Annotated in this window: 56 protein-coding genes (1 of these 56 running past the window's edge); 21 read left to right on the forward strand and 35 right to left on the reverse strand. The window is 54.5% G+C overall.

What is annotated here, in order from left to right:
• Positions 1–27: 27 nt before the first annotated feature.
• Genes FHW17_RS03060 through FHW17_RS03080 form a run of 5 tightly spaced genes read left to right on the forward strand, consistent with a single transcriptional unit; the run spans position 28 to position 5,127 of the window.
• Positions 28–687: a phosphoribosylanthranilate isomerase gene (locus FHW17_RS03060; RefSeq protein ID WP_182509185.1), complete on the forward strand. Its 660-nt coding sequence runs from the start codon at positions 28–30 to the stop codon at positions 685–687.
• 17 nt (positions 688–704) lie between these two features.
• Positions 705–1,955, forward strand: coding sequence for a tryptophan synthase subunit beta (gene trpB / locus FHW17_RS03065; protein ID WP_112523094.1), 1,251 nt, complete (start codon positions 705–707; stop codon positions 1,953–1,955).
• 2 nt (positions 1,956–1,957) lie between these two features.
• Complete coding sequence (gene trpA / locus FHW17_RS03070) at positions 1,958–2,797, forward strand: tryptophan synthase subunit alpha (RefSeq protein ID WP_112522743.1); 840 nt, start codon at positions 1,958–1,960, stop codon at positions 2,795–2,797.
• Positions 2,798–2,838: 41 nt separating this feature from the next.
• A complete protein-coding gene (accD, locus tag FHW17_RS03075) occupies positions 2,839–3,756 on the forward strand; it encodes an acetyl-CoA carboxylase, carboxyltransferase subunit beta (protein WP_112522744.1) in 918 nt (305 codons plus the stop codon).
• 42 nt (positions 3,757–3,798) lie between these two features.
• Positions 3,799–5,127: a folylpolyglutamate synthase/dihydrofolate synthase family protein gene (locus FHW17_RS03080; protein ID WP_182509186.1), complete on the forward strand. Its 1,329-nt coding sequence runs from the start codon at positions 3,799–3,801 to the stop codon at positions 5,125–5,127.
• A gap of 50 nt (positions 5,128–5,177) precedes the next feature.
• Here FHW17_RS03080 and trxA read toward each other — a convergent pair whose 3' ends face one another.
• The 18 genes from trxA to FHW17_RS03170 form a co-directional block, all read right to left on the reverse strand.
• Positions 5,178–5,501 (reverse strand): thioredoxin, encoded by a 324-nt coding sequence (gene trxA, locus FHW17_RS03085; RefSeq protein ID WP_091879310.1) that lies wholly within the window; start codon positions 5,499–5,501, stop codon positions 5,178–5,180.
• Between the two features lie 76 nt (positions 5,502–5,577).
• Positions 5,578–9,081, reverse strand: a complete 3,504-nt coding sequence (addA, locus tag FHW17_RS03090) for a double-strand break repair helicase AddA (protein ID WP_182509187.1) — start codon at positions 9,079–9,081, stop codon at positions 5,578–5,580.
• Complete coding sequence (gene addB, locus FHW17_RS03095; RefSeq protein WP_182509188.1) at positions 9,078–12,221, reverse strand: double-strand break repair protein AddB; 3,144 nt, start codon at positions 12,219–12,221, stop codon at positions 9,078–9,080. Before addB ends, addA begins: the two co-directional genes overlap by 4 nt.
• The gene (locus tag FHW17_RS03100) at positions 12,214–12,945 is read right to left on the reverse strand and encodes a nucleotidyltransferase family protein (protein ID WP_182509189.1); all 732 of its coding nucleotides are present in this window, start codon (positions 12,943–12,945) and stop codon (positions 12,214–12,216) included. The genes addB and FHW17_RS03100 overlap by 8 nt, the downstream gene beginning before the upstream one ends.
• Positions 12,946–14,457, reverse strand: coding sequence for a tRNA (adenosine(37)-N6)-threonylcarbamoyltransferase complex ATPase subunit type 1 TsaE (gene tsaE, locus FHW17_RS03105; protein ID WP_182509190.1), 1,512 nt, complete (start codon positions 14,455–14,457; stop codon positions 12,946–12,948).
• Positions 14,458–14,464: 7 nt separating this feature from the next.
• Entirely contained in the window at positions 14,465–16,996 is a 2,532-nt protein-coding gene (locus tag FHW17_RS03110) for a PAS domain-containing sensor histidine kinase (protein WP_112522749.1), read from the reverse strand.
• Between the two features lie 207 nt (positions 16,997–17,203).
• Positions 17,204–18,604 (reverse strand): adenosylhomocysteinase, encoded by a 1,401-nt coding sequence (gene ahcY, locus FHW17_RS03115; RefSeq protein WP_091879317.1) that lies wholly within the window; start codon positions 18,602–18,604, stop codon positions 17,204–17,206.
• Between the two features lie 142 nt (positions 18,605–18,746).
• Positions 18,747–19,544 (reverse strand): aspartate/glutamate racemase family protein, encoded by a 798-nt coding sequence (locus FHW17_RS03120; protein ID WP_182509191.1) that lies wholly within the window; start codon positions 19,542–19,544, stop codon positions 18,747–18,749.
• Between the two features lies 1 nt (position 19,545).
• Positions 19,546–19,860, reverse strand: a complete 315-nt coding sequence (locus tag FHW17_RS03125) for an HPr family phosphocarrier protein (RefSeq protein ID WP_182509192.1) — start codon at positions 19,858–19,860, stop codon at positions 19,546–19,548.
• 13 nt (positions 19,861–19,873) lie between these two features.
• Positions 19,874–20,275 (reverse strand): PTS sugar transporter subunit IIA, encoded by a 402-nt coding sequence (locus tag FHW17_RS03130; RefSeq protein WP_091879322.1) that lies wholly within the window; start codon positions 20,273–20,275, stop codon positions 19,874–19,876.
• 184 nt (positions 20,276–20,459) lie between these two features.
• Positions 20,460–20,918 (reverse strand): HPr kinase/phosphorylase, encoded by a 459-nt coding sequence (locus tag FHW17_RS03135; protein WP_182509193.1) that lies wholly within the window; start codon positions 20,916–20,918, stop codon positions 20,460–20,462.
• The gene (locus FHW17_RS03140; protein ID WP_112522752.1) at positions 20,918–22,705 is read right to left on the reverse strand and encodes a sensor histidine kinase; all 1,788 of its coding nucleotides are present in this window, start codon (positions 22,703–22,705) and stop codon (positions 20,918–20,920) included. Before FHW17_RS03140 ends, FHW17_RS03135 begins: the two co-directional genes overlap by 1 nt.
• Positions 22,706–22,851: 146 nt before the next feature.
• A complete protein-coding gene (locus FHW17_RS03145) occupies positions 22,852–23,571 on the reverse strand; it encodes a response regulator transcription factor (RefSeq protein WP_162700334.1) in 720 nt (239 codons plus the stop codon).
• 179 nt (positions 23,572–23,750) lie between these two features.
• Positions 23,751–24,476, reverse strand: a complete 726-nt coding sequence (locus FHW17_RS03150) for a ribonuclease activity regulator RraA (protein WP_113095328.1) — start codon at positions 24,474–24,476, stop codon at positions 23,751–23,753.
• A gap of 16 nt (positions 24,477–24,492) precedes the next feature.
• Positions 24,493–26,229: an L-arabinonate dehydratase gene (gene araD / locus FHW17_RS03155; protein ID WP_182509194.1), complete on the reverse strand. Its 1,737-nt coding sequence runs from the start codon at positions 26,227–26,229 to the stop codon at positions 24,493–24,495.
• 46 nt (positions 26,230–26,275) lie between these two features.
• Complete coding sequence (locus FHW17_RS03160) at positions 26,276–27,145, reverse strand: ABC transporter permease (RefSeq protein ID WP_112522755.1); 870 nt, start codon at positions 27,143–27,145, stop codon at positions 26,276–26,278.
• A 4-nt stretch (positions 27,146–27,149) separates the two neighbouring features.
• Positions 27,150–27,962 carry an ABC transporter ATP-binding protein gene (locus FHW17_RS03165; RefSeq protein ID WP_113095331.1) on the reverse strand — a complete coding sequence of 271 codons (813 nt, stop codon included), beginning with the start codon at positions 27,960–27,962 and terminating at the stop codon, positions 27,150–27,152.
• A 90-nt stretch (positions 27,963–28,052) separates the two neighbouring features.
• A complete protein-coding gene (locus tag FHW17_RS03170; protein ID WP_112522757.1) occupies positions 28,053–29,054 on the reverse strand; it encodes an ABC transporter substrate-binding protein in 1,002 nt (333 codons plus the stop codon).
• A gap of 140 nt (positions 29,055–29,194) precedes the next feature.
• On the opposite strand from FHW17_RS03170, the gene FHW17_RS03175 reads away from it, so the two are divergent.
• From FHW17_RS03175 to FHW17_RS03195, 5 genes are all read left to right on the forward strand, one after another.
• Positions 29,195–29,887, forward strand: coding sequence for a GntR family transcriptional regulator (locus tag FHW17_RS03175; protein WP_112522758.1), 693 nt, complete (start codon positions 29,195–29,197; stop codon positions 29,885–29,887).
• Positions 29,888–30,086: 199 nt separating this feature from the next.
• On the forward strand, positions 30,087–31,700 hold the full coding sequence (locus FHW17_RS03180) for a phosphoenolpyruvate carboxykinase (protein ID WP_112522759.1): 1,614 nt from the start codon (positions 30,087–30,089) through the stop codon (positions 31,698–31,700).
• A 111-nt stretch (positions 31,701–31,811) separates the two neighbouring features.
• Complete coding sequence (gene arfB / locus FHW17_RS03185; RefSeq protein ID WP_091879337.1) at positions 31,812–32,249, forward strand: alternative ribosome rescue aminoacyl-tRNA hydrolase ArfB; 438 nt, start codon at positions 31,812–31,814, stop codon at positions 32,247–32,249.
• Between the two features lie 109 nt (positions 32,250–32,358).
• On the forward strand, positions 32,359–32,817 hold the full coding sequence (gene lysM, locus FHW17_RS03190; protein WP_091879338.1) for a peptidoglycan-binding protein LysM: 459 nt from the start codon (positions 32,359–32,361) through the stop codon (positions 32,815–32,817).
• 74 nt (positions 32,818–32,891) lie between these two features.
• Positions 32,892–33,506: an alpha-ketoglutarate-dependent dioxygenase AlkB gene (locus tag FHW17_RS03195; protein ID WP_112522760.1), complete on the forward strand. Its 615-nt coding sequence runs from the start codon at positions 32,892–32,894 to the stop codon at positions 33,504–33,506.
• Here the strand turns inward: FHW17_RS03195 and coaA are convergent.
• The 7 genes from coaA to hisB are packed head-to-tail and all read right to left on the reverse strand — an operon-like array spanning position 33,493 to position 38,138.
• Positions 33,493–34,449 carry a type I pantothenate kinase gene (gene coaA / locus FHW17_RS03200; RefSeq protein ID WP_091879341.1) on the reverse strand — a complete coding sequence of 319 codons (957 nt, stop codon included), beginning with the start codon at positions 34,447–34,449 and terminating at the stop codon, positions 33,493–33,495. The genes FHW17_RS03195 and coaA overlap by 14 nt on opposite strands.
• A gap of 53 nt (positions 34,450–34,502) precedes the next feature.
• On the reverse strand, positions 34,503–34,826 hold the full coding sequence (locus FHW17_RS03205) for a phosphoribosyl-ATP diphosphatase (RefSeq protein ID WP_112522761.1): 324 nt from the start codon (positions 34,824–34,826) through the stop codon (positions 34,503–34,505).
• Positions 34,823–35,629, reverse strand: a complete 807-nt coding sequence (gene hisF, locus FHW17_RS03210) for an imidazole glycerol phosphate synthase subunit HisF (protein WP_112522762.1) — start codon at positions 35,627–35,629, stop codon at positions 34,823–34,825. The genes FHW17_RS03205 and hisF overlap by 4 nt, the downstream gene beginning before the upstream one ends.
• Positions 35,626–36,369 carry a 1-(5-phosphoribosyl)-5-[(5-phosphoribosylamino)methylideneamino]imidazole-4-carboxamide isomerase gene (gene hisA / locus FHW17_RS03215; RefSeq protein WP_112522763.1) on the reverse strand — a complete coding sequence of 248 codons (744 nt, stop codon included), beginning with the start codon at positions 36,367–36,369 and terminating at the stop codon, positions 35,626–35,628. The genes hisF and hisA overlap by 4 nt, the downstream gene beginning before the upstream one ends.
• Positions 36,366–37,016, reverse strand: a complete 651-nt coding sequence (gene hisH / locus FHW17_RS03220) for an imidazole glycerol phosphate synthase subunit HisH (RefSeq protein WP_112522764.1) — start codon at positions 37,014–37,016, stop codon at positions 36,366–36,368. Before hisH ends, hisA begins: the two co-directional genes overlap by 4 nt.
• A gap of 2 nt (positions 37,017–37,018) precedes the next feature.
• On the reverse strand, positions 37,019–37,513 hold the full coding sequence (locus FHW17_RS03225; RefSeq protein WP_182509195.1) for a DUF2628 domain-containing protein: 495 nt from the start codon (positions 37,511–37,513) through the stop codon (positions 37,019–37,021).
• Between the two features lie 16 nt (positions 37,514–37,529).
• Positions 37,530–38,138, reverse strand: a complete 609-nt coding sequence (hisB, locus tag FHW17_RS03230; protein ID WP_182509196.1) for an imidazoleglycerol-phosphate dehydratase HisB — start codon at positions 38,136–38,138, stop codon at positions 37,530–37,532.
• Positions 38,139–38,341: 203 nt separating this feature from the next.
• On the opposite strand from hisB, the gene hslV reads away from it, so the two are divergent.
• From hslV to FHW17_RS03250, 4 genes are all read left to right on the forward strand, one after another.
• Positions 38,342–38,896: an ATP-dependent protease subunit HslV gene (gene hslV, locus FHW17_RS03235; protein WP_182509197.1), complete on the forward strand. Its 555-nt coding sequence runs from the start codon at positions 38,342–38,344 to the stop codon at positions 38,894–38,896.
• Positions 38,886–39,407 (forward strand): GNAT family N-acetyltransferase, encoded by a 522-nt coding sequence (locus tag FHW17_RS03240; RefSeq protein WP_182509198.1) that lies wholly within the window; start codon positions 38,886–38,888, stop codon positions 39,405–39,407. The genes hslV and FHW17_RS03240 overlap by 11 nt, the downstream gene beginning before the upstream one ends.
• Positions 39,407–40,714: an ATP-dependent protease ATPase subunit HslU gene (gene hslU, locus FHW17_RS03245; RefSeq protein WP_112523096.1), complete on the forward strand. Its 1,308-nt coding sequence runs from the start codon at positions 39,407–39,409 to the stop codon at positions 40,712–40,714. Before FHW17_RS03240 ends, hslU begins: the two co-directional genes overlap by 1 nt.
• A gap of 175 nt (positions 40,715–40,889) precedes the next feature.
• Complete coding sequence (locus tag FHW17_RS03250) at positions 40,890–41,858, forward strand: DUF1402 family protein (protein WP_182509199.1); 969 nt, start codon at positions 40,890–40,892, stop codon at positions 41,856–41,858.
• A gap of 22 nt (positions 41,859–41,880) precedes the next feature.
• Here the strand turns inward: FHW17_RS03250 and FHW17_RS03255 are convergent, their stop codons facing one another.
• From FHW17_RS03255 to FHW17_RS03270, 4 genes are read right to left on the reverse strand one after another with little or no spacing between them, the layout of a single operon-like run.
• Positions 41,881–42,252, reverse strand: coding sequence for a helix-turn-helix transcriptional regulator (locus FHW17_RS03255; RefSeq protein ID WP_182509200.1), 372 nt, complete (start codon positions 42,250–42,252; stop codon positions 41,881–41,883).
• Positions 42,249–42,806, reverse strand: coding sequence for a Smr/MutS family protein (locus FHW17_RS03260; protein ID WP_182509201.1), 558 nt, complete (start codon positions 42,804–42,806; stop codon positions 42,249–42,251). The genes FHW17_RS03255 and FHW17_RS03260 overlap by 4 nt, the downstream gene beginning before the upstream one ends.
• The gene (locus FHW17_RS03265) at positions 42,803–43,903 is read right to left on the reverse strand and encodes a murein transglycosylase A (protein WP_182509202.1); all 1,101 of its coding nucleotides are present in this window, start codon (positions 43,901–43,903) and stop codon (positions 42,803–42,805) included. Before FHW17_RS03265 ends, FHW17_RS03260 begins: the two co-directional genes overlap by 4 nt.
• A gap of 24 nt (positions 43,904–43,927) precedes the next feature.
• Entirely contained in the window at positions 43,928–44,629 is a 702-nt protein-coding gene (locus FHW17_RS03270; protein ID WP_182509409.1) for a Tim44/TimA family putative adaptor protein, read from the reverse strand.
• Positions 44,630–44,820: 191 nt separating this feature from the next.
• Here FHW17_RS03270 and FHW17_RS03275 point away from each other — a divergent pair, with 191 nt between their 5' ends.
• Entirely contained in the window at positions 44,821–45,306 is a 486-nt protein-coding gene (locus FHW17_RS03275) for an FxsA family protein (protein ID WP_112522773.1), read from the forward strand.
• 116 nt (positions 45,307–45,422) lie between these two features.
• Complete coding sequence (gene secB / locus FHW17_RS03280; protein ID WP_091879362.1) at positions 45,423–45,929, forward strand: protein-export chaperone SecB; 507 nt, start codon at positions 45,423–45,425, stop codon at positions 45,927–45,929.
• 63 nt (positions 45,930–45,992) lie between these two features.
• On the opposite strand, the gene dnaQ is transcribed toward secB, so the two are convergent.
• The 5 genes from dnaQ to FHW17_RS03305 form a co-directional block, all read right to left on the reverse strand.
• Positions 45,993–46,700, reverse strand: coding sequence for a DNA polymerase III subunit epsilon (gene dnaQ, locus FHW17_RS03285; RefSeq protein WP_112523098.1), 708 nt, complete (start codon positions 46,698–46,700; stop codon positions 45,993–45,995).
• Between the two features lie 80 nt (positions 46,701–46,780).
• Complete coding sequence (gene coaE, locus FHW17_RS03290; protein WP_182509203.1) at positions 46,781–47,365, reverse strand: dephospho-CoA kinase; 585 nt, start codon at positions 47,363–47,365, stop codon at positions 46,781–46,783.
• Positions 47,362–48,213: a shikimate dehydrogenase gene (locus FHW17_RS03295; protein ID WP_182509204.1), complete on the reverse strand. Its 852-nt coding sequence runs from the start codon at positions 48,211–48,213 to the stop codon at positions 47,362–47,364. The genes coaE and FHW17_RS03295 overlap by 4 nt, the downstream gene beginning before the upstream one ends.
• Positions 48,206–48,799 carry a Maf-like protein gene (locus FHW17_RS03300; protein WP_182509205.1) on the reverse strand — a complete coding sequence of 198 codons (594 nt, stop codon included), beginning with the start codon at positions 48,797–48,799 and terminating at the stop codon, positions 48,206–48,208. Before FHW17_RS03300 ends, FHW17_RS03295 begins: the two co-directional genes overlap by 8 nt.
• Before the next feature lie 29 nt (positions 48,800–48,828).
• Entirely contained in the window at positions 48,829–49,650 is an 822-nt protein-coding gene (locus FHW17_RS03305) for a pyruvate, water dikinase regulatory protein (RefSeq protein WP_091880199.1), read from the reverse strand.
• Positions 49,651–50,063: 413 nt separating this feature from the next.
• On the opposite strand from FHW17_RS03305, the gene hemE reads away from it, so the two are divergent.
• The 3 genes from hemE to rho all read left to right on the forward strand — a co-directional run bounded on the left by hemE (position 50,064) and on the right by rho (position 53,112).
• A complete protein-coding gene (hemE, locus tag FHW17_RS03310; RefSeq protein WP_182509206.1) occupies positions 50,064–51,089 on the forward strand; it encodes a uroporphyrinogen decarboxylase in 1,026 nt (341 codons plus the stop codon).
• A gap of 68 nt (positions 51,090–51,157) precedes the next feature.
• The gene (hemJ, locus tag FHW17_RS03315) at positions 51,158–51,649 is read left to right on the forward strand and encodes a protoporphyrinogen oxidase HemJ (RefSeq protein WP_113095543.1); all 492 of its coding nucleotides are present in this window, start codon (positions 51,158–51,160) and stop codon (positions 51,647–51,649) included.
• Between the two features lie 197 nt (positions 51,650–51,846).
• Positions 51,847–53,112, forward strand: a complete 1,266-nt coding sequence (rho, locus tag FHW17_RS03320; protein WP_091879370.1) for a transcription termination factor Rho — start codon at positions 51,847–51,849, stop codon at positions 53,110–53,112.
• Here the strand turns inward: rho and FHW17_RS03325 are convergent.
• Entirely contained in the window at positions 53,109–55,127 is a 2,019-nt protein-coding gene (locus tag FHW17_RS03325) for a thioredoxin domain-containing protein (RefSeq protein WP_182509208.1), read from the reverse strand. The two genes, rho and FHW17_RS03325, sit on opposite strands and share 4 nt — an antisense overlap.
• A gap of 73 nt (positions 55,128–55,200) precedes the next feature.
• On the opposite strand from FHW17_RS03325, the gene mnmE reads away from it, so the two are divergent.
• Complete coding sequence (gene mnmE / locus FHW17_RS03330) at positions 55,201–56,535, forward strand: tRNA uridine-5-carboxymethylaminomethyl(34) synthesis GTPase MnmE (RefSeq protein WP_182509209.1); 1,335 nt, start codon at positions 55,201–55,203, stop codon at positions 56,533–56,535.
• A 145-nt stretch (positions 56,536–56,680) separates the two neighbouring features.
• Positions 56,681–57,671: the 5' portion of a tRNA uridine-5-carboxymethylaminomethyl(34) synthesis enzyme MnmG gene (gene mnmG, locus FHW17_RS03335; protein ID WP_182509210.1), read on the forward strand. It continues 878 nt past the right edge of the window; the window shows 991 of its 1,869 coding nt (coding positions 1–991); it begins with the start codon at positions 56,681–56,683; its stop codon lies beyond the right edge, outside the window.

Below are 57,671 nucleotides of genomic sequence, written 5' to 3' on the forward strand. Positions count from 1 at the left end.
CGTGTTTTCATGGCACTGGCACCGATTATGAGCCTTGATATCAAAATATGCGGTTTGAAGACCGAGGATGCGGTTGCGGCAGCGCTTGATGAAGGTGCGTCTCATATCGGTTTCATCTTCTTTGGTAAAAGCCCGCGCAATATTGATCCGCAGACCGCAGGCCGCCTGCGCCAAGCAGCACAAGGCCGTGCCAAGGCGGTTGCTGTAACCGTGAATGCGGATGACGCGACACTCGATGTGATCGTTGCCGAGATGAAGCCTGATATGCTGCAACTGCACGGCGACGAGAGTCCCGCGCGGGTTGCCGAGGTAAAACAACGCTACGGATTGCCCGTTATAAGGGCACTTGCGCTGCGCGAACGCCGCGATCTTGACGCGATTACCCCCTATATCGGTATAGCTGACCGGTTTCTGTTCGATGCCAAGCCACCCAAAGGATCGGAACTTCCGGGCGGAAATGGTGTGTCTTTCGATTGGCAGATCCTTAGCGGCTTTGACGCCTCCATTGATTACATGCTTTCCGGAGGCCTCAACGCTGGCAATGTTGCCGAGGCGCTGGAAGCGACGAATGCGCGCGGTGTCGATATTTCGTCAGGTGTCGAGTCCGCGCCCGGCGTAAAAGATGTTAGCCTGATCAGAGAATTTTTCCGGGCTGTGCGCGCTGCCAAAAGCGCAGACGCAGCCTGAACAAACGGAGCGGAATGGTGGACAAGGCGGTTGAACCCAATTCATTCAAGACAGGCCCTGACGAAGAGGGCATGTTTGGTATTTTCGGCGGACGCTTTGTTGCCGAAACCCTGATGCCACTGATCCTTGAATTGCAGCAGGCCTATGACGACGCCAAAAACGATCCGGCTTTCAAGGCTGAACTGCGGGAACTGTCGACCAATTATGCCGGACGCCCTTCAAAACTCTATTATGCCGAAGGCCTGACCAAACATGTCCGCCAGCTTGCCAAAGACAAGGGTCTTGATGGCGGCGCAAAAATCTACTTCAAGCGTGAAGATCTCAACCACACCGGCAGCCACAAGATCAACAATTGCCTCGGCCAGATCCTGCTTGCCAAGCGCATGGGCAAGACCCGCATCATTGCCGAAACCGGTGCTGGCCAGCATGGTGTTGCCTCTGCGACTGTCTCGGCGCGGTTCGGTCTTCCCTGCGTTGTTTATATGGGCGCCACAGACGTGGAACGGCAGGCACCCAATGTCTTCCGCATGAAATTGCTCGGCGCAGAAGTGAAGCCGGTTGCGTCAGGTCACGGCACGCTGAAAGATGCCATGAATGAGGCCCTGCGCGACTGGGTGTCGAACGTGGACGACACCTATTACCTGATCGGTACCGCCGCAGGTCCACATCCCTATCCGGAACTGGTACGCGATTTCCAGTCGGTGATTGGCGAAGAAGCCCGCGAGCAGATATTGGAGCGCGAGGGCCGCCTGCCCGACACGATCATCGCTGCCGTCGGCGGTGGTTCAAACGCCATTGGCCTGTTCCATGCTTTCCTTGACGATAAGAGCGTCGAGATCATCGGCGTTGAAGCCGGTGGCCGTGGCCTTGATGGTGAAGAACATTGCGCTTCGATGAGTGCTGGACGGCCCGGTGTCCTGCACGGCAACCGCACCTATCTCCTGCAGAACAAGGATGGTCAGATTCTCGACGGCCACTCGGTTTCCGCCGGTCTCGATTACCCCGGTGTCGGCCCTGAGCATTCATGGCTGCGCGACACGGGCCGGGTTTCCTATATGCCAATCCTTGATGACGAAGCTCTGGACGCTTTCCAGCTGACGACGCGCGTTGAAGGCATTATCCCGGCGCTTGAATCCGCCCACGCCATTGCGCAGGCCGTGAAGATCGCGCCTGATATGGCGCAGGACAAAATCATGATCGTCAACCTGTCAGGTCGCGGCGACAAGGACGTGCATACGGTTGGCAAATTGATGGGTATGGAGATTTAAGCATGGCTAGCCGTATCGACAGAAAATTTGCTGCGCTGAAGGCTGACGGACGTCCGGCACTCGTGACCTATTTCATGGGCGGCGATCCGGATTTTGACACTTCGCTGAAAATCATGAAGGCGCTGCCCGGCTCCGGTTCTGACATCATCGAACTCGGCGTTCCCTTTTCCGATCCGATGGCCGATGGTCCAGCCATTCAGGCCGCAGGTCTGCGTGCGCTGAAAAAGGGCATGTCGCTGACAAAAACCCTTGCGCTGGCCGCCAGTTTCCGCGAGAGCGACAACACCACACCGATCGTTCTGATGGGCTACTACAATCCGATCTATATCTATGGCGTCGACCGCTTCCTCGCCGATGCGGTAGCGTCTGGCATTGACGGCCTGATCATCGTCGATCTGCCACCTGAGATGGATGCGGAACTGTGCATTCCTGCCATCAAGGCCGGCATCAATTTCATTCGTCTGGCAACACCGACGACCGATGAAAAGCGCCTGCCCAAAGTGCTGCAGAACACATCCGGTTTCGTTTATTATGTCTCGATGAACGGTATCACCGGCTCCGCCCTGCCCGATACGAGCAAAGTTGCGGATGCGGTCAAGCGCATCAAGGAACACACGGATCTGCCTGTTGTTGTCGGCTTTGGTGTCAAGACTGCAGAACAGGCCAAGGTCATTGGCATGGCGGCTGACGGCGTTGTCGTCGGCACAGCAATCGTCAATGCGGTCGCCAATACAATCCGTCCGGATGGCTCGCTTGTCGCCGATCCGGCAGAAGCCGTCGCCACGATGGTGCAGGGACTTTCCAGCGGCGTGCGTGCCGTGCGCCTTGCAGCGGCGGAATAGAAGCCCTAAATCACAATATCGACGAAAGAACAGGACCGATCATGAACTGGATCACAAATTACGTCCGGCCGAAGATCAATTCGATGCTTGGTCGCCGTGAAATGCCCGAAAACCTCTGGATCAAAGATCCGGTTTCTGGCGAAATGGTCTTCCATACCGATCTGGAAAAGAACCAGTGGGTTGTGCCATCGTCTGGCCACCACATGCGCATTCGTGCCAAGGACCGTCTGCGGTACTTTTTCGATGACGGCGCCTACGAATTGCTGGAACAGCCAAAGGTAGCAACCGATCCGCTGAAGTTCCGTGATGAAAAGCGCTATATTGATCGCCTGAAGGAACATCGCGCCAAATCAGGCGTGGAAGATACAATCATCAACGCACTCGGCACGATTGAAGGTCTGCCGATTGTTGCGACTGTGCAGGATTTCAGTTTCATCGGCGGATCACTGGGCATGGCGGCGGGTGAAGCAATCATCAAGGCATTCGAAACGGCAATTGCGCAAAAACGGCCACTGGTGCTGTTTGCCGCATCAGGTGGAGCGCGTATGCAGGAAGGCATTCTTTCGCTGATGCAGCTGCCACGCACGACCGTTGCTGTGGAAATGCTGAAAGAAGCGGGTCTGCCCTACATTGTTGTCCTCACCAACCCGACCACCGGCGGCGTTACCGCTTCCTATGCCATGCTTGGTGATATCCATATTGCCGAACCGGGCGCATTGATCGGTTTTGCTGGACAGCGTGTTATTGAACAGACCATCCGGGAAAAACTGCCTGAAGGCTTCCAGACCGCTGAATATCTGAAGGCACACGGTATGATCGATATGGTTGTGCCGCGCACCGAGCTTAAAGCCACCATTGCCCGCCTTCTGAAGATGCTTATGGGCGAGAAAGCCACGGAAGTTCCCGTAGCCAAGCCAAATGGTGCCGCACTACCGGCAACGATTGAAGCCGAAGCTTGATTCATTTGATGGTTCTGGAGGCTTTTGCCATTGGTTTTGTCCATGTCATCCAAGGCTGAGGCGATCATCGCGCGCCTGCTTGGGCTGCATCCCAAGGGTTTTGATTTATCACTGGGCCGTGTCACGCGGCTGCTTGATACGCTGGGCAATCCGCATCTGAAGATGCCTCCCGTCATCCATGTGGCGGGGACCAATGGCAAAGGCTCCTGCGTCGCCTTTTCGCGGGCACTATTGGAAGCCGCCGGTTATACTGTTCACGTTCACACATCGCCCCATCTCGTTCATTGGCACGAGCGCTACAGGCTCGGCGCACCGGGTGGCGGCAAGCTGGTTGAAGATGCTGTGTTTGCCGATGCGCTGATGCGGGTCGAAGAAGCCAATGCGGGCCAAGCCATTACGGTCTTCGAAATACTTACAGCCGTTACATTCGTGCTGTTTTCTGAGCATCCTGCTGATGCGGTGATCCTTGAGGTTGGTCTGGGCGGCCGTTTCGATGCCACCAATGTCATCCCGGAACCAGCCGTCAGCGTCATCATGCCGATCTCGCTTGATCATCAGCCCTATCTTGGCGATCGTGTGGAATTGATTGCCGCCGAAAAAGCCGGGATCATCAAATCGGGCTGCCCGGTTGTTATCGGTGCGCAGGAAGAGGAAGCCGCGCGCATTGTGCTGATTGAAACAGCCGAGCGCCGGGATTGCCCCTTTGCTGTCTATGGGCAGGACTTTTTGGCCTTCGAAGAGCGCGGACGAATGATCTATCAGGACAATACCGGCCTGCTGGACCTGCCTTTGCCCGCCCTGCTTGGCCGCCATCAACTGTCGAATGCGGCGGCGGCAATTCAGGCAGTCAAGACAGCTGGCTTTACCCTGCCCGATTATGCCATTGAAACAGCCATGACGACGGTCGAATGGCCGGCACGCATGCAACGCATCGTCAAAGGCAAACTGGTCGAGCTGGCAGTGCCGGGTTCCGAGATATGGCTCGACGGTGGTCACAACCCCGGTGCAGGCATGGTGATTGCCGAGGCAATCGCCTCGCTGGAAGATCGCAGCCCGCGTCCGCTGTTTTTGATAACAGGCATGATCAACACGAAAGATCCGGTTGGTTATTTTGCTGCTTTCACCGGCATGGCACGGCACGTCTATACGGTGCCGATCCGTTCCAGCGATTCCGGTATTCCCCATGATGAGCTGGCGATTGCCGCAGCGGAAGCCGGGCTTTCTGCGGAGCCAGTGCATTCCGTCGAGAACGCCCTGAAAATATTGCGTGACAGTTGGGACAAGTCTGAACCGGCTCCGCGTATTCTTATCGGTGGTTCGCTCTATCTCGCTGGTGACGTTCTGTCAGAAAACGGAACACCACCGCAATAATAAAAAGCCCGGCACAGGGCCGGGCTTGATAATAGCAAACGTCTTTCAGCTTATGCAGCTGAATTGCGAATCCAGTCGCTGAGCTTGCTCTTGGGAGCAGCGCCAACCAGATTGGCAGCCAGTTCGCCGTCCTTGAACATGAGCAGTGTCGGAATGGAACGCACGCCAAACTGGGCTGCAAGTTCAGGATTCTCGTCGATATTGACTTTCGCGATCGTGACCTTGCCTTCCATCTCCGAAGCGATTTCTTCAAGGGCTGGTGCGATCATCTTGCATGGGCCGCACCACTCGGCCCAGAAGTCAACAACAACAGGCTGACCGGCCTGAAGCACATCGGACTGGAAATTGCTGGTGTCGATCTTGACGGTAGCCATCGGCTTTTCCTTATTACGTTATTGAATGTTGCCCATCATGTGGTGAGTCTACCCACCCGCGTCAAGCTCGCTCATCTCACGATGCGGTGAGACGGACAAGTGCGGCCTGCATCTCATTCACTGGTATATCGATGATATGGGGACCTTCGGTGAACAGCAAGGCCGCTTCCACACTCTTTCCGGGATAAAGCGGCTCCAGTAACTGCCTGTAGAGTGCAAGCTGGGCCACATAGGCGTCAGGCACGTCCGCCAATGTGCGCGGAGCGGGGCGATTGGTCTTGTAGTCGACAATCAGCACGCGGCTTTCACTCACGGCGAGCCGGTCGATAACACCTGAAACCGCATGATCCTTGCCGCGCAAATGCAAGGTTCCCATAATGGCGATTTCTGCCAGAGAACCTGGCGCGAATACGGGCGCAAACTGTGGATCATTCATAACGCCGAACGCCGATTGCAGGGCGTTTTCGATTTCTTCCGGCTTCCAGTCGAAGGCAGCGCGGGAGAGATAGCGTTCGGCGGCAACCAGCCTTTGATCAACCGGCAGATTGGGTAAGGTTTGCAACAGCGCGTGAATGACCGTTCCACGCCGGATCGCAAATGACGGGTCGGTGCCATCCGAGCCAAGAACCGGCGAACCAGTGACCAGCGGTTCCTCCTCCTCGGGTTCGATCAGAAGGGAGACGCCTGACGGGGCGAGCGGACGTGGCAACCCCGCTTCGCGCGCCATAGGCGACCGGTATGAACTCGGAAAAGGCAGAACCGGCCTTAAAGGAAGAGGCTCCGGTTCCTCCACCGGAACGCTTGAGCGCGCCGTCTTACGATAGCGTCTGGCAACGATATCTCCTACCGGATGTTCAAATGGTTCGCTCAGTTCTGACAGCGCCGCATCGACAAGACCATGCCAGGTATCTGGAGATTGTCTGGCGCCGCGATAACCGCAGACGATAAGGCGATCTTCCGCGCGGGTCATCCCGACATAGAGAAGACGGCGATATTCCTCTTCCGACCGGATCTTGAGGTTTTCGACGATAGATCCGGTAAAGGCTGTTGCGTAGGATTTTGATGGGACAAAGAGGAACCCCTTACCCTGCCAGCCCTCTTCTTCCTCCATCGGGAAAGATAGAAGATTGGGTGTTCGCCCGCCCGACGAAGCGGAACTGCCGGAATCAACCAGAAACACCACCGCAGCTTCCAGACCCTTCGCAGCGTGAACGGTCATGATGCGCACTTCATCCCGGCTCTGATCAAGTTCGCGCTTGATCTCCGGCGTTGCCGCATCGAGCGTTTCCAGAAAGGCCTGAAGTCCGGGCAGGCCGGTTTTCTCGGTCGCAATTGCATAGTTCTGGAATTCGTCGATGACGTCGCCAGCCTCGTGACCAAGCCGGGCGAGCAGTTCCCGGCGCGCGCCGCCATTGCCAAGAATGTCGGCATAAAACTCGAACACCGGCACCGTATCGGCGCGGTTGCGCCATTCCTGCAGGCGTTTGGCGACGGCTGCCAATGCTGGATCGCTCTTCGCCCGGATCGTCAGACGCTGATGCAGTGTTTCATTCTCCGCGCGCCCATAGGCCAGATCGAAAAGCTGATCATCATCCCATTTGAAAACAGGGCTTTTAAGAAGCGCTGCCAGAGACAGATCATCCGACGGCAGGAGCATAAAGCGTCCAAGCGCCATCAAATCCTTGACGGCAATATGATCTGTCAGCTTCAACCGGTCAGCACCGGCAACCGGTACCTGACGCTTCTTCAGCTCGCGCGACAGGGCAGGCATGAATTGATCGCGCTTGCGCACCAGCACCATGATATCCCGCGCCTGCAAACGCCGGTTCTTGCCTTCAATGATTTCGCCGTTCTTCAGCCAGAGATCAATCGTCCTGGCGATCTGTTCTGCAAGGCGAACAGGCGGTGCGGGAAGACTATCGACAGGCGTTCGCCAATCTTCCTCCTGCTGCGCGGTCTCAGGTGTGAGCATGTCCCATATCTGGACTTCGCCGGGATCGTTGGACCGGATCGCCGTATGAACAGTCGCACCATGATCAACACCAAAGCCGCGATTGGCTTCGGGCCGTTTGAAAACCTCATCAACCGCAGAAAGCACATCTGGAACGGAACGGAATGAGAAATTGAGATTGACCTTGGAGAAACTCAACTCGGCATTATCGGCATTTCTCTCTGTTGTCCTGCCGTGGCGGGCAAAATCCTCCGGGATAGCGCCCTGAAAGGAATAGATGGACTGCTTTTCGTCACCGACAGCAAACAGTGTACGGCGGATGTTGCGCGCGGTATTGCCGGAAAAGAACTCTTCGCTCAAAAGGCGAATGACCCGCCACTGGTTGGGGCTTGTATCCTGCGCCTCATCGACCAGAATATGATCAATGCCCTTGTCGAGCTTGTACTGCACCCATGGCCCGGCATCCTGCCGCGCCAGCAATGTCACCGTGCGCACAATCAGATCATCAAAATCGAGAAGACCGCGCGCCCTCTTCATGTGCTGATAACGGCCGATCAAGTCGTCAATCAGGACAAGTGCCGACAGGGTGAGCCGTATCTGCCGCAATTGCTTGAGCCGGTCGAGGCCGTTGAAAACTCTGTCCGCAGCCCGATCATACCGCTCCACAAAATCAGGAATGCGATCCGTGACGCCTTTCGATCCGACATAGCTGCCGCTCTTGGGATCTCCCGTAGCTTTCAGAAAAGCCGATTGCAGAACCTCTTCACGTTGATCGACCTGCTCATTTACTTTGGCAAAACGCAGCAGCAGGGCAAATTCCTGCGCACGCGAGGCGCCTTTGGGCACCGCCATGATGTCTTCAAGCACACCCTGCGGGAATTCGGGAACGGGCCAGAGCGTTGAAAGGATATCAGCTTCGGTCTCATCGCCGTTGAAACCAAACTGGGCGAAAAATAGTGGCCGTCGCAGTGCATCATGGCCGACTTCGCGAATAAACTGGGTGAGGTCGTAGCGCTTATGGACCGCTTCATCGAGCAGTTCCTGCAGACCGAATTCTCCGGCAGCATCCAGAACATCTGCAAAGGCGGTTGCGAGTTCAACATTGCCGTCAAGTCGCGCTGTTTGCAGCAACTGGCGTCTGGCTTCACCCACGAGCGCCATCTGCATCATGTCATCCATCAGTTCGAAGTGACCGGCGATGTTCGCTTCCAGTGGAAACTGATGCAGAATGGCTTCGCAGAAGGCGTGAATGGTCTGAATTTTTAGACCGCCCGGTGTTTCCAGTGCGCGAGCAAACAGGCGCCGGGCCTGTGCGAGGCGAGCCGGGCTTGGGCCCCTGTCATCGATCTTCTCTATTGTCTGGGCGAGCGCCGCTTCCTCCATCGTCGCCCAGTCTGACAGCCGGGCAAAAACGCGATTCTGCATGACGGCAGCTGCGGCCTTGGTATAGGTCAGGCACAATATTTTGGATGGATCAGTACCATCGAGCAGAAGCCGGATGACGCGCTCGGTGAGAACATGGGTCTTACCGGAGCCCGCATTGGCTGACACCCAGACCGAATCCACAGGATTGGCGGCGCGGTTCTGGTCGGTGATCGTTTCATGCGGGATATTAAGCGGCTTTTTCATTCGCCGCCCTCCCCGCTGTCATCGGCTCCGCCAGCCGACCATTCCAGCACGCGCGCGAGATGATCATAATCCCCGGTCAGATCGCTTTCCTTGAACGGCAATGCGCGCGACAGATAGCCCTTATCCGGGTCTTGGTAGGCAACCAGCAATTCATTCAGCCGCAGCCAGGAAAGCTCCCCCAGTTCAGCCGCTGTTTTCTCGCTCTTGTTTGCCGCTGTTCCAACTTTGAGGATCGACTCCGGATCAACTCTGCCATTTGGACGCAAGCGGACATAGAGCAGATCCGAGGCTTGACGCTCGCCGACTTCATGAAAGGCGCCGCGCGCAAGAAGCGCTGCTTCCAACGCCAGTTGCGGTGAGAGCAACACATGAGCCTGTTTGCGTGATGGCGTGGAGCCCGTCTTGTAATCAATGATTTCAACAGTTCCATCGCTCATCAGATCAACACGGTCAGCACGGCCTGATAACGTGACCCCAGTTGCTTCGACTGGAATTTTCTTCGATGCAATTTCCGGATGGCGTTCGGCAAGCAGCGGCGCGCGTTCCCGTTCCCATTGCAGAAATTCCGGCACAACGCTGAGGAATCGTGGCCACCACACGGCATCAATTTCTTCCGGCAGGGCAATGTCATCGAAATAGCGCCGCCCGATCTGCGAGAGGCGCGCCGCCGCATCGGCCTGAACAGGATTGATACCCTGCTCGGTGAAATGGGCCAGAATATTATGAAACAGCGAGCCGCGCTCCGCGGCGTCAGGGTCGCGGATCAGCGGCTCAATGGGGCGCAGACGCAGGATGCGCCGGGCAAAGATCGCATAGGGATCGCGCCGCAACGTCTCGATTTCGGTGACGGAGAAATGTCTGGGTCTCGCTTCCAGTGGTGGCTTCGGCTCCGGACGTTTAACAAAATCCTCATCCGGCGCGTCATCAATCTCGCGCGCCCAATGCAGATATTGCGCACCGCGTGCGCCCAGCTCATCGCTGGCTTTCTTCCCCAATACCGTTTCAAGCCGTTGCAACCAGCGCGAAGCAACGGTTGGCGCATTGGCTGAGCGCTGTGCCCGGCTAAGGATCACCCGCTCCATGCCAAGCGCCATCTGGAAGTCATGCGCCGCAAGGCCCGTGCGCCGCTCCGGCGGCTCCAGATTGATGATGGATTTCATCGGCCGCGACATGAACGGATCATTGCGGGTTTTGCCCGGCCACGAACCCTCATTCAATCCGCCAATGATAACCGTATCAACTGTCTGCAGACGCGCTTCCAGCGCACCCCAGATGAACAGGCGCGGATGCGCCCCCGCCTTTGGCTTGACCACTTCACCCGCCATCAGCGCTTCGATCATCGACGGCCATTCAACCGGCATGAAATCAAGGCCGGAATCAGCAGAAACGAGATTGCGCAGGAAAGCGGCGAATTGTTCACCCGCAGCCCCCGAATAAAGCCCGCCAATATCACCCCTGTCATCGCGAACGAGATTTTCGAGACTGGCAATGGTCGCCTTGATGATATCAGTTATGCCGACCGGCTCGTCGATCTGCGTGAAGGCGTTAAGCTCATTCATGCATTTCCCAAGCGCCGCGCAGACAATGCGGGCAGCTTCAATCCGTTGGACGGAGATCTGGCGCAACCAGACAGGTTCAAACGGAGAATCGCTGCCTTCAGCAAGACGTCGTTCAAAGAACTCCGCCAGTCCGGCCAGAGTGGCGCGTCCGGTGCCGCCACGCAGCGCGATCAATTCAATTGTTTCGGCGGCCTGACGCACTGCGTTACGGTCCATGCCAAGCCGGGTGAGCGGATGCTTGAGCAGGGCGAGCAACACGACAGGATCGCCGGGGTTGAAAACCGTTTCCAAGGTCAGCCGCAAAAGCGTTGCAGGCTGCGTCTCACGCAGGGCATGGCCACCAGAATCATCGGCGGCAATGTTGAAGCGTGCAAGCTCGCTGGCAACACGCCGGGCGAGATCACGATCGGCAGTGATCAGCGCTGCCGTTTTATCGGGCAACTCAATGGCATCGCGCAGGGCAATGGCAACGGCGAGCGCTTCCTCGCGCTCGTTGGCGGCTTCAATCAGGGCAACCGGAGCGACCGCCGCAGAGAATTGACTGCTGTCCCGATCGATCGTGCTCCATGCTTCGCTGGTTTCAGCGGGGCGCATTGCTTCGGCGAGCAGGTGCTCGCGTGCCCGCTTCTGCGGCGCAACTGCGCCAAGACGAACCACATCCTGACGAAGAACACCAAGCTCACCCAGAAGTTTCTTCAGACCGAATTGCGGATGTCCAAATATGGAAGGGTTGTCTTCTGTATTCGCCAAGACCTGCCAGCTTGTATCATCCATGTCACGATCAAGTCCCGGCAGAACCACGGCACCTTGTGGCAAAGTTGCAATTGCTGCCAGCAGATGCGCCGTGGCGGGAATCGAACCGGTAGAACCGGCCGCTATAACAGGGCCATCCGGAGGACTACGCACAAGCCGCTCCGCTTCCAGCTCAATCAGGCGGTTGCGATGCGCAGCCGGATTGGAGCGGTGCCGTTCGTTGAGAATTTCCGGCCATAGGCTGGTAACGATATTGAGAAAGTCCAGTGTGACCTGCCACCAGTTCGGCAGCTCCTCCGAGACGATATTGGATAGGGTGCTCCAACCGCTGGCTTCAGTCTCCACCTGATCCATGAGTCCAGCCAGATCGCGCGCCAGCCAGATCGCATCCGCTGTTGTCGCGGGGATGGCAATATCCTCATTGCCGAACAAGGCACGAACATGCTCCGGCAAGCGTTCGCGCCATGGGCGAACAAGGCGTGCAAGCAGCAGGAGCCGTTCGGTGGAACCGACCGGTGGAAGCAGATCGAAAAATGCATCCGATCCCATATCAAACATGGCCGCATCTTCATCCACATCGCCGAGGGGACGAATGACCGGCAGAATGGCGGATTTTACCGGGCTCTTTTCGACGAGCAATGACCGCAGCGTGCGCGCGGCGCGGCGGGTCGGCACATAGATGGTCGCCCGGGCCAGAGCCAGCGGATCGGCAGGGTTGACGGGAAAGCCTGAAATAAGGTTGCCAGAAAGGATCGCATCAACCAGAGCGGGAAGAAACGGTTCTCCAGGCGCTATTGAAAAAATGCGGGGGCTGTGACGGTCAACCATGGCTCTCCTGCCCGAGACCAGCAATCGCGGCTTCCGCCTCTCCGATCGCCTCGGGCGTGCCGACAGTCAACCAATGACCCTGCATGGGCATCCCGTAGAGCCGCCCGGCGCTAATGGCTTCGTCAAAATAGCGGTTGAGCGAGGAGCGAATCGCGGTCTTTCCGGCAAACAGTCGTGGATGGGTGATCGCAGCGCCGCCATAGATATAGGGTGAGGCATCATCGTTGCGGAACCGCTGCAACGATCCATCAGCGGCCACGGTGAAATCCCCGCGCCCTTCATAGCCGGTTGCCTGATCCATTCGCGCGATCATCAGAAGGATATCCATCTTCGAAGCATCCCATGCTTCGGCGAGTCGAACAAGGTTAGGGCGAGATCCTTCGATCCAGAATGTATCGGCATTGAGGATATAGAACGCTTCCGAACCAATCAGCGGTAGAGCTTTGATGATCCCGCCTGCAGAATCAAGCAATTCGGCTCGCTCGTCCGACACAGTGATCGCTGGTGTTCGCCGCGATTTGAGATGCGATTCCACCTGATCGGCCAAATAGTGGACATTGACAACCGTTCGCCCAACCCCTGCTGCGGTCAGTGAATCCAAACCCCAGTCGATCAATGATTTGCCGGCTATCTTTACCAATGGTTTAGGTATTGTATCCGTGATGGGGCGCATACGCTTGCCCAGCCCTGCCGCCAAGATCATTGCCGTATCGGGTATCGCCATTTACTGCAGCTCCAGGGAAAGAATGCCCATCTTCTCGCACCACTCGCGCACTGGTTTCAGCGACGGATGAACAAGGGCGCTGGCAAGGTAAGTCTGAATGCGCGGAAGATGTTTCAGGTAATAGGGTTTTCCGTCGCGTTCATCCAACCGCACAAAAATCCCGAGAATTTTGGCATTACGTTGCGCTGCCATAATTGAAAATGCCTGCAGAAAGGCGGCTTCGTTGAATGATGCGTCGCGTGATCGCCGTTCTTCAATATACGCGTCAAGCAGATGTTTCTGGAGCGCGGGGTCAATTGTTACACGCGCATCAAGCACCAGAGATGCGACATCATAGGCGGATGGACCGATCATCGCGTCCTGAAAGTCGATAAGTCCAACGCGGTCCGTGCCTGTTGCCTCACTGCGCCAAAGGATATTGGGCGAGTGAAAATCCCGTTGAACAAGGCTTTTCTCAGAATTAGTGAGCTGACTAAATACTATATCCCAGGCGCCGACATATTCGTCTTTCTGTTCAGGTGTCAGCGGCTTACCAGACATGCGCCGAACATACCAGTCAGACAGAAGTTCAACCTCAATCATCATGGCATCGCGGTCAAAATCATGGACATGATGAGAGCGGTTTTTGGCGACCTCAATGTCCCGCGCCCATGAACGCTCATGCATCCGTGCAAGCAGCCGTACAGAGGCCTCGTAGCGTTCGACAATCGGCGCTCCTTTATCATCAAGGATGCCTTCACTTCCAAGGTTTTCCAGCAGCAGGAAACCGTTATCAAGATCATCAGACATGATTTGCGGAACGTAGAAACCATTCGACCGCAGGAGTTGATTGATTGCGACGAAAGCTGTGACGGACTGGGAAAGATGGGCAATCTGCATATAGGTCTTGCCGTCACGCAGGATGGGTCCACCGGGATTATAGGGGGAGTTCATCAGGATCAGCGGACGCACACAGCCGGTATCAACCGTTTCATAGCCGCGTGCAGAAGCATCACCGAGCAGATAGCGGCGGTCAGCCGTGGCATATCCCGCCCGACCGAGAAAAGTCCGTATGGAAAGGGATCGTTGTAATCTTGCAAGCGAGGCAGCCTCACCTTCAATTTCCGCCTTGCGGCCATCGCCATCATTGAGAAGATTGATACGGATGGTCGGCTTTGCCAGAGCATCATCAGCCCGCTCAGGCCATTCCACCAGCACCGCGCCGTCTTCGAGCGCTTCATCAAGTCCAAGCTCATCTATCTCTTCACCGGACGAGAGCCGGTATAAATCCACATGACTGATCGGCAGACGCAGTTCCGGATAAGATTGCACGATGGTGAAGGTGGGGCTTGGAACTTCATAGGTGCCATCATTGGCGATGGTGCGGATGAGCCCACGGGCAAGCGTGGACTTTCCTGCGCCGAGATCACCAGAAAGGGTAACAAGATCGCCCTTGACCAGCGCCAGCGCCAAATCCTGGCCAAGCCGTTCCGTATCTTCTGCCGTTGCAAGCTGGATAATCAAAGACGTCATGGGCGCCTTATTCGGCAGCAATGCTGAAAGTGCGCGCTTCCAGCGGGAAGCGGCATGTCACCAGTGTCCCCCTGCCAGCGGCACTGCTGATGTCGACCTTGCCGCCATGCAACTCCACAAAACCCTTGACGATAGACAGTCCAAGACCGGCACCGCGCTTGCGCCCGCCATTGGGATAGGGCTGGAAGCGCTTGAAGATGCTGTCGAGAACATAGTCAGGCATGCCGGGGCCATTGTCCTGTACGCTGAAAATCATCTCGCCCGGCTCGCGCCTGCAGGTCAAAGTAATCGTGCTGCCTTCCGGCGCATAATTGACGGCATTGCTCAGGAGATTGGAAAGCACCTGCTTGACTCGGCTGGCATCGGCGCGGAAAGAACCGGCACCTGAGGCAATGTGCGTGTCGAGCAGGATGTTATGCTCCTTCAGTCGCTCCGCCACTTTTTCAGAGGCTGTCGCGACGGCATCGGCAACGGAAACGTCACTGATATCAAGCTCCATAATCCCGGCATCAACGGTAGCAAGGTCGAGAATATCGTTGACGATGGTCAACAGAACCGAAGAGGACGTGCCGATATGATCAAGATAATCGCGCTGGCGCTCATTGAGCGGCCCGGTCATCGGCGTCTGCAGGAGTTCGGTGAAACCCATAATGTTGGTGAGTGGGGAACGCAGCTCGTAAGAAACATGCTGGACGAAATCGTTCTTCAGCTCGTCCGTGCGCTCCAGCGCCTCATTCTTTTCCTTCAGGGCACGTTCGACCTGTACGGAATCCGTTACATCGACAAATGTCAGCATGGTCTGGCCGCTCGGCAAAGGCGCGGAGGCAAAGTAGAGAATCTTGCCGGTTGTCAGCTCAATATGGCCGGACAGGGATTCCCGCTTGTCGTCAAAGCCCGTGACAGTGGTTACGAAATTCTCCCACTGCGCCGTGTTGGAAACCGGCTCACACAGGCGGCGAATAGCCGAAATATGCATGCCCTCGGCGATCTGCTCGGCTTTCAGCGACCAAAGCGAGGCAAAGGCCGGGTTAGACAGCCTGATCTTGCCGTCGGAACCAAACACGGCCACACCTTCAGCCAGATGGTCCAGTGTCTGGCCCTGCACCTTGATGAGCGTATTGTACCGGCTTTCCAGTTGAAGCTTTTCAGTCAGGTTCTCGAAGACCCAGGTCACGCCACCCTTTGGCTGCGGATTAACAATAACGCGCAAAGTGCGGCCATCGGTCAAATGCCACAAATGTTCCTGCGATTCGACCGAATGGTAGGCCGAAAGCATGGATTCCTTCCATCGGCGCCAATCCGGCTGCTCAGGCAAGGTGCCATCGCTGCGGAAACGGTCCAGCAGCATGGCATTGTCAGGCCGGCTTTCAAGCAATGCGGTTTCCAGCCCCCAAAGCTTGGCGAATGCCTGATTGAAGAATTGCAGCTTCCTGTTCGCATCGAACATTGCGACGGCAGAGTTTAACTGGTCCAGCGTATCGGAATGGTTGAGGACGGTACGCTTGAACTCCTCACGCACCAGTTCAATATCGCTCACATCATTGGCAAGACCGGCGGAGCCTGCACTACTGGCCACATCCGTGACCCGGAACACATGGCGATTGCCAGCCACAACCGTGGAAAGCTCGTCTCGGAAGGCTTGTGCCGTAGCTTTTTCGCGCTCAATGCGCTCGCGCGCCTGAACGCCGAAAAGCTCGCGGGCTTCCGCCACGGCAATATTCACATCATTGCCATCAACAGCCTTGGCATAGGCCATATTAACCCAATTGAGCTTGCCGCTCCTGTCGCGGCTCCATGCGGGCATTTCCAGCTGTTCCAGCAAGCCCCGCAAGGTCGTCAGCGATTCATTGAGCTGATAGTTTTCCGTTTTGAGCAAGGCCTGCGTCGCGCGCGCTTCGCCAAGACTGATGAAACGAACAATGGCATAGCTGCCGGAGGTACGACCCTGGATTTCCAGCGGCGTTCCCTTTGATGTTTCAACAACAATATCAAAGGGACGAGCCTTGCCACGCAAGGCTTCGATGGAGCGATCAAGCAACGTCGCGGAATCAATGCGCAACCAGCGCCCATAGGCCAGAAATAGAGAACGGTCTTCGGGAATGCCTATTTCCTGCGGCAGACTGCCGACGAGATTGGGCGTCGTGGAATTGCCTTCCCAGACAACGACCCGTTGATCTTTGAGATTGAGAAGAGCTTCGCTGCGCTGAACGGCAACATTAAGATCGGCAACCTTGTCACGCAACTGACGGTTTTCATTGGCGATGCGGCTGCGCTCGCGGATCAGCCAGCCGGCTGACAAAAGGGCTGCACCCATAGCGCCCAGGAACATGGCAAACTGGATAACTTCGAAAGTGCCGAATGCCACACCGAAGGGGGTGTTGATCTTGCCAAGCGGGTCATTGGCATGGGCAGCGAAGCATGTCGCACCAAGAATTGAAAGGGTCGAGCCAGCTCCTGCCAATGCAGTCCGCAGTTTCTTCAGCACCCGCCTTCCGCGTGCTGCATCTTTTCCGCGAACATCCCCATCAACAATTTTCATATCAGCCGTCGTCGCCCCATCCTGAGAGATATCTCATGTTCCAACCCATCTGATTGATCCAACCATTTGGCCCATCTGGAAGAAAGCTATCCCGAATCACTACAATAAACCCTTGGCGAATCGACGGGAAGAACTCAGCGCAAAAAAGAAAGCCGAAGAATTTGTCAATCCTTCGGCTTCCATATATTGTGGGTATTAGTTAACGGATTAATACCTGTAGTGGTCCGACTTGAAAGGACCAGTCGGCGTGACGCCGATATAGGCAGCCTGTTCGTCCGAAAGGGTCGTCAATTTTGCGCCGAGCTTGTCGAGATGCAGGCGCGCGACCTTTTCATCGAGGTGCTTTGGCAGAACATAGACCTCATTCTTGTACTGTTCACCACGGCTATAAAGCTCGATCTGAGCCAGAACCTGATTGGTGAACGAGGCAGACATAACAAAGCTTGGATGACCCGTGGCATTGCCCAGATTGAGCAGACGACCTTCGGAAAGAAGCAGCATACGCTTGCCATCAGGGAAGGAAATCATGTCGACCTGTGGCTTGATGTTGTTCCACTTGAGATTGCGCAATGCCGAGACCTGAATCTCGTTGTCGAAGTGACCGATGTTACCGACGATCACCATGTCCTTCATCTTGCGCATGTCGTCGAGCTTGATGACATCCTTGTTGCCCGTCGTGGTGATGATGATGTCTGCGGTTGGCGCAGCATCTTCAAGTGTAACCACTTCAAAACCGTCCATGGCGGCCTGCAGGGCGCAGATCGGATCAACTTCCGTGACCTTGACGCGCGCACCAGCACCGAGCAGCGACTGCGCCGAGCCCTTGCCGACGTCACCATAGCCGCAAACCACGGCAACCTTGCCAGCCATCATGACGTCAGTGGCGCGGCGGATACCGTCAACCAGTGATTCCTTGCAGCCATACTTGTTGTCGAACTTCGACTTGGTCACGCTGTCATTGACGTTGATCGCCGGGAAAGGCAGGAGCCCCTTCTTCTGCAGCTGGTACAGACGGTTCACACCGGTTGTTGTTTCTTCCGTCACGCCCTTGATGGCATCACGCTGCTTGGTGAAGAAACCTGGGGTTTCCTTCATACGCTTCTTGATCTGGGCAAAGAGAATTTCTTCTTCTTCGCTTTCAGGCTTGGACAGAACGTCTTCACCAGCTTCAGCGCGTGCGCCGATCAGGATGTACATGGTGGCATCGCCGCCATCATCGAGAATCATGTTGGAAGGCTGACCATCCGGCCACTGGAAAATCCTGTCGGTATAGGTCCAATATTCTTCCAGCGACTCACCCTTGACGGCGAAAACCGGAGTGCCAGTTGCAGCGATTGCAGCAGCGGCGTGGTCCTGTGTCGAGAAGATGTTGCATGATGCCCAGCGCACGGTTGCGCCCAGAGCCTGCAATGTTTCGATCAGGACTGCCGTCTGGATCGTCATGTGAAGCGAACCGGTGATGCGTGCGCCCTTGAGTGGCTTGGACGTGCCAAACTCTTCGCGGCTTGCCATCAGGCCCGGCATTTCGGTTTCAGCGATTTCAATTTCCTTGCGGCCCCATGCGGCCAGCTCAAGGTCCTTGACAATAAAATCCTGGTTATCGGCCATCTGTTGTCAGCTCCGTCTTTGTTTTTCGGGTCCAGCCGCCATTCCGTGGCGACCGGAGGTGGCTGTTGACTATCAGATTAGGGTGGATCGCACAATGGGATATAAAGAAATCCTTATGCGTGCATATCCGAACGCATTGGTTCTATTGAAAAGACGGCGGGACGATACGGATTGGAATATCAATCTGCAGCTTTGCCAGCATCGCCCGGAATGCATTCGCAGGGTATTCGGGGCTTTCTGTCACCAGCGCATTCGTCGTGCCGGAACCTGATGTTCCCGCGCCAATCGTTTGGACAATCGCCTCAGCCGGATCAAGAAACCGGCATGACGGGCGGCTCTTCTCAAAATAGGAACGCAGCCATGGCAAATGCGTGCTCGACAGGGTGAGCACATCGATATCAGGATGATCCAGAAAAACGTCGCGCAGAAAATCATCAACCTTTCGCTGCGTCTCAACGGGATCGAAGAGAAAGTCGCCATTTTCAACAAGATCAACCATGGGAGAGGCATTGATCAACGCAACGGCGTCCAGATCTTTCGTTTGCTTGCCGACAAATTGCCTCAGCTGCGGGCTCTCGACCATGGATTGAACACCCATGATACCGACCTTGCCGGTTTGGGTTTCAGTCAAAGCGTCTGCCAGAGGGGGCAAAACACCAAAAAGCGGCACCTCCACCATGGATTTCAACTCATCCATGACCGTGATGGACGGCACATTGGACGCAACAATAATGGCTGACGGCTCATGCTGCGAGAGGAATCGCATCGTCCGGTCCATGACAGTCAGAAGCTCGTCACGGGTTTTCCGTCCATAGGGGAAACTCGCACGATCAGCGAAATAGAGAATGTCCTGCTTTGGCAGTCTACGCCGGATCAGATCAACGATCGCATAGCTACCAATACCCGCATCAAACACCGCAATCGGACGGACAAGCGACAAATCAGGCTTCTTCGCCAAACTTGTCGGCGATGAGCGCGCCAAGTGCCATCATGACGTCGCTGGCCTGACGGCCTGATGCGCTGACCTTGATGCAACACCCCGGTGAAGCGGCGAGCATCATCAATCCCATGATGGAGGTTCCACCCACGGTCATTCCGTCCTTCTCGACGCGCACATGGGCATCGTAGCCATCGACGAGCTGGACGAATTTGGCAGAAGCACGCGCATGCAACCCGCGCCGGTTGACGATCTCGAAAGATGACACCAGTGCATTATCACGATCGAATGTCCCGGTGGTTTCTCCTGTCAGGCGCATGCTTGTTCAACCTCTATTTGGCTGTCAGCACCTGACTGGCCACATTGATGTATTTACGTCCGGCATCCTGACCTTCGCGCAGCGACGCAGCCATGTCATTGGTCACGCGCACGCTGGAAAGCTTGATCAGCATGGGCAGGTTAACGCCAGCTATGACCTCGATCCGCCCCGATTCCATCACTGAAATTGCCAGATTGGACGGAGTTCCGCCAAACATATCTGTCAAAATAATGACGCCATTGCCGCTGTCAGCACGCGCCACGGCATCGACAATGTCGCGCCTGCGTTGCTCCATATCATCATCGGCACCGATTGAGACGGTTTCCAAATACTCCTGCTGGCCGACAACATGCTCAACAGCATGATGAAATTCTTCGGCCAGTCTTCCGTGCGTCACAAGCACGAGTCCGATCATTCTGAAACTGCTCCTGTCGCGCCAGCCCATTGGGATCAGGCTTTTTTCTGCGCATTGAATGCCCCACTTGGCAGGTGTCGCATTTTGGCAGGACGAATTGCGAAGGCAAGCGGAAAAATGACTTGAGGGTAAGTGTCAGTCATTTTATCGCAGGCCAATAACGCAACCAATTGATCTCAATATATTATTTTTTCCAGATAGGCCGAAAAAGCCTGGCTTCAACGGCACGGCAGGCAGCATTTATTGCCCATTTTGGCAGAATAAGATGTGCGATTGCGACGCCGTGAAGACAAGTTATAGCATCTTCGCCAAAACGAACCGATTGGTTCGGTTCGACCAGATCGACCACAAGGTGAATGACAGCGCTTTCTTCAAAATCTGCAGCGTGTAAACCCGACCCACGTACTTCCAGACCGCCATGCAGGGCAAGCGGCGGTGTACAAAGCAGGCGACCTGACTGCGCGCGAATACGGCACTGATCGTCACTGACAAGCATTGCGAACATGCCTCTATAAGCAGCGCGATCCATAAGCGCCCGAACGAGCGATGATTTTCCCGATCCCGAGTTTCCGCGAACAAGCACGCCCCGATCACCGACGAGCACGGCGCTGGCATGAATCAGCTCACCATCTTCGCTCGGCATCAGATCTCGGCCGGTAGAATCGCGGTGAAGCGGGCACCGAGATAATTTTCAGCATCGTTCGGATCGATAATATTTTCCGCATTCAGCGTGCCGCCGTGAGCCTCGATGATCTGGCGGCTGATGGAAAGACCAAGACCGGAATTCTGGCCAAAAGCTTCGCCCGACGGCCGATCCGTATAGAATCGCTCAAAAATACGATCAATCTGCTCGACGCGAATGCCCGGACCATTGTCTTCGACCAGAATGCGGACACGATCTCCCATATGTTGCAGTGAAACGGTGATGGCCCCATGTTCTTCCGGTACAAAAGAACGCGCATTTTCAATCAGGTTGGAGACAACCTGACCAAGGCGCAGATCATGGCCAACAACGAAAAAGCCCTTTTTGTTTGGTGGTAGCTTGCCCACCACAAAGTCGATTTGCGTGTCTTTCTTGTTGCGACGCACTTCGCGCGCGGCCGTCACCAGATTGCCAAGCAGGAACTTGAGATCCACATGCTCCGAATCTTCGCGCGCCAGTTCCGCGTCCAGACGCGAAGCATCGGAAATATCCGTGATAAGACGATCCAGCCGGCGCACATCGTGCTGGATGACATCAAGCAGCCGCTTGCGTGAATCATCATTCTTGGCCAGCGGCAAAGTCTCCACCGCACTTCGAAGCGACGTCAGCGGGTTCTTCAGTTCGTGGCTGACATCAGCGGCAAAACTCTCGATCGATTCGATACGGGCATAGAGCGCATTGGTCATGTCGCGGATAGAAGTGGACAGATGCCCGATCTCATCCTGACGTTCGGAGAAGTCAGGAATTTCCTCGCGGTTTTTTACGCCGTGGCGTACGCGATCCGCTGCGGCGGCAAGACGGCGGAGCGGATTGGCAATCGTTGAGGCCAGAAACAGCGAAAGAATGGCCATAACCAGCGCGGCAACGGTAAACACACGAATAATCGCATAGCGTTCGCCCTGAACGATCTTATCGATATCGCCGCCTTCGGTGGAAAGCAGCAGAACGCCAAGTACAGCGCGGAAGCGCTGAATCGGCACGGCAACCGAGACAATCTGCTCACCCTTTTCCGTCATGCGGACAATGGTGGCGGGTTGTCCGGTCAGTGCCTTGACGATTTCAGGGAAGGACGCACCGTTACCACCGGGTTGCTCCTGATAGATCGGCAGATCGCTCCGGCGAAGCAGCCGGGTCATGCGATTGGTAAGCCGCTCCAGAAACGTGGGCTGATCTCCCTCAATGGGCGGCAGTTCGTAACGCAGCACCTGACCGCGCGAATAAAGATGGCGGGAATCCAGCAGGAGATTGGAATCGCGATCGTAAATACGCGCGCGGGTTCGGGTTGGCTGGATAAGTTGCCGCAACACAGGGGCAACCCTTTCCGGGTTGATCGGGAAATCAAGGTTATCCAGCACATCCGGCGATGGCGTTATGCTTTGCCCGGCCTGCAGCTCCAGCAGCTTTTCCGGATCAACCGAGATGGAATTTGTATCGACAGTGGCTTCCGAGGCTATGGCCGCCGCGATGATCTCACCCTGCGTCATCAGGCTTTCGACACGGGCGTCAATCAGCCCGTCGCGGAACTGATTGAGATACATGATGCCGGACAAGAGCACGGCCAGACCCGCAAGATTGAGAAACAGAATACGGCGGGTCAGGCTTGAAAACAGATAATTGCCAAACAACCGATTGAGCGGTTGCAGGAATCGCCTCACGGCAAGCGAACGCTTCCGGCGCATGACGGCGCTCTTGCGCGTAACATTGCTGCCTTGGAGTCCGGCTACCATTTCTGCCTCAGAATATCGTAAATGGGCTGTCTCATCGCACTCATAACGCGCCGAGACAATCTTATTCTACAGGGGATCACGCATGCGCGAAATTCCCCTGCGTGATCTTTAGCCCATTTATACGCAAACAACAGGTATAATCAGGATCACGTTTCCCTGAAACGATACCCGACGCCGTACAATGTCTCGATCATATCGAAATCATCATCGACGACCTTGAACTTCTTGCGCAGGCGCTTGATGTGACTGTCAATCGTCCGATCGTCCACATAGACCTGTTCATCATAGGCCGCATCCATCAAGGCATCACGGCTTTTGACAACGCCGGGGCGCTGGGCCAGTGAGTGCAGAATGAGGAATTCTGTTACAGTCAAAGTGACTGGCTCACCCATCCAGGTGCAGGTGTGGCGTTCCTGATCCATGACAAGCTGACCACGTTCCAGCGATTTGGCCTGCGGGCTGCCGGGCTTGGCGGCACCTTCACGCGCAGCAACACGGCGCAATACCGCCTTGACGCGTTCGACCAGAAGACGCTGCGAAAACGGCTTGGTGATGAAATCATCCGCGCCCATCTTGAGGCCGAAGAGTTCATCGATCTCGTCGTCCTTGGACGTCAGGAAGATAACAGGCAGGTCGGACTTCTGGCGCAGACGGCGCAGAAGTTCCATTCCATCCATGCGCGGCATCTTGATATCGAAAATAGCAAGATTCGGCGGACGAGCCATCAGACCGTCGAGTGCTGAAGCGCCGTCGGTATAAGTCTCGACACGATAACCTTCCGATTCAAGCGCAATCGATACGGACGTCAGAATATTGCGATCGTCATCAACGAGCGCGATGGTCTGCATTGCGGGTACTTCCCTCATGCCCTGCTTTTCCTTGTTTAAAAGGTTAAATCCGATCGTGCTTGTGCCGGACAAATTAGGTACAAAATGTGGCACAGATCGAAAGTCATGTCATCCCGTGTCATTTTCACACGACAATTGCAGGCAATTGCTGAAGTCTTACTCCTCAATTTCAGACGGAAAAGCAGATAAAAACGGGTTTACCGCCCATTCTTTTCGCGCCAGACGGCAAATTCAGCTTTGGGTTTGTCGCTCGTTGCAGGGTAAAGCCCGATGATTGAAGCGCCATCCATCACCTGTTCAGTGACGAAATCTTCATAGGCTGTCATTTCAACTGTTTCATCGGCTATCTCGTCCGCAAGATGCTGAGGTATGACAATGACACCCTCATTATCGCCGACCAGTACATCGCCAGGAAACACCGCAACATCGCCGCAGCCAATCGGTACGTTGATGTCATAGGCCTGATGATGTGTGAGATTGGTGGGGGCCGATGGCCGGTTGTGATAGGCATGGATAGACAGACCAGCAATTTCCGGACTGTCGCGGAAGCCACCATCGGTGACAACACCTGCAACGCCGCGAACCTGCAACCGCGAGATCAGAATGGAACCTGCCGAGGCTGCACGCGCATCTTTGCGGCTGTCCATGACAAGGACAGCGCCCTTCGGACACTGCTCGACGGCAGCGCGTTGCGGATGATTGGGATTCTTGAACACGTCGATGGTGTTCAGGTCTTCACGCGCCGGGATATACCGCAAAGTGAAGGCCTGCCCGACCATATTCCTGCTTTTCACAGAAAGCGGGCGGACGTCCTGAATAAACTGGTTGCGTAGTCCACGTTTGAATAGCGCCGTGGCGATGGTCGGCGTCGCGACACCCATCAGTTTTTCGCGCGTTTCTGGCTTTAGATCATAGTTTGTCATGTCAGATCCTTCGGGGTCAGTAGATATCTGGTTCAGGGGCGGATGGTCCGAATCGTGTTTCAAGAAAATCAAAATCCGCGCCCGTATCGGCCTGCCCCACATGACGGGCAAACATCCAGCCATAACCTCGTCCGGCTTTCTCGGCTGGTTTTACCCAGTTCCGGCGGCGGTTTTCGAGTTCGCTGTCATCAACAAGCATGTCGATCCGGCGTGCGTTCAGGTCGAGCCTGATAATATCGCCCGTTTTCAAAAGCGCGAGCGGGCCGCCCACATGTGACTCGGGCGAGACATGGAGAACACAAGCACCATAGCTGGTGCCGCTCATCCGGGCATCGGATAGGCGAAGCATGTCGCGATAGCCCTGTTTTAACAGAGCCTTTGGCATAGGCAGCATACCCCATTCAGGCATGCCGGGCCCGCCCTGCGGTCCGGCGCCGCGCAGCACAAGAACGTGGTCCGGCGTCACATCCAGATTCTCATCATCAATCGCGGCTTTCATCTCGGGATAGCTGTCAAACACAAGGGCGGGGCCCTCATGTTGATGAAAACGCGGATCGCAGGCGGCAGGTTTTATCACTGCCCCGGTTGGCGCCAGATTGCCTTTGAGCACTGCAAGCGAGCCCTCCTGATACACAGGGTTATCAAGCGAGCGGATGACATCATCATTGAAACACTCTGCTCCTTCCAATGTTTCTCCGAGCGTTCGTCCGGAGACGGTAAGCACGGAAAGATCAAGCTTGCTGGCAAGCTTAGCCATAAGCGCCCGCAGGCCTCCGGCGTAGTAGAAATCCTCCATCAGATAGGTATTGCCGGTTGGTCTTATGTTGGCGAGAACGGGCGTTGTACGACCCGCACTGTCGAGATCATCCATTGTCAGGTTCACCCCGGCACGGCGGGCCATGGCAACCAGATGAACAATAGCGTTGGTTGAGCAGCCCGTGGCCATAGCCACCGCAACCGCGTTATCGACAGCCGCCTTCGTCAGAATTTTGCCGGGAACAAGATCCTCCCACACCATATTGACGATACGCCGCCCAACGGCGGATGACATGCGGATATGGTTCGAATCCGCCGCAGGTATTGAACTTGCTCCGGGCAATGTCAGCCCCATGGCCTCGGCGATTGCTGTCATGGTGCTCGCCGTCCCCATGGTCATGCAGTGTCCATAGGATCGGGCAATCCCTGCCTCCACCTCAACCCATTCCTCAGTCGAAAGATTACCGGCGCGCCGCTCGTCCCAGAATTTCCAGGCATCCGAGCCCGAGCCCAAAGCTTTGCCGCGATAATTGCCACGCAGCATTGGTCCGGCGGGCAGATAGATCATGGGCAATCCGGCGCTCAATGTGCCCATGACCAGCCCCGGCGTGGTCTTGTCACAACCGCCCATCAACACAGCGCCATCGACCGGATGGGAGCGCAGCAATTCCTCGGCCTCCATGGCCAGCATGTTGCGATAAAGCATGGTCGTTGGTTTGACATAGCTTTCGGACAGCGACAGCGCTGGCAATTCCAGAGGAAATCCTCCCGCCTGAAATACACCGCGCTTTACGTCTTCAACGCGATGCTTGAAGTGTGCATGGCACGGATTGGCATCGGACCAGGTGTTGAGGATAGCAATCACAGGTTTGCCAGCCCACTCTTCCGGCGCATAGCCCATCTGCATCGTTCTTGAGCGGTGCCCGGAACTGCGCAGATCATCCGGGGCGAACCAGCGCGCGCTCCTCAACATGTCCTGTGTTTTCTTGACTGTCATGATCAAACCTCGAAGCGTATGCGGTTTTGGCGGAAGGAAAATCTGATCATTCCTTCATTCCCCATTTTTGAATCGTATGGCGTTCGATCGTCTGAAAGACGAGGTTCTCAACGACAAGACCAATGATAATGACGGTCAGCAATCCGGCAAATACAGCCGGAATGTCGAGCAGATTGCGGTTCTCGAAGATGAACCAGCCAAGGCCGCCCTGCCCGGATGAAACGCCAAATACGAGTTCGGCTGCAATCAGCGTGCGCCAGGCAAAAGCCCAACCGATCTTCAATCCAGTTAGAATTGACGGAAAAGCCGCTGGCACCAGAATCCGCAAAACGTAGGAAAGCCCCGTCAGTCCATAATTTCCGCCCACCATACGCAGGGTTCTGGAAACACCGAGAAACCCCGCATGGGTGTTGAGCGCCACAGCCCAGAGCACCGAATGGATAAGAACAAAGACAAGGCTGGAAGCACCGAGACCAAACCAGATCAGGGCCAGCGGCAGCAGCGAGATGGCGGGCAATGGATTGAACATCGCCGTCATGGTTTCGAGAAAGTCGGTGCCTATACGCGTATTGATCGCGAGAATGGTCAATAGCGCGGCGAGTGCCGTGCCCGCCACATATCCAGTTATCAGTACTTGAAGTGTTGTCCAGATGCGCGCTGGCAATACGCCATCGGCAAAACGATCATACATTGTAATGAGTGTATCGCTGAGCGTCGGGAACAGCAGAGAGTTATCGAGGTAAACAGCATATGCTTGCCAGATCAATGCCAGCACGATGATCAGCACCGTCTTGCGTACGGCACTGATGCCCCACACCAGTTCCAGTGTTCCAAGTTTCTGTTCGACCTCAGCCACATTGGCATGCGGCCGGTTCGTCGTGACATCGGAAGCGAGTATGATTTGCGGATTGGCCATAGTGTTATTCCCTGTGACCCGGTTCGGAGAACAGCAGATTGTGAATGTCGCGTTCCAGTGCAGCGGCACTGCCGTCATCTGTGCGCGCCTGATCAACATCGATAACTTCGGCCTTGACGCGCCCCGGGTGTGGCGAGAGCAGAAGAATCCGATTGGAAATCTTGATGGCTTCGGCAATTGAGTGGGTCACGAAAATGACGGTGAATTTCGTATCGTCCCAAAGCTGTAGAAGCTCATCCTGCATCTGGCGGCGGGTGAGTGCGTCAAGGGCAGCAAAGGGTTCGTCCATCAGCAGGATATCCGGTTGCATGGCCATGCCTCGGGCGATAGCCACACGCTGTTTCATGCCGCCCGACAATGTATGGGGATAGCTATCAGCAGCGCGTGTCAGCTTCACCTTGTCGATATAATCGCGTGCCCTTTCTTCCGCTTCGGCGCGCGGTAATTTCCGCGCAACCAGCAAAGGAAACATCACATTCTCAAGCACCGTCTTCCAAGGCAGGAGCTGGTCGAACTCCTGAAAAACCATCATGCGATCAGCACCGGGCTTTTTAACGGGGCGTCCATTAATATGAATGGAACCGCTGACCGGCGTCATATAGCCGCCCACCGCCTTTAAAAGCGTAGACTTGCCACAACCGGATGGTCCCAGAAGAACGAAGCGATCGGACTGTTCGACGGAAAAACTCACATCTTCCGTCGCTGTAACCAACAGATTTGGCGTCTTGTACCGCAGCGTTACCTTATCGACAGTGAGAAGCGATCTAATCGCCTCTTGCCTGTTGGCATTTGCGGTTTCGGTTATTCCATGGGTCATTCGCGGAGTAGCCTGCAACATATCGGGCTCCATAGATTTGAACGGGCGCAACCACGGCAGATGTGCCCGGGGCGCTTGATTGTCCGGATGTCAGTTGCCTTTGAGATCGGCGGATTCAGGCAGATAATAATCTGTCCAGGCCGCTGGCATTGTCTTGAGCGTCCCGAGCCTGTGCAGGTGCGCCGCGAACTTCATCGTCCCCTGAGGATCGGTGCGAAATTCCATCATGTCTGGCTGTTCAAGGATTTTCACCAGCGCATCAAGATCCGTCTTATCACCGGATATTTGCTTGTATTCACTCAAGGCTTCCCGTGGATTCTTCTTGATCAGGTCAATTGCCTCGACCGTCGCTTCCCGCAATGCCTTGACAAGCACCGGATTAGACTCGGCAAAAGCTGTCGTGGTGAAAAAAGTTGCCTGTGTCAGCGGCCCGCCAATAATGTCCTTGGAATTGGCGACGACGTGATTTCCCGCGGCAATCTCAATATATTGAAACGGCGGGGCAGAAAAATGACTGGCCACTTCATGATTCTTGTTTGCCAGTGCCGCCATTGCGTCGGGATGGCCGAGCTGCACGGTGTTCGGATCGAAATGCTTGGTATCAGCTTCACCAAACATTTGCGCCGCAGCCATTTGCAGCAAAATTGCCTGTGTTGAAACGCCCACTGTCGGCACGGCAATCTTGTCGGTCGGCCCGATATCTTTCAACGATTTGATCCTGGGATCGCGGGATACAAGGATGACAGGCTGCGCCGAGCTGGTGATTATCCCCTTTACCTTTCCGCGCGTCCTGTCCCACAGAAGCAGCAGATTGCCCGTGCCTGTATTGACCACGTCGACATTGCCTGACAGCAACGCGTCGGTTTGCGCACCGCCGCCACTGAAGGTCCGCCAATTGACGGTGACGCCCTTGAGCCCATCTTCCGCCGCGTGTTTTTCAATGAGCTTCTGCGTCTCCATGACATGACTTGCCAGATAGAGAATACCCGGCTGGCGCGTGATCGAAATCTCGGTCTTTTGCTGAGCGAGCGCCGCAGAGCACAAACCTAATATCAAACCAAGTGCGGTAATCCCGCGAACAAGCAATCGCATTTCTTCCTCCCGATTATTTATTTGATTTCCGATCGGCGACGATCCTCCATCCTCGCTTATCTGCATTAAAGCACTAATGCATCAGTACATCAACAAAACAATTGTGCTAATGTCGCAGGGAGCAAACGAGAGAATCAGACATGAGCGACAGGGTGAACGGCGGCATTCTGGATCGGACCCGGCAGGTGGCCCATCAAATCCATGAAATATTGCGCGAGCGGATTCTCGCGGTGGAGCTTGTTCCGGGAACCATCTTGTCGCGCGCATCCCTGCAGCTGGAATTTGGAGTCAGTCAGACACCTGTCAGGGACGCACTAATGCGCCTGGAAGAGGAAGGGATCGTTGAAGTCTATCCGCAATACGCCACCGTGGTTGCACGAATTGACATCAACCATGCACGGCAAGCGCAGTTTCTCAGGCTTTCAATTGAACTGGAAGCCGTGCGGCGATTGACTTTGGAATGTCCCGAACAATTGGCTGATGACCTCGATCATGTTTTGACCCGCCAGCAAATGGTCGCCTCCCCGCAAACATTTGATCTGTTCGATACGCTCGACAAGGAATTTCACCACAAAATTTACGAACGAGCCAACATTCTCAATCTGTGGGCGACGGTGCGTCGCCAAAGCGTGCATCTTGATCGCCTGCGCCGCCTCAACCTACCCATGCCCGGAAAGATGCAGACGGTCTTGAGCGATCACAGAGGCATCATCGATGCGATCAGATCGAAAAATCCCGTCGCAGCGGAGAGTGCCGTTCGCAAACATCTTTCCGGAACACTGTCCATCATTGATCTCATCAGCGAGCAGTTTCCCGACTACGTCCGCCAGTGACGCACAAGGCAAACCCGTCCTGTGGATTTTGATCATTTAAAACGATTTAGATATTTTTTAAATTCTTTAAATCGATTAAACATTTGATACTACTCATTTTTTCTGCTTTTGACGTGATGTACCCGCATTCATGCTGGAAGATGTGTGAGGCGGCGCATTCTAATATTGACCCTGAACCTTCTTAAACAATGGCGGACACATGACTAGAGAGACCGGTATCCATAACGCGGCGATCGCGCTCGGCACCTCAGGCTTGAAGGAGCTTTCGGCGGTCTATTATAATTTCGGAGCCGCTGAGCTTTACGAAGAGACTTTGCGCCGCGGCGAAGCACAGCTGACGGCACAAGGCGCACTGGTTGCAAAGACCGGCCAGCACACGGGCCGCTCGCCCAAGGACAAGTTTGTCGTGCGCGATGCGTCGACCGAAGATCACGTCTGGTGGGATAACAATGCCCCGATGACACCAGAGGCGTTTGAGCTTCTCTATGCAGACTTTGCCGAACATGCCAAAGGCAAGGAAGTCTTTGTTCAGGACCTCATTGGCGGTGCTGACAAGGATTACAGCCTGAACACGCGCGTCATCACGGAATTTGCGTGGCATTCCCTGTTCATTCGCAATCTTCTGATCCGTCCGGAACGCGAAGCACTGGCGGGTTTCGTGCCCAAAATGACAATCATTGATCTGCCTTCATTCCGCGCCGATCCCAAGCGGCACGGAACGCGTACTGAAACGGTCATTGCCGTTGATCTTACACGCATGATCGTTCTCATCGGCGGTTCGGCCTATGCGGGTGAAATGAAGAAGTCTGTTTTCACCGCCCTGAACTATCTCCTGCCTGCCAAGGGCGTCATGCCTATGCATTGCTCGGCCAATGAAGGTCCGGATGGTGATGCGGCAGTGTTTTTCGGTCTTTCCGGCACCGGTAAGACGACGCTTTCGGCTGACCCAACCCGCACATTGATCGGCGATGACGAACATGGCTGGGGCGAACACGGCGTTTTCAACTTCGAAGGCGGCTGCTATGCCAAGACAATCCGGCTTTCGGCAGAAGCAGAGCCGGAAATCTACGCAACAACTCAGCGTTTCGGCACTGTTCTTGAGAATGTTGTTCTCGATGAAAACCGGGTTCCGGATTTCAATGATGGCTCCCTGACCGAGAACACGCGCTGCGCCTATCCGCTGGATTTCATTCCGAACGCGTCCAAGACGGGCAAAGCGGGCCACCCGAAGAATATCATCATGCTGACGGCAGATGCTTTCGGTGTGATGCCGCCCATTGCCAAGCTGACGCCAGCGCAGGCCATGTACCACTTCCTTTCCGGATATACGGCAAAGGTCGCTGGCACTGAGCGCGGTGTCACGGAACCGGAAGCGACTTTCTCGACCTGTTTCGGTGCGCCGTTCATGCCCCGACACCCTTCGGAATATGGCAATCTCCTGCGCCAGCTTATTGCTGAACATGGTGTTGATTGCTGGCTGGTCAATACTGGCTGGACCGGTGGTGCCTATGGAACAGGCAAGCGCATGCCCATCAAGGCGACACGCGCTCTTCTGAGTGCCGCTCTTGACGGTTCGCTCAAGGACGCAGAGTTCCGCACAGATCCGAACTTCGGTTTTGCCGTACCCGTTGCTGTACCCGGTGTGGACACATCGATTCTCGATCCACGTTCGACCTGGGCTGACAAGCAGGCTTACGATGCCCAAGCCAAGAAGCTGGTTGGCATGTTTGTCACCAATTTCGGCAAGTTCGAAAGTCACGTCGATAGCGATATCCGCGCTGCGGCTCCGCACACGCCAGTTGCTGCCGAGTAATCCGGGTTCCACTTCCCAAACTGAAGCCCCGCTGTTCATCAGCGGGGCTTTTTTATTTTCGCTCTCGCAAAGGCGCTTTCCGGCCGGAAAAGATTAGGTTACCAATCCCGCATGGAAGAGAACCGCAACCAGATCAAAATCACCAACCGGATCTACGTCCACGAGGATGATCTGGAGGAGAGTTTCATTCGCTCCGCCGGCCCCGGCGGACAGAACGTCAACAAGGTTTCCACAGCCGTGCAATTGCGATTTTTCGCAGCACGGGCAGGGCTGCCCGACGAAGTGCTGGCACGGCTTTTGAAACTTGCTGGTCAAAGGGGCACCAAGGATGGTGACGTGCTCATCGAAGCCAGCCGGTTTCGCACTCAGGAGCGCAATCGGGAAGATGCACGCGAACGAATGATTGCCCTGATTGCCAAAGCAGCAGAACCACCACCACCGCCACGCAAGAAAACCAGACCGACAAAAGGGTCTATCGAGCGCCGCCTTAAAGTAAAAGCGGGCCGTTCTGACGTGAAAAAGATGCGCGGACGGGTCAAAGGAGATTAGTGTCGGGAACAGAACGTGACTGAACGTTGTTATTCTTTGCTTTTCAAGCTCGCCGGGTAATGTAACAACCCTAACCGTCGGTTTGAACAATCAACAAGGAGAGCCAGACATGGGACTATTCGATTTTGTTAAATCAGTCGGCAAGAAAGTCGGTATCGGTGGTGACGAGCCTCAGGCAGACGATCTGAAAAAAGAGCTTGATTCGCACAACCTCGGTACTGATAAGGTCGACGTTGTGGTCGAAGGCGACAAGGCTATCCTCAAGGGCAGCGTCACCAATCAGGAAATTCTGGAAAAGGCCATTATTGCTGTCGGCAATTCACTCGGCGTTTCCAAAGTCGATACTGGCGGGCTCGCGGTCGATAACACCACCACCGGTTCTGTCGCCAAAGACCCGGTTTTCTACACCGTCAAAAAAGGCGATAATTTGTGGAAGATCGCTGAAGCGGTCTATGGCAAAGGCAAAGGCGTGAAGAACACGGCAATCTTCGAAGCCAACAAGCCGATGCTGACCAGCCCGGACAAGATTTATCCCGGACAGGTCCTGCGCATTCCGTCGATCGACTGATCGCGTTGAACGCATACAAAGACCCGGCCTTCTTTCACGTCCGGGTCTTTGTTTCTCATTAATCAGGTCACGCCATGCTACTGCTTGCGCCCGGCATCCGATATTTCCCCGATTATCTTGATTTGAACGAGCAATCCGCTCTGGTTGAAGAGATCAGGACCATCGTTGCCGAAGCACCGCTCTATATCCCCGCCATGCCCAAAACTGGCAAGGAAATGAGCGTGCGCATGACCAATTGCGGTTCACTTGGCTGGGTGACGGATAAGGAACGCGGCTACCGCTATCAGGCCATTCATCCGGCCACGCAAAAGCCATGGCCAGCTATCCCGCAGCGCCTGCTCACCCTTTGGAACAAGGTCGGAGATTTCGAGCTTCCGCCAGAAGCCTGCCTCGTCAATTTTTATGCTGAAACCGCAAAGATGGGTTTGCATCAGGATCGCGACGAACAGAACCTCGTTGCTCCTGTCGTTTCCCTATCCTTGGGTGACACCTGCCTTTTTCGCTTTGGCGGAACCGAACGCAATGGCAAGACACAATCCATCAAACTCAAGAGTGGTGATGTGATTGTACTGGGCGGTGAAGGCCGTCTTGCGTTTCACGGCGTCGACCGCATCTATCCCGGCACATCGACGCTTCTGAAAAATACCGGCCGCATTAACCTGACGCTGCGGCGGGTTACAGCTTCCTGAGCGCGACTTCCTCAATGAGATGATTGCCGCCCTTGCGCAAGATGAGGTCCGCACGCGGACGCGTCGGCAGGATATTATCCTTCAGGTTCTTCAGATTGATACTGTTCCAAAGATTCTCGGCGATCGCGAGGGCGGAATCGTCCGATATGGTCGAGTAACGATGGAAGAAGGAGCTGGGGTCCTTAAAGGCCGTTTCCCGCAGCCGCATGAAACGGTGGATGTACCACTTGTGAATCTGCTCTTCATCCGCATCGATATAGATCGAAAAATCGAAGAAGTCGGAAACGAATGGCACCATTTTTCCATCTTCCGGCAGGTCACGAACCTGCAGCACATTGATGCCTTCGAAGATCAGAATATCAGGTGCGTCAACGGTCTGGTACATTCCCGGCAGCACATCATAGGTCAAATGCGAATAGAGTGGCGCATTGACATTGCGCTGGCCAGCCTTGATCTGCGACAGGAATCGCAGGAGCATGCCGACATCATAGCTTTCCGGGAAACCCTTGCGCTCCATCAGGCCTTTCGAACGCAAGACATCGTTCGGATAAAGAAAGCCGTCAGTTGTGACCAGATCAACCTTGGGGCTCGAAGGCCAGCGGGCAAGCAATTCCTTCAGAATACGGGCCGTTGTTGACTTGCCAACGGCAACGGAACCGGCAATGCCAATGATAAAGGGTGTCTTGAAGGCATCACCCGTATTGAGAAACTGGCGGCGCTGGTAAAACAACAGCTGGCTGGCTTCCACATGGGCCGACAGAAGCCGTGATAATGACAGGTAAATCCGGTTCACCTCATCAAGGTCGATGGGATCGCCGAGCGAACGCAGGCGCTTGACCTCATCATAGGTCAGCGTCATCGGCGTGTCGGCACGAAACTCCGCCCAGCGCTCGGCGCTGAAAAACCGGTAGGGCGAAAATTCGCTGGGTGCCAGCTGATCCATGACGTCCCCATCCCTTTGTCGTTCTAGCGCCTGTGATTTAAACATGGATCTGCTCAACCATGCTCACGGGCGGCTTTTTCTTCAAGCCCGGTTTGCGCCGTACGTCGTTCCAGTTCTTTGAGGACGTCATCAAGTTTGACTCCGGAAAGTCCAAGAACAACAAGTAGATGATAGAGCAAATCTGCGCTTTCGGAAACAACGCCTTGCGCATCTCCAGACACGGCGGCAATAACCGTCTCAACAGCCTCTTCGCCGAGCTTCTGGCTCGCTTTGCCGATACCCTTGGCATAGAGGCTGGCCGTATAGGATTTGGTATCCGAAGAAGCAGCCCGTTCGGCGACGATCCGCTCAAGATCGGCAAGCGTGAATGCTGTCATCGTGCAACTCCGGTGAATGGGCGGATGGGATCAAGCCGCATGGGAATGCCTGCTGCTGCCATATGTGCTTTCGCCTCGCCGATCGTATAGGTACCAAAATGGAATATGGATGCGGCAAGCACTGCCGTGGCATGGCCCTCGAGAATGCCTTCGACCATGTGGTCAAGATTACCAACGCCGCCGGAAGCAATAACAGGCACGCGTACTGCATCGGCAATAGCTCGCGTTATCGGAATGTCGTAACCGATCTTTGAACCATCGCGATCCATTGACGTCAGAAGGATTTCGCCAGCACCAAGGTCAACCACCTTGCGGGCAAATTCAATTGCATCAATGCCGGTTGCCTGCCGCCCGCCATGGGTGAATATTTCCCAGCGATCGATTTCACCGGCTTTTGACACTTTCTTGGCATCAATCGCAACGACAATGCATTGATTACCGAATTTATCAGCCGCCTCGGCGATAAACTCCGGATTTTTCACCGCTGCCGTGTTGATTGAAACCTTGTCGGCACCCGCAAGCAACAGTTTGCGAATATCAGCAACTGTCCGAACCCCGCCACCAACGGTCAGCGGCATGAAACACTGTTCGGCGGTGCGGGCCACCACATCGAATATGGTTTCGCGATTATCTGATGAAGCGGTGATATCGAGAAAACACAGCTCGTCTGCACCCGCAGCATCATAGGCCTTGGCCGCTTCAACGGGATCACCAGCGTCAACAAGATCGACAAAGTTGACGCCTTTGACGACACGTCCATCTTTCACATCGAGACAGGGAATAACGCGGGCTTTGAGGGTCATGCGGCGCGCTCCCGCGCTTCACGCAACACCTGCAGTGCCTCATGCGGATCAATACGCCCGTCATAAAGCGCGCGGCCTGAAATCGCGCCCTCAAGTTTGCGTGCATCAGGCATGGTCATGCGAACGACATCCGCGAGGGAAGCAAGGCCTCCCGATGCAATCACCGGTATGGAAACCGCCTCCGCCAGTTGCAGCGTCGATTCCCAATTGATTCCAGCCAGAATGCCGTCGCGATCAATATCGGTATAAATGATCGCTGCTACACCAGCGCCTTCGAACTTCTTTGCCAGTTCAACGACCTCTAATGTTGACGCTTCCGCCCATCCTTCGACGGCTACCTTGCCGCCTTTGGCGTCGATCCCGACAGCAATCTTGCCGGGAAACCTTTTACACGCTTCGATAACCAACCCCGGATCACGCACAGCCACCGTGCCGAGAATGACGCGTGACAAGCCTTTGGCCAGCCAATTTTCGATATGGTCAAGTGTGCGAATGCCGCCGCCAAGCTGAACCGGGTTTTTTGTTGCCTTCAGAATGGATTCTACTGCCGCACCATTGACGGACTGGCCAACAAAAGCACCGTTGAGATCAACCACATGCAGCCACTCAAACCCTTGATCTTCAAAGGATTTCGCCTGAGCAGCCGGATCTTCATTATAGACTGTTGCCTGATCCATATCCCCCAGTTTCAGCCGCACACACTGGCCGTCTTTCAGATCGATCGCGGGGAACAAAATCATGGCTGCCACCTCAGGAAATTGGCGATAAGGGCAAGACCCAGAGCCTGGCTCTTTTCCGGATGAAACTGCGTACCGGCCATATTGTCATTGGCCACCGCCGCCGTGACCGGTCCGCCATAGTCTGTGACCGCCAGCACATCATTTTCGATTTCAGCATCCAGAAAATAGGAATGAACGAAATAGGCGTGCAATCCGTCGGGACCGGTTTTAATGCCGTCGAACAGCGGATGCGGTCTGTTGAGGCGAAGGGTATTCCAGCCAATCTGTGGAATCTTTAGCGCTGGATCAGATGGCACCATTTCGCGGACATCGCCCTTGATCCAGTCGAAACCAGTGGAGATTGTCTTTTCCAGTCCACGCGATGACATCAGCTGCATGCCAACACAAATTCCCAAAAATGGCCGGGCTTTTTCGATAGCCACTTCATGGATCGCTTCAGGCATGCCTGGCACTGCATGCAAGCCACGGCGGCAATCCGCATAGGCGCCGACGCCCGGCAAAACAATGCGGTCTGCGGTGCGCACCCGTTCGGCATCATCGGTCAGATCGATGGTGGCATTGATACCGCTTTCCCGAGCAGCCCGTTCAAAAGCCTTGGTGGCCGAGCGGAGATTGCCCGATCCATAGTCGATAATGGCAACACGCATGCTCAACGCTCTCCCCGATAGCCAACAAGGCCGAGCATACCGCCCGCAATCGGTTTGCTGTCAGCGGACATCGCTACAGGAGCGTCGTTGTTCAGGTCGGGCAATAGAGGTGCTGGAGTTGAAACAAAATCATCACCATAGAAATAGGCAGTTTCAGCATCGGCGGCACTGCGCGCATCGACAATTGCGGCCTGATCGAAGCCGCGACGCTCCAATGCCTTAATGCGCCAGTTGCTCGCTTCAAAGGCCACGAGGAGGGCAAGCAGCGCCGCAACAATCTCAGCCAGAACTGCATGACCCGTATAGGCGCCGACAACGGAAATCGCCGCGATGGCGGCAAAAACCAGTGCCGCCTCAAACCACAGGCGGTTGAAAAGCAGCCAGGGCACCGGCAAAAAGAAGGCGAATATGGCAAAACCATCCCTGACAAAGACGGTTTTGTCATCTTGCCGCTGATTATTCAGTAGCGGTGGCACCAAAACAATGTAACTGGCCATGTCCTAGCCCTTCTTCTCAGCCGTTCAGCGTACCCTTGGTCGAAGGGATAACACCCTTCTGGCGCGGGTCCGTCTCGATAGCCGTGCGCAAAGTCCGCGCGACTGCCTTGAAACAGGTTTCGGCGATATGGTGGTTATTGGCACCATAGAGATTGGATACATGCAGCGTGATACCGGCGTTCTGCGCAAGCGCCTGAAAGAACTCCCGTACCAGCTCCGTATCGAACGTGCCGATCTTTGGCGCGGAAAACTCTACCTGCCAGACCAGAAACGGGCGGCCGGAGACATCCAGCGCCGATCGCGTCAATGTTTCGTCCATGGCAAGGTCAAGCGATGCATAGCGGTTGATGCCCCGCCGGTCGCCAAGCGCCTTGGCAATTGCCTGTCCAATAGCGATGCCGGTATCTTCCACCGTGTGGTGATCATCAATATGCAGATCACCCTTGGCCTTGATGTCCATATCGATCAGCGAATGGCGGGAAAGCTGTTCCAGCATATGATCGAAGAAACCCACGCCGGTGGAAATATCGAACGCACCGGTCCCATCCAGATTGACCGAAACGGCAATGCTGGTTTCCTTGGTGGTCCGTTCTACTTTCGCAGTCCGCGTGCTGGCACTGGTCATCCCTGTTTCCCGCTATATGGGTTTGTCGAAACGGCACTAATCTTGGCCTTCTAGATCAGGATTGCCGAATCTCCAAATGCTTTGATGGCGCAGTCTTAACTCCGGATTTGCAATTCCGGAGCGGCATCATACATAAGTTGCACAGAAGGGGTTCGATCTGCTGCCATTTGGGGCATAGTCGGACCTGCTTGAAGGAGAATCGAATGCAAGAACACAACCCCTCCACCATGTATGGGACCACGATTGTTACCGTCCGCAAGGGCGGCAAAGTGGTCATTGCCGGCGACGGACAGGTCAGCCTCGGCAACACCGTCATGAAAGGCAATGCCCGTAAGGTGCGCCGGATTGGCAAAGGCAATGTCATTGCCGGATTTGCTGGCGCGACGGCTGATGCCTTTACCCTGCTTGAACGGCTTGAAAGCAAGCTTGAACAATATCCCGACCAGTTGATGCGCGCCTGCGTCGAACTCGCCAAGGACTGGCGCACGGATCGCTATCTGCGCCGCCTTGAGGCGATGATGCTGGTCGCAGACAAAACCGTCACCCTTGCATTGACCGGTAACGGCGATGTTCTGGAACCCGAACACGGCGTCATGGCCATCGGTTCCGGCGGCAATTTTGCCTTGGCTGCAGCCCGTGCGCTTGTCGATACGGACAAGAATGCCGAGGAAATAGCCCGCAAGGCCATGGAGATTGCTGCGGATATCTGCATCTTTACCAATACGAGTGTAACGCTCGAGACGATCGATGCTGAGTGAACCAACCCACCGCTACCGCTTCATGCCGTTGGAGCCGGATGATCTGCACCTGATTTCAGAATGGCTGGCCGAGCCGCATGTGGCGGAATGGTGGGGTGCTGATTCGAAGGAAGAGTTCGACGCCATCGTGGCACATATGGACAGTATTTCGGTTGAGCCATTCATCATTATGCTGGGTGAACGGCCAATTGGTTATATGCAGACCTATGATCCGCATCTGGAGGATGATCATCCCTATCAGGACCAGCCAACAGGTACACTTGGCCTCGACCAATTCATTGGTGAACCGACACTGATCAACGATGGACACGGCTCGCGGCTGATCGATGAGTTTGTTTCCCTGCTCTTCGAAGAAGGCGTGCCCCGGGTAATCCTCGATCCTGATCCAGCCAATGCGCGCGCTATCAGAGCTTACACAAAAGCGGGTTTTATCCCTTTCGATACCCGCACAACCGTTTATGGCCCTGCCCTGATCATGGCACGGGACAATCCAGATGAAATGAGACCATGATGACAACATTTTCCCCTCGCGAAATCGTCTCTGAACTCGACCGGTTCATTATCGGTCAGAAGGACGCGAAGCGCGCCGTCGCTATTGCCCTGCGCAACCGCTGGCGCCGCCAGCAGCTCGAAGGCCAGATGCGCGAAGAAGTCATGCCAAAAAACATCCTGATGATCGGACCCACCGGCGTCGGCAAGACGGAAATCTCCCGCCGTCTCGCGCGGCTGGCGGGTGCGCCTTTCATCAAGGTTGAAGCCACAAAATTCACCGAAGTCGGCTATGTCGGTCGCGACGTCGAACAGATCATCCGTGATCTCGTTGAAGTAGCGATTGGTCTTGTCCGCGAGAAAAAGCGCGAAGACGTCAAAGCCAAGGCCCATATCAATGCGGAAGAACGTGTTCTTGATGCACTGGTCGGCAAAACCGCCAGTCCGGCAACGCGTGACTCGTTCCGCAAGAAATTGCGTGATGGCCTGATCGACGACAAGGAAATCGAGGTTGAGGTGGCGGACACCGGCTCAGGCATGCCCAATTTCGAACTTCCGGGTATGCCGGGCGCCAATATCGGCGTGCTCAATCTCAGTGATATGCTGGGTAAAGCCATGGGTGGACGCACCAAGACCGTCAAGACAACGGTCAAGGAGTCCTACGGTGTTCTGATCAATGACGAGTCGGATAAATTGCTCGATCAGGATCAGATCACGCAGGAAGCGCTGCGCTCGGCAGAAAATGACGGCATCGTGTTCCTCGATGAGATCGACAAGATCGCTGCTCGCGATGGCGGTATGGGTGCTGGTGTTTCACGCGAAGGCGTGCAGCGCGATCTCTTGCCACTGGTCGAAGGCACAACCGTTGCAACAAAATATGGTCCGATCAAAACCGACCATATTCTGTTCATCGCATCCGGTGCTTTTCACGTATCAAAGCCATCCGACCTTCTGCCGGAGTTGCAGGGCCGTCTGCCTATCCGCGTGGAACTGAGCGCGCTGACACGCGATGATATGCGTCGCATCCTCACAGAGCCGGAAGCCAGTCTGCTCAAGCAATACATTGCGCTGATGGCAACGGAAGAGGTGAAGCTCGATATCACCGACGATGCAATCGACGCTCTGGCCGACATTGCCGTTGATCTGAATTCTACCGTCGAGAATATCGGTGCGCGCCGCCTGCAAACGGTGATGGAACGCGTGCTTGATGATATCTCGTTCAATGCCCCGGATAAGGCCGGTGCAGAATTTACAATCGATGCCAAGTACGTCCGCGAAACAGTCGGTGATCTTGCGAAGAACACCGACCTATCCCGGTTCATTCTTTGACCGTGTGACAGATAAGCACCGTTCTAAGCTTATTACTGATGCCCCCTCGACTTATGAGGGGGCATTTTTTATTTTCGCGCAACTTTGGCCGGAACCTGTTACGGGGAGCGGTGTTTAACCATCTCCCGGGCGCGCGTGTCCGTTCCTATGACTTGATCGAAAATCTGGACTGACAATGAAACGCCATCTGATCCTTTTCGCGACCACCTGCCTTCTTTCGCTGTCCGGAGCACTGCAGCCTGCCGCGGCTGTAACGGTTGTGCCCGAAGGCAATCGCAATGCGACCCAGCCAAGTATTCCCCTCGCCTCAATCAAACGCACGGGTGATTTGAATACGACGCATGAAGCGAAGTATCAGAAAATCTACAATCTCCTGAAATCAGATCCGAAGCTGCGTTCAAAAATCTCGAGCGTTGCCAAGACCTATGGCATCGATCCGGTTCATATTGTCGGAGCCCTCGTCGGCGAACATACTTATAATGTTGACGCCTATGACCGGCTTCAGACTTATTATGTAAAAGCTATTTCCTATGTAAAACAAGGCATTAGCTTTGACTATCAGGGCGAGAACATCAGCGATTTCATCAAGCGCCCACAGTTTTCCGAGTGCGGGCAATATAAGGACAGCCTTCGCCTGTGGACATGCCGTGAGAACGTCTGGGAATCGGACTTCCGCGGTAAGACAGTCGGCGGCAAACGTTTTACTGATAACCGGTTCGCTGCCGTGTTCTTCCAGCCATTCTATGCCGGGCAGACCTTTGGTCTTGGCCAGCTCAGCCCTCTCACAGCCTTGCAGATGACCGATATGGTCAATCGCTATTCTGGTCTGCCGAAACTCGACGCCGACCATGCGGCTGATGTCTACAAGACAATTATGGACCCGGATTTTACCCTTCCCTATATGGCGGCGACCATCAAGGAATCGATTGACGTCTACAAGCGGGTTGCGGATTTTGATATTTCAAAAAACCCCGGCATCACGGCAACGCTCTACAATACAGGTGGAGCGGATGCGCGCGCACGGGCGCTTGCCAATGCCAATGCAGGCCGAGTGGCGGCTGGCCAACCGGCTCAAATGCCTGAGGAAAATTATTACGGCTGGCTCGTCAACAGCAAGCTGGATCAGTTGAAGGCCCTGTTCTAGGCCTTTCCAAGCAAGAACGGCTCTAACGGCGGCGCTTGTCGGTGGATTTTTTCACCTGGTCGATCAGAGACTGAACGGCGCTGATATCGAGATCGCGTATATGCGCAGCGATCAGATTGGTCAGTTCTGTTGCTGCGGGTGACAGGCCGCCCGTATCAATCGTGATACGCGGATGCGAGATCATTGCGAGGCGCTGCAGTTCCTCGGCCTCATCCCAGATGATATTGAAGTATTGAATAATTCGCTGCAACTTGTCCCAAGTTGGCTGACCGCGTCTGCCATGTTCCAGCGCCGAGAGATAAGCAGCTGAAACACCGATGGCTTTGGCCATGTCTTTCTGCGAGACGCCGCGCTGATCCCTGAGCTGACGTAATTTCTCACCGAACGGCGTCATGGCACCTCCGGTATCCGGCGCATGCGCACATAAATGGCACCTGTGCCGCCATGATTGCGGGCCGCGTCTTCATAGCCATTGACGAGTATGCGGAACGGCGGCGTGGTGAACCACAGGGGCACAGCCTGACGCAAAACCCCATCACTTCCTAAAGACGATCCTTTGCCGGTGATGACAAGCACATGCCGCAATTCGCGCTGATGCGCGCGGCGAAGAAAGCCAAGAAGCAACCCATAGGCCTCGCTTTGTGTCAGACCATGCAGATCGATCCGGCCTTCAATGACCACACGGCCGCGCGAAATCTTCTTATGAGTCGGCCGATCAATTGGATGCAGGCGATGGGCGGGTGCTACAGATTTTGCGGGAGCAGGCGTTGGCATCGCCTTTGATTTGATCTTTTCGGGCGCCGATGGATTGAGCGCCGCTTGATCCTGCATCTCGTCAAGCAGGAACTCCATCTTGTCCTTGCCCTTCAAAGGACGGGCGGATTTTGCGACCTTCTCCCAGAGGATACGATCTTCAACATTGGCAAATTCGTCTTTAGATCGTCTCATATCTGGCCCGCCAATAGTGATCGGGGCACGAGCGCGTAAAAATCGGCGTCATGGCGGATTCCTCCGGCAATTTCACCCGCCGCATCGCCGGAACCGGCAAAGAGATCGCCCCGTGCTGGACCCACAATAGCCGAACCGGTGTCCTGCGCGATCATCAGACGGGCAAAATCCTTGCCGCCAAAAGCTTTCAACGTAGGGGCGGAGATGTAGAACGGGGTGCCGAATGTATGCAGAAGCCGGTCAACCGCCAAGGACCGCCCGCCCGTCAATGGCACTTTGGCCGCTGCAATCGGACCAAGCGTAACGTCATCGACAGCTGCTTCCCGAAAGAAAATATAGGATCGGTTATTCCACAGAAGGTTCTGAGCCTGATCGGGGTTCTCGGCAAGCCATTGACGAATGGCCTGCATCGACATCTTTTCCAATGGAATTTCGCCGCGGTCCAGAAGAATTTTACCGACGCCCGTGAAACGGTGACCTGTTTTTGCGGCATAGGTGATGCGGCGCAAACGTCCATCCGTCATTTTCAGCCGGGCTGCGCCCTGAACGTGAATAAAAAAGGCGTCCACTGCGCTTTCAACGAAGGCTATTTCCAGTTTCTGGTCCTTAATCGCACCGGTTTCGATGGCGGCACGGTCGAAATATTCGACAAGTCCGGCCGCAGTCTGCCGGGCGAAAGCAAAGTAAGGATCAAGCTCCTCAGGCCGATTGTTGTCATCAATATCGACAAGATCGGAGGGACGGCTAAGAAATGGAACAGAGAAACGTTCTGTGCGAACAGGCGAGGCAATCACTTCAGGCTCGTAGAACCCGGTGACAAAACCCTGCTTCAGCTCCGGGGTTTCAATGCGGGCCGGATGGAACCATTTCTCGAAAAACCGCCGTGCCTGCTCGTCATTTTCAATCAATGTTTCACGTGAATCAGTAAAAATTGGAGCCAAGGCTTCGAAAGAGATGCCGAGAGAACCGCTTTTATAGGGCTTCTCCAGAATTCTTGCAGCGGAACGTGCAAAGGCTTGAAATGCTTCAAGCTGATTGTCGTCCCCCCAACCGGGGCACTCGGTGAATGCCACCGGTTTGAAGAGGGGGGAAAGCATTGTCTTGTGCTCGCGACAGGAGAATCAATCTTCGGCTTCGGTCGCGACAAGCTTCCAGTTCGGATCTTTCGAACGTGTGTCGCGCGAATAGGTCCAGACATCCTTGACTTCAGCAACCGCTTCCTTGTCGCCGTCAATAAGGGTGCCATCCTTATCAAGCGTTGCCGAAATCAACTCACTGACAACACGCACAGTCACATGGGCTTCTGTTCCCTTCATCTCGGCACCGGTAATTTCGGCCTTATTGATACCGACGAATGAGGATTGCACTTTTTCACCGCGCGATTCGCGATCGGCGATGGCCGAAACGAAACCATCAAACACTTCGCGGGACAGAAGCGATTTCAATGTCTTGCGATCACCATCGGCAAAGGACATGACAATCATCTCATAGGCCATCTTCGAGCCTTCGAGAAACTTGACCGGATCGAATGCCGGATCAGCATTCTGGATGGCCCGCAGACCATCATTGAGCGGCGTACCCGGTTTGGCCAGCGTGTCGACTTTTTCGAACTGGTTTTCCTTGGGTTCGCCACGACGCGGCAAAGACACCACATTATCGCCAGGCTTGGTCTTGTCATCGACCTCAGCCGTGCGCGAAGACGTGTACGGATTGAATGGTGGGCGCTCGCTCCCCGTGCGACGACCAAGGACCTTGCGCAGCTGCAAAAAGATCACCACTGCTGCTACGAAGAAGAAAATCGTTCCGAAGTCCAGATATTCCATGTCGCCTGCCATTCATCCCTAAATTCGTTGGCCATTGGTTTTGCGGCCATCACGGTTTTGTCGAATTACCAAAAACATATAGATTGCTGAAGGCAATCATACAAATGCTCATGTTCAGTCCCTATATATAGGCATGAAATCGACGCCGGGTATGGATTATAACCGGATATGTCATTTGAAAGGTAAATTAGTTGCGATCCTCTTTTGTACCCCTGTTGCTCCTAGCGCTTCCATTTCTGGAAATTGCCGGTTTCATTGTGGTTGGCAGCAAGATCGGTGTCCTGGCGACCCTTGGTCTGGTCATATTATCGATCTTCCTTGGCGTTTTTCTGCTGCGCCTGCAGGGCTTTGGTATTTTGCAAAAAATTAGGTCTGAAACAGCAGCCGGACGGACACCAAGCCGGGAGCTGGTGCATGGTGTGATGCTGTTCTTCGCAGCATTTCTGCTGATTGTTCCGGGTTTCATTACGGACATTATCGGTCTGCTGCTTTTTATCCCCGCTGTCCGTGATATTGGCTGGCGTTTTGTCCAAAGCCGCGTGGTTGTCGTCAATTCGGGAACTACAGATTATTCGCGCACAAGGCCCACCAGCAACGCTGACCGCGTCATTGAGCTTGATCCCGAAGACTATTCCAGAAAATCTGATCCTAACTCTCCTTGGAAACCGAAAGAATAGGCCTAGTACGATAGGATGAGTGCTCGCGGCTTGCCTCGCTGGAACACTCATGCTAGCCAGCCATCATTCATTCGATAACCGCCAACGCGGACGCAACGAGAGAAGGTTTCCAGACAATGGCTCAAAAGCCTGATGAAAAGGCCGAAAACGGCAATGAAGCGACCAATGGCAATGGGAGCGTCCAGCAGCAGACACTGAACATCCTTGCTCAGTATGTGAAGGATCTTTCCTTCGAAAGCCCCGGCGCGCCTTTGTCGCTGCGTCCGCGTGACAAGGCTCCCGGCATCAGCATCAATGTGAATGTCAACGCCAATCCGATTGCCGAGAACGATTTCGACGTTGTTCTGACCCTTACGGCGCGTGCCGGCGAAGGTAAGGAAGTTCTGTTTAATGCAGAACTCGTCTATGGCGGTGTTTTCCGTCTGGAAGGTTTCCCGCAGGAACATCTCCTGCCGCTGCTTTTCATTGAGTGCCCGCGCCTGCTTTTCCCGTTTGCGCGTCAGATCATTGCGGAAGCAACCCGCAATGGCGGCTTCCCGCCGCTAATGATCGACCCGATCGATTTTGCGCAGATGTTCCAGCAGCGTATGGCTGAAGAACAAGCCAAGTCGATGGTCAGCTAAATCATTGATCCATAAAATAGCAAAAACCCGGGTCTGGCCCGGGTTTTTTGTTGTCGTGATTTTCTAAAGAGCCGCTATACGTTCGTTCCAGATGGCTTTTTCGCCAATCTTCTCGACCAGTTTTTCATGGGCCTGCTTTTCAGCATCAGTCAAACGCGGTGCAAGCGGCGCGGCGCGGCGGGCAATAATAACCACTGTTTCCGTATTTGCCGATTGCTTGTTGTCTGATTGTTCGGCGACAGTCAGCCCCAAGGCCGCCTGCTTCCCACCAATCAGTTCGATATAAACTTCAGCGAGCAGTTGCGAATCGAGCAATGCGCCGTGCATTGTGCGGTGGCTATTATCAATCCCATATCGACGGCACAGCGCATCCAGCGAGTTTGGACCCATCGGATGTTTGCGACGCGCAAGCGCTAGTGTGTCTATAACCCTGTCATTGCTGATGGCGGGATGGCCAAGCCGACCAAGCTCAGCATTGATAAAACCCATATCGAATGTGGCATTGTGGGCGATCAACTTTGCCCCGTCGATAAATTCGAGGAACCTGTCGACAATACCTGCGAAAACCGGCTCATCCTTCAAACGGTCATTGCTGATGCCGTGAACCGCAAGAGCGTCCGGATGGACCTGTTTGCCCTCGGGGTTGATGAAAACATGAAATGTATTGCCGGTGGGGAAACGATTGACCATCTCGACACCGCCAATTTCGATCACACGATCGTCCAGCCGGTCGAGCCCCGTTGTTTCCGTATCGAATATGATCTCGCGCATGGAATCATCCTTTTGTCCAAATTTCACGAACCGGACCGGATACGCAAGATGAGAGCGGTGGTTTCCCCGCCTTCCCTTGATCAAGAATCCGTAAGAACGCGAATAATATCGTTGATTTCGGCGCGCGTGGCGTCAAAAGACTGATCTGTATTGACGACAAAATCGGCACGGCCGCGTTTTTCCGCATCGGGCGTCTGGCGCTTAAGGATCGCTTCCAGTTTTTCAGGCGTCATATCAGACCGTGCCAGAACCCGCTTTTTCTGCACGTCAGCCGGTGCGCTGACAACCAGTATCTTGTCCACCCGCTCATCGCCGCCCGTTTCAAACAGCAGAGGAATATCGATCACGACCAGCTTTGCCCCCTGCAATTCAGCCGTTTTGCGAAAGGCGTTCTCTTCCGATCGAACCAGTGGATGAATGATGGATTCCAGCTTCTTTAGAGTCTCAGGGTTGCCAATGACGGCCTTTGACAGTTCGGCACGATCCACGACACCATTTTCAGTCACTCCAGGAAAGGCCGCTTCAATCAATGGCGCAGCGACGCCAGAATAGAGCTTATGAACCGTTTCATCGGCGGAATAGACTGGAATGCCCGCATCCATAAACATCTGGGCAGCTGTTGATTTGCCCATACCGATCGACCCTGTGAGGCCAAGTACGATCATTTTGCTTTCTCCGCCGCCGAAGCCATATCGGCCAGAACGAGGTTTCGCAGTTCCGGCGTCACTTCGGGCCGCCTGCCGAACCAATGTTCAAAACCGGGCACTGCCTGATGCAGCAGCATACCAAGCCCGTCGACAGTTTTGAGACCTCGCGAGCGCGCTGCCCGCAAAAGCGGTGTTTCCAGCGGCACATAGACAATATCGGTTACCAGCGCATCCGAATCAGCTCCGGACAGATCAATGTCGAGATCATCCTTGCCCTGCATGCCAAGCGATGTGGTGTTTACAATGAGAGCCGCGCCCTGCAGCAATTCAGGAATCGCATTCCAGCCATGGGCACCTCCGGCGATGCCAAATCGGTCTGCCAATTCCCTAGCCCGCTCCACAGTCCGGTTGACGATTCGAATATCAGTGAAGCCACGCTGTTTCAGAGCAAAGATAATAGCCCGGCTTGCACCGCCCGCACCGAGCACCAGCGCACTCTTGCGTTCGCTCCAGTCTGGGCTGCCTGCATCGAGATTTGCCACAAATCCGTAAGCATCCGTGTTGCCACCATGAAGGAGGCCATTTTCAAACCAGAGTGTATTAACAGCTCCGATTTCCTCAGCCGCGGCATCACGTTTCTCACACAGGGAAAAGGCCACTTCCTTATGGGGAATTGTAACATTGCCACCGACAAAACCATTGTCTTGCAAACCATTCACGAACTGCGGGAAATCTTCAGGAGCAACTTCCACCGCCTGATATGATCCTTTCAGCCCAAACTGCTTCAGCCAATATCCATGAATGAGCGGCGAACGCGAATGGCGGATCGGATAACCGGTTACAAATGCGCGGGGATTATTAGCCATCAATGGCACCCTCCCGGCGCAATTCGGCCAGTAATGGCAGCAGCGGAAGGCCGACAATGGTAAAATAGTCGCCATCGACCTTTTTGAAAAGCTGCACGCCTTCACCCTCATATTGATAGGCGCCGACACTTTGCAGAGCGATTGGCCCGACGCGCGACAGGTGGCGACCGATGAAAGCGGGATCGAGATCTCGCAATGTCATGCGCGCGACTGATACATGCCGCCATAGCGTCTGGCCGCCTTTGGCCAGAACAACCGCGCTGTTCAGATGGTGCGTCTGGCCCGAAAGTTTGAGCAATTGCCGCCGCGCGGCATCCATATCATCAGGCTTATGCAAAACTTCATCGCCCAGTGACAGGGTTTGGTCCGAGCCGATAACCAGTGCATCCGGGTTGCGCTCGCTCACATCAAGAGCTTTTGCTTCGGCCAGGACAAGCGCCACATCCTCAGGTGTTGCGCCGGTTTTATAAAGAGGTGCCTCCACAGCCCGCTCATCGATATTGGCCGACTCTGCGATGAAGGAAACGCCAGCATTCTTCAGTAAAGTTGCCCGGAAAGGGCTTTTGGAAGCGAGGATAATCTGCATTTGTCTTCTTCTATGTTGCTGAAATCTGGTTATCGCCCTTGCGAACGCAGGGCAAGAACGGCTGCGGCAGTTTCTTCAATAGACCGGCGTGATACATCAATCATGGGCCAATTGTAGCGGTGGCAAATCTGCCGCGCATAGGATAGCTCTTCTATGATATTGGCCCGGTCGAGATAATGATCCGTATCAAAACCCGGCGTTGCTCCCAGAACGCGATGCTGGCGCACCTGAGATATGCGTTCTGCCGACGCGATCAGTCCGACGATCAGCGGTCTTTCCGCATTGATAATGACATCTGCAATAGGCACGCCGGGCACGATTGGAACATTGGCTGTTTTGACCCCGCGATTGGCAAGATAAATACTGGTCGGCGTCTTTGATGTCCGTGAAATTCCAATCAGGATGACATCCGCTTCTTCTATATCCAGTGGCAGCTGACCATCATCATGTTCCATGGTGAAATTCAGTGCATCAATTCGCCTGAAATATTCAGCATTGAGGACGTGCTGCGCGCCAACCCGGCGGCCAGCTGGGGCACCGAGATAGGACTGGAAAATACTGAGGACTGGTTCAAGCACCGAAACACAGGGAACTCCGATGGTTGCGCAGCTCTCATCGATCATTGCCGCCAGTCGCTTATCGACAATCGTATAAAGGACAATTCCCGGTTCCGCATCGATCCCGTCGAGCACCTTTTTAATCTGCTTTTCCGTGCGAATAAGCGGATAGACATGTTCAATGGCGCGCGCATGCACATATTGCGCCGCCGCTGCCCGACCAGCTGCCAGCAGAGTCTCTCCGGTCGCATCAGATATCATATGAAGATGGAAGTAGTTTACTGGCTTTGTCACAGAAAACTCCACTCCCTGTTGATGACTGGGGAGAAATCTCCCGGTTTTAAACAAGCAATGGCAGCCATGTGAATTATTGGCAAGTCATCCACAGCGAGCCCACTTGTGGATGATGCCCGCAAGGCTTGTTGCGATCTGGGGATTGTTGCGACTCTTCGTCCTTTATTCCGCGCTTTCCCACATCAATATCCAGAGATAGACGCTCTGTAAGCCATTAATAAATAATGATATTTTTCTTTATTACCGCTTTCCAAGGATTTTGCTTTATGGTTTTCCTGGTTTGGCTTCAATGCTGTAGCCTGTGGGAAAATGCTGGCAATCTGGTAATTCCCGATACAAACAGACTCTTAGAATCAGAAAATCAGAAAATATCAAATTTTCTTTTTTGTAAGACAAAGCTGGAGAGAGACGGAATGGTTCGCAAAGTGATGAAAGTCCTTAGAGGCGAGACAGTCTTTCCGCCTCCCATCTGGATGATGCGCCAAGCCGGTCGCTATCTTCCCGAATATAGGGAAGTGCGAAAGAATGCTGGGAGCTTTCTCGATCTTTGTTATTCACCGGATCTGGCTGTTGAAGTGACACTCCAGCCAATTCGCCGTTTTGGCTTTGATGCAGCTATCCTGTTTTCGGATATTCTTGTCGTACCGCATGCACTTGGGCGCGATCTTCGCTTTGAAGAAGGCAAAGGCCCATTGATGACACCGATTGATGCGGAAGGTATCTTCTGGCTCGAGCCTAATGGTGCTGTAGAACGGCTGGAGCCTGTCTACGAGACGGTGCGGCTCCTCCGGCAGCAACTGCCTCAGGAAACCACATTGCTTGGCTTCTGTGGGGCTCCCTGGACTGTGGCGACCTATATGATCGCCGGGCATGGCACACCGGATCAGGCACCAGCCCGATTGTTCGCCTATAGAAATCCTGAAGCCTTCCAGAAACTGCTGGACGAACTGGCGGATGTTTCGGCGGATTATCTGATCCGCCAGATTGATGCCGGTGCTGATGCCGTGCAGATTTTCGATTCCTGGTCCGGTGTTCTGGATGAAACCTGCTTTGAGCAATTCTGTATCGCTCCGGTGGCCCGGATCGTCAAAAAAGTGCGCGCTGCTCATCCGGACGTTCCAATTATCGGTTTTCCGAAGGGGGCCGGGGCACTCTATGTGAATTATCGCGAACGAACCGGTGTTACAGCTCTTGGTTTGGACTGGACCGTACCGCTTTCACTGGCATCATCGCTTCAAGGCAATGGTGCTATTCAGGGTAATCTTGATCCTTTGCGTGTGGTTGCGGGCGGCCGGGCTCTGGACGAGGGGGTCGATGCAATTCTGGATGGGCTGGGTCACGGACCCCTTATCTTTAACCTTGGCCACGGCATCACACCGGATGCACCGGTGTCCCACGTGGAACAAATGGTTGCCCGCGTGCGGCAAGCCAAGTCCTAGGAAGCAATGAAGGGTCGATCATGAGTAACAACCAGATACCGGCGCAAGTTTCGAAGAAAACGGCGCCAATGGCTATGGCGATCGGTGTTATTCTCGCCCTCATCGTTATTACTCTGGTATATCTATATCCCGATGCTGCCTATCTCTGGGTCAAAGCATTGCATGTGATTGCCGTTATTTCTTGGATGGCGGGAATGCTCTATCTGCCACGCTTGTTCGTTTATCACTGTGCTGCGGAAAAAGGTTCGATTCAGTCAGAAACCTTTAAGGTCATGGAGCGTCGCCTGCTCAAGGCAATTATAATGCCGGCAATGATGGTAACCTGGGCGGCAGGACTTTGGCTTGCCTGGAAAACAGCTGCCTATATGGACGGCTGGTTTCACGTGAAGTTTCTGGCCGTCCTGATCTTATCCGGCATTCATGGTTACTTTTCCAAGGCGGTGCGGATGTTTGGTGAAGACAGAAATGAAAAGCCCGCACGTTTCTGGCGGATGATGAATGAAGTTCCAACCCTTTTGATGATCATTATTGTCATCATGGTCATCATAAAGCCATTTTGACTCATCATTTTATTTTCTGCCTGATATCAATACTACTCATGAAACCTCTTGCCCTTGCAGTCATGATTGGCTAGATAAGGGCTCCTCTCTGGAAATACCGCCATAGCGATCTTCAGCCATTCATACATGGCACTGCATTCCGGCATCGTCATTTCCCTTCCCCATTTTAAACCTATAGAATTAAGAGTTCCGCACACATGCAGGAAATGAAACTACAAGAACTCAAGAACAAGACGCCGGTAGATCTTCTGGCGTTTGCTGAAACACTGGAAGTTGAAAACGCCAGTGTCATGCGCAAACAGGAATTGATGTTTGCAATCTTGAAAAAACTGGCTTCCCAGGATGTCGAGATTATCGGCGAAGGCGTGGTCGAGATATTGCAGGATGGCTTCGGCTTTATGCGTTCTGCCAATGCAAATTATCTCCCAGGCCCTGATGATATCTATATTTCACCATCGCAAATCCGGCGGTTTTCACTGAAAACCGGCGATACGGTTGAAGGTCCGATTCGTGGACCTAAGGAGGGCGAACGTTATTTTGCTCTTCTCAAGGTCAATACGATCAACTTCGAAGACCCGGAAAAGATTCGCCACAAGATCCATTTTGACAATCTGACCCCGCTCTATCCAAATGAGCGCTTCAAGATGGAACTGGAAAATCCGACAACCAAAGATCTGTCGGCTCGTGTCATCGATCTGGTGGCACCACTGGGTAAAGGCCAGCGCGGTCTGATCGTCGCTCCGCCCCGTACCGGTAAGACTGTTCTTCTTCAGAACATTGCTCACTCAATTACTGCAAACCATCCAGAATGCTATCTGATCGTTCTTCTTATTGATGAACGTCCGGAAGAAGTGACGGATATGCAGCGCTCGGTGAAGGGCGAAGTTGTCTCTTCTACGTTTGATGAACCGGCATCCCGTCACGTTCAAGTGGCTGAAATGGTCATTGAAAAGGCAAAGCGCCTTGTTGAACATGGCCGTGACGTTGTCATTCTTCTCGATTCCATTACCCGCCTTGGCCGCGCCTACAACACCGTCGTGCCATCATCCGGCAAGGTTTTGACCGGTGGTGTGGATGCCAACGCATTGCAACGCCCCAAGCGTTTCTTTGGTGCTGCGCGTAATATCGAAGAAGGCGGATCGCTTACCATTATTGCGACAGCTTTGATCGATACCGGCAGCCGTATGGATGAAGTTATCTTTGAAGAATTCAAGGGTACCGGCAACTCGGAAATCGTGCTTGACCGCAAGGTTGCTGACAAGCGCATCTTCCCGTCAATGGATATTCTCAAATCAGGTACACGTAAGGAAGACCTGCTTGTACCGCGTCAGGATCTGCAGAAGATTTTTGTTCTGCGCCGTATCCTCGCTCCGATGGGTACAACAGATGCAATCGAGTTCCTTATCGACAAGCTCAAGCAGACCAAGACGAATGGCGAGTTCTTCGATTCAATGAATACCTAATGCTCTGACGGTTTCGGCTTAAGCAACTCTGCGAGCGCCTCGGCCGTTTCCACTGGAGCCAGACAAACAAACCCGCGGCACAGATAGGCCGCGGGTTTTTTTATGATGAGTTCCCCTGCGCCCGGTACCAGTTCAATCTTTGTATTCTCTTCGAACCTGATCCATATGTCCGTTCGTCGCGGATCAGAGCGGCTATCGGCGGCCCGGATAAGCGGATGCTCTCTATCAGGGGTGACAAGGACAAGCTTCATAGGTTCAAGCAGCAGGCTGGCACTGTTGAGAACGCCGGCCTGGCCATAGCGCTGTTCAAGAACACGGCCAATAGCATTCTCCGCGAGCTGTTCTACTCTTTGTTGCAGCGCATAGTCCGCGGTTGTTGTTGCCAGACGGATAATTGATTCGAGGATCTGTCCCGTAGCGCTGGGTATTGCCTCGTCTTGGTCGCCTCGCACGCGGATGATAACGTCAGTGCTGTCGGAGGCACTGAGTGCATAATTTCCGTCAGCGGTCAGATGCCAGCGATCAAGAGCTTCGAGCCAGTGGCTTGCATCGCTGAGAAACGTTTTCTCCTGAGTGGCCTCATACAGAGAGACCGCCGCGTTGATCATTGCTGCATAATCCGATGACAGACCGGGAAACAGTCGCGATTGACCGAGAACGGAATGCGGCAAGCGTCCGTCAATCATCGATTCGGATATGGAACGATAAGAGCTGATAGCCAATTCCAGCCAGTCCGAGCGCTGAAAAACACGCGATGCTTCGGTCAGCGCGCGAATCATAAGACCATTCCAATCGGTCAATGATTTGTCATCGCGATTGGGATGGATGCGCTTTTCACGTTGAGCAAAGAGGATTTGGCGGACCTTCAATAGATCCGCCTCGGTATCGGTGTTGAAAGCATCTGGAGATTTAAGACGGTTCAGAATTGTCTTGCCCTCCCAATTGCCTTCGGATGTCACGTCATAGGTGGTTCTGAAGGCTTGAAACTCCGCCGCGTCCGAAATTTCGCTCGCGGACCAAACGTAGAAACGTCCCTCCTCCCCTTCACTATCCGCGTCAAGGCTTGAGGCAAAACGCGCACCATTTGCCAGCATTTCCCGCCTCAACCAATCAACAGTCTCTTCGATTCGTATGCGGAACAATTCATCTTTGGTTTCCGCATAGGCATAAGTCGCGTGACGAATGAACTGCGCATTATCGTAGAGCATCTTCTCAAAATGCGGGACAAGCCAGTCATCATCAACGGAGTATCGCGATAGGCCGCCGCCGAGATGATCATAAATCCCGCCTTGCAGCATCGTTCGCAGGCTTTTGAGGAATGCGTCGCGGTGCTGAGTATTGCCGTTCCGGAGCCAGGAAAGCCAAAGTGTATCCATAAAAGGAGCATTGGGAAATTTAGGCGCGCCGCTCAGACCACCCTTTTTCATGTCAATCATGCCCGCTATATTGGCGGCGAATTGATCAAAGAGCTGCTTGTCGAGTGGCACGGCAGTCGCTTTTGCATCAAGGCGGGCGCTGACGTGATCCGTAAGCGCATCGACATTCTGGACTACGCGGGCATGGTCTTCGCGCCATACCCGGTCAATGGATTGCAGCACATCCATGAAGCCCGGCCGCCCATAGCGCGAGTTCTTGGGAAAATAGGTTCCTCCCCAGAAGGGCTTTGCATCCTGGGTGAGAAACATCGTTAGCGGCCAGCCGCCTTGTTCTCCCATGGCTCCCAGCGCAGCCATATAGATCTGGTCAATATCCGGGCGTTCCTCCCGATCGACTTTGATGTTGACGTAGTGGGCGTTCATGAGATCAGCCACCTGCTGGTCTTCGAAACACTCATGGGCCATGACGTGGCACCAGTGGCAGGCGGCATAACCCACGGAAAGGAGAATGGGTTTGCCCGTTTCCCGTGCTTCCTGCAATGCAAGCGTCCCCCAAGGCCGCCAGTGAACAGGATTATGAGCGTGTTGCCGCAAATAGGGACTGGATTCCTGTCCGAGCAAATTGGCTTGTTGATACATGGAAGACTCTGCTCTTTCCGAATGCTGCTGTGAGGTCTATCAAGGCTTTAAGTGTAGACGCGGACGGCAACAAATGAAACAGAACGAGAATTTTCCTGAAACCATCTTCGCCCTGTCGAGCGGGCGTTTGCCGTCGGGCGTGGCGGTACTGCGTATTTCTGGTTCCGAGACTCGATTCGTTATCGAAACAATTTGCGGTAAATTACCAGAACCACGTCATGCCGACCTGCGGTCGTTCAGGGACAGAGAAGGAAATCTCGTTGATCGGGGACTCGTGTTGTTCTTCCCCAATCCGAACAGCTTTACCGGCGAAGATTGTGGTGAATTTCATCTGCACGGGGGGCGCGCCGTCGTGGATTCCATGATCTCACTTCTCTACACGTTCGAAAACTGCCGGCTTGCCGAGGCTGGTGAATTCACGCGGCGCGCTTTTGCCAATGCGAAATTCGATCTGACCGTAGCGGAGGGCCTCGCAGATTTGATAGCGGCGGAAACCGATGGGCAACGCCGCCTTGCTCTGCAGATCGCGTCTGGGTCACAGGTTCAACTCTATTCTTCCTGGCGCACGGAAATGATCCGCGCACGTGCTTTGATTGAAGCCGAACTGGATTTTGCCGATGAATCCGATGTGCCCGGTTCGGTCTCCGATCAGGTTTGGCTATCCATGCGGGAACTTGCAGAGAAGATTGAAAAGCATGTCGCAGACGGCAAGCGTGGTACCATCATCCGTGATGGCTTCCGGGTTGTCATCCTTGGTGCTCCAAATGCAGGTAAATCCAGTCTGTTGAACGCACTGGCTGGGAGTGACGTTGCTATTGTTTCCGACGAGCCTGGGACAACGCGGGACCTCATTGAGATCAAGCTTGATCTGGGCGGCCTTCCCGTACTCATTACCGATACAGCCGGCTTGCGGGAAACTGAGGGCAAGGTGGAGAAAATCGGCATTGATCGGGCGCTCGAACGCGCTTTATCGGCGGATCTGGTTCTGGCCCTTACCGATATATCCCACCCCCTGCCCGTTCCATTGGAGCAGTTTGCTTGCAATGACGTCTTGCGGGTCGGCACGAAAACGGATTTACGCGATCAAACAACGTCAGATGATTTTGATTTAAGCCTGTCCACTCAATCCAATACTGGTTTGGCTGAACTCCTTGATACCTTGAAAATCAAGGCCGCGAAGGCGGCGGGTAGTCTTTCAGACCCTTTACCAACACGTCGGCGTCATATGGAACTACTGACTGAGACCAGCCGTGAGATCAATCACGCAGTGGTGGATGAGAGTGCTCCGCTGGAGGTTCGGGCGGAGTATCTACGCCGGGCTTCCCACGCACTCGGGCGGATTACCGGCGACGTGGATGTTGAAGATATTCTGGATGTGGTATTCTCTCAATTCTGCATCGGGAAATGATTCACGTGAAACAATTAGAGTATCGATTGCTGGATTGACTTCATCGAATTGTTTCACGTGAAACATCGTTCTTTGACTCACACTTGACTCATGGCGCCGTTTTGCCCATCAAGGCACTAAATTCGAATCTCGGAAAGTTTGGCTCGTGGAAGACAATTTCGACGTTATTGTCATTGGTGGTGGACATGCTGGCTGTGAAGCCGCAGCAGCTTCCGCTCGCTTTGGTGCGCGAACCGCTCTGGTTACGCATAAAGCCAATACGATTGGCGTAATGTCCTGCAACCCAGCGATTGGTGGTCTTGGGAAAGGCCATCTTGTCCGCGAGATTGATGCGTTGGATGGTTTGATGGGCCGCGTTGCTGACGCTGCCGGTATTCAATTTCGTCTGCTCAATCGCCGGAAGGGTCCCGCGGTGCGTGGTCCCCGTACACAAGCCGATCGGAAATTGTACCGTCTTGCCATGCAGTCGGCCATTGCTGAGCAGCCGAATTTGACCGTTGTCGAAGGTGGCGCGAATGACCTGGTCATTCAGGATGGAAAGATTTCTGGTGTACAGTTGATGGATGGCGGCGTTCTATCCTGTGGCTCCGTCGTTCTGACAACAGGAACATTTCTACGCGGGCTCATTCATATTGGTGAGAGGAAAATACCGGCTGGACGGATCGGGGAAGCTCCGGCGCTCGGTCTATCCGACACTTTGGCCAGACATGAATTTGCTTTGGGGCGCCTGAAGACCGGAACGCCGCCACGTCTGGATGGGCGCACAATCGACTGGAAGGCTCTTGACGTTCAGTCAGCCGATGAAGATCCGCTGCCCTTCTCGCTAATGACGGATACTATCACGAATCCTCAGATCGATTGTGGGATCACGCGTACAACGCCGGCCTCGCACGCGGTCATTCGTGCAAATCTGCATCGCTCAGCGATGTATTCAGGATCAATTGAAGGCATTGGTCCGCGTTATTGTCCTTCGGTTGAAGACAAGATCGTCAAGTTCGGCGATCGCGATGGCCACCAGATTTTTCTGGAACCCGAAGGTTTGGATGACGATACGGTTTATCCCAATGGTATTTCCACTTCACTTCCGGAGGAAGTACAGCTGGAGATTCTCAAAACGATACCCGGTCTGGAGCGTG

Source organism: Phyllobacterium sp. P30BS-XVII (assembly GCF_014138335.1).
Lineage (GTDB): Bacteria > Pseudomonadota > Alphaproteobacteria > Rhizobiales > Rhizobiaceae > Phyllobacterium > Phyllobacterium meliloti.

Excerpts from the sequence above, each read along its gene's own strand:
- FHW17_RS03130 (WP_091879322.1), bottom strand. The coding sequence starts at position 20,275 with ATGATCGGACTCGTGCTTGTGACGCACGGAAGACTGGCCGAAGAATTT.
- hisB (WP_182509196.1), bottom strand. The coding sequence starts at position 38,138 with ATGACCAGTGCCAGCACGCGGACTGCGAAAGTAGAACGGACCACCAAG.
- coaA (WP_091879341.1), bottom strand. The coding sequence starts at position 34,449 with ATGGATCAGCTGGCACCCAGCGAATTTTCGCCCTACCGGTTTTTCAGC.
- FHW17_RS03195 (WP_112522760.1), top strand. The coding sequence starts at position 32,892 with ATGCTACTGCTTGCGCCCGGCATCCGATATTTCCCCGATTATCTTGAT.
- FHW17_RS03270 (WP_182509409.1), bottom strand. The coding sequence starts at position 44,629 with ATGGAATATCTGGACTTCGGAACGATTTTCTTCTTCGTAGCAGCAGTG.
- FHW17_RS03180 (WP_112522759.1), top strand. The coding sequence starts at position 30,087 with ATGACTAGAGAGACCGGTATCCATAACGCGGCGATCGCGCTCGGCACC.
- hisF (WP_112522762.1), bottom strand. The coding sequence starts at position 35,629 with ATGACCCTCAAAGCCCGCGTTATTCCCTGTCTCGATGTGAAAGATGGA.
- addB (WP_182509188.1), bottom strand. The coding sequence starts at position 12,221 with ATGGTTGACCGTCACAGCCCCCGCATTTTTTCAATAGCGCCTGGAGAA.
- FHW17_RS03250 (WP_182509199.1), top strand. The coding sequence starts at position 40,890 with ATGAAACGCCATCTGATCCTTTTCGCGACCACCTGCCTTCTTTCGCTG.
- FHW17_RS03100 (WP_182509189.1), bottom strand. The coding sequence starts at position 12,945 with ATGGCGATACCCGATACGGCAATGATCTTGGCGGCAGGGCTGGGCAAG.
- FHW17_RS03145 (WP_162700334.1), bottom strand. The coding sequence starts at position 23,571 with ATGAGGGAAGTACCCGCAATGCAGACCATCGCGCTCGTTGATGACGAT.
- hisH (WP_112522764.1), bottom strand. The coding sequence starts at position 37,016 with ATGCGTGTTGCCATTATCGACTATGGATCGGGCAATCTCCGCTCGGCC.
- coaE (WP_182509203.1), bottom strand. The coding sequence starts at position 47,365 with ATGATCGTACTTGGCCTCACAGGGTCGATCGGTATGGGCAAATCAACA.
- FHW17_RS03325 (WP_182509208.1), bottom strand. The coding sequence starts at position 55,127 with ATGTATCAACAAGCCAATTTGCTCGGACAGGAATCCAGTCCCTATTTG.
- trpA (WP_112522743.1), top strand. The coding sequence starts at position 1,958 with ATGGCTAGCCGTATCGACAGAAAATTTGCTGCGCTGAAGGCTGACGGA.
- addA (WP_182509187.1), bottom strand. The coding sequence starts at position 9,081 with ATGAAAAAGCCGCTTAATATCCCGCATGAAACGATCACCGACCAGAAC.
- FHW17_RS03160 (WP_112522755.1), bottom strand. The coding sequence starts at position 27,145 with ATGGCCAATCCGCAAATCATACTCGCTTCCGATGTCACGACGAACCGG.
- araD (WP_182509194.1), bottom strand. The coding sequence starts at position 26,229 with ATGACAGTCAAGAAAACACAGGACATGTTGAGGAGCGCGCGCTGGTTC.
- hemJ (WP_113095543.1), top strand. The coding sequence starts at position 51,158 with ATGGCTATGGCGATCGGTGTTATTCTCGCCCTCATCGTTATTACTCTG.
- tsaE (WP_182509190.1), bottom strand. The coding sequence starts at position 14,457 with ATGACGTCTTTGATTATCCAGCTTGCAACGGCAGAAGATACGGAACGG.
- hisA (WP_112522763.1), bottom strand. The coding sequence starts at position 36,369 with ATGATTTTGTTCCCCGCGATCGATCTGAAAGACGGCCAGTGTGTGCGG.
- lysM (WP_091879338.1), top strand. The coding sequence starts at position 32,359 with ATGGGACTATTCGATTTTGTTAAATCAGTCGGCAAGAAAGTCGGTATC.
- FHW17_RS03125 (WP_182509192.1), bottom strand. The coding sequence starts at position 19,860 with ATGCGCCTGACAGGAGAAACCACCGGGACATTCGATCGTGATAATGCA.
- rho (WP_091879370.1), top strand. The coding sequence starts at position 51,847 with ATGCAGGAAATGAAACTACAAGAACTCAAGAACAAGACGCCGGTAGAT.
- hslU (WP_112523096.1), top strand. The coding sequence starts at position 39,407 with ATGACAACATTTTCCCCTCGCGAAATCGTCTCTGAACTCGACCGGTTC.
- ahcY (WP_091879317.1), bottom strand. The coding sequence starts at position 18,604 with ATGGCCGATAACCAGGATTTTATTGTCAAGGACCTTGAGCTGGCCGCA.
- arfB (WP_091879337.1), top strand. The coding sequence starts at position 31,812 with ATGGAAGAGAACCGCAACCAGATCAAAATCACCAACCGGATCTACGTC.
- FHW17_RS03140 (WP_112522752.1), bottom strand. The coding sequence starts at position 22,705 with ATGGTAGCCGGACTCCAAGGCAGCAATGTTACGCGCAAGAGCGCCGTC.
- FHW17_RS03150 (WP_113095328.1), bottom strand. The coding sequence starts at position 24,476 with ATGACAAACTATGATCTAAAGCCAGAAACGCGCGAAAAACTGATGGGT.
- FHW17_RS03170 (WP_112522757.1), bottom strand. The coding sequence starts at position 29,054 with ATGCGATTGCTTGTTCGCGGGATTACCGCACTTGGTTTGATATTAGGT.
- FHW17_RS03260 (WP_182509201.1), bottom strand. The coding sequence starts at position 42,806 with ATGAGACGATCTAAAGACGAATTTGCCAATGTTGAAGATCGTATCCTC.
- dnaQ (WP_112523098.1), bottom strand. The coding sequence starts at position 46,700 with ATGCGCGAGATCATATTCGATACGGAAACAACGGGGCTCGACCGGCTG.
- FHW17_RS03080 (WP_182509186.1), top strand. The coding sequence starts at position 3,799 with ATGTCATCCAAGGCTGAGGCGATCATCGCGCGCCTGCTTGGGCTGCAT.
- secB (WP_091879362.1), top strand. The coding sequence starts at position 45,423 with ATGGCTCAAAAGCCTGATGAAAAGGCCGAAAACGGCAATGAAGCGACC.
- FHW17_RS03225 (WP_182509195.1), bottom strand. The coding sequence starts at position 37,513 with ATGGCCAGTTACATTGTTTTGGTGCCACCGCTACTGAATAATCAGCGG.
- FHW17_RS03240 (WP_182509198.1), top strand. The coding sequence starts at position 38,886 with ATGCTGAGTGAACCAACCCACCGCTACCGCTTCATGCCGTTGGAGCCG.
- FHW17_RS03110 (WP_112522749.1), bottom strand. The coding sequence starts at position 16,996 with ATGAAAATTGTTGATGGGGATGTTCGCGGAAAAGATGCAGCACGCGGA.
- FHW17_RS03205 (WP_112522761.1), bottom strand. The coding sequence starts at position 34,826 with ATGACAGCATTCACGCTTGCCGATCTTGAGCGGATCGTCGCCGAACGG.
- FHW17_RS03135 (WP_182509193.1), bottom strand. The coding sequence starts at position 20,918 with ATGCCGAGCGAAGATGGTGAGCTGATTCATGCCAGCGCCGTGCTCGTC.
- FHW17_RS03255 (WP_182509200.1), bottom strand. The coding sequence starts at position 42,252 with ATGACGCCGTTCGGTGAGAAATTACGTCAGCTCAGGGATCAGCGCGGC.
- FHW17_RS03165 (WP_113095331.1), bottom strand. The coding sequence starts at position 27,962 with ATGACCCATGGAATAACCGAAACCGCAAATGCCAACAGGCAAGAGGCG.
- hslV (WP_182509197.1), top strand. The coding sequence starts at position 38,342 with ATGCAAGAACACAACCCCTCCACCATGTATGGGACCACGATTGTTACC.
- FHW17_RS03175 (WP_112522758.1), top strand. The coding sequence starts at position 29,195 with ATGAGCGACAGGGTGAACGGCGGCATTCTGGATCGGACCCGGCAGGTG.
- accD (WP_112522744.1), top strand. The coding sequence starts at position 2,839 with ATGAACTGGATCACAAATTACGTCCGGCCGAAGATCAATTCGATGCTT.
- FHW17_RS03060 (WP_182509185.1), top strand. The coding sequence starts at position 28 with ATGAGCCTTGATATCAAAATATGCGGTTTGAAGACCGAGGATGCGGTT.
- FHW17_RS03300 (WP_182509205.1), bottom strand. The coding sequence starts at position 48,799 with ATGCAGATTATCCTCGCTTCCAAAAGCCCTTTCCGGGCAACTTTACTG.
- FHW17_RS03295 (WP_182509204.1), bottom strand. The coding sequence starts at position 48,213 with ATGGCTAATAATCCCCGCGCATTTGTAACCGGTTATCCGATCCGCCAT.
- trxA (WP_091879310.1), bottom strand. The coding sequence starts at position 5,501 with ATGGCTACCGTCAAGATCGACACCAGCAATTTCCAGTCCGATGTGCTT.
- hemE (WP_182509206.1), top strand. The coding sequence starts at position 50,064 with ATGGTTCGCAAAGTGATGAAAGTCCTTAGAGGCGAGACAGTCTTTCCG.
- FHW17_RS03265 (WP_182509202.1), bottom strand. The coding sequence starts at position 43,903 with ATGCTTTCCCCCCTCTTCAAACCGGTGGCATTCACCGAGTGCCCCGGT.
- mnmE (WP_182509209.1), top strand. The coding sequence starts at position 55,201 with ATGAAACAGAACGAGAATTTTCCTGAAACCATCTTCGCCCTGTCGAGC.